This window comes from Streptomyces sp. NPDC001515, from assembly GCF_053597115.1.
Genome location: NZ_JBSFHN010000009.1, coordinates 1 through 57671 on the forward strand (window position 1 = coordinate 1; position 57671 = coordinate 57671).

The 57671-nt window shown below is 72.3% G+C and carries 46 protein-coding genes and 1 CRISPR repeat array (1 of these 47 running past the window's edge); of the genes, 25 read left to right on the forward strand and 21 right to left on the reverse strand.

All coding sequences use genetic code 11. The features are described from left to right. Positions 1-112: 112 nt before the first annotated feature. Positions 113-415: a hypothetical protein gene (locus ACWCXC_RS12045; protein WP_450685490.1), complete on the reverse strand. Its 303-nt coding sequence runs from the start codon at positions 413-415 to the stop codon at positions 113-115. 190 nt (positions 416-605) lie between these two features. Here ACWCXC_RS12045 and ACWCXC_RS12050 point away from each other — a divergent pair, with 190 nt between their 5' ends. Then, complete coding sequence (locus tag ACWCXC_RS12050) at positions 606-2126, forward strand: MFS transporter (RefSeq protein ID WP_450685491.1); 1521 nt, start codon at positions 606-608, stop codon at positions 2124-2126. Then, positions 2123-2701, forward strand: a complete 579-nt coding sequence (locus ACWCXC_RS12055; RefSeq protein WP_450888410.1) for a TetR/AcrR family transcriptional regulator — start codon at positions 2123-2125, stop codon at positions 2699-2701. Before ACWCXC_RS12050 ends, ACWCXC_RS12055 begins: the two co-directional genes overlap by 4 nt. A 61-nt stretch (positions 2702-2762) precedes the next feature. On the opposite strand, the gene ACWCXC_RS12060 is transcribed toward ACWCXC_RS12055, so the two are convergent. From ACWCXC_RS12060 to ACWCXC_RS12075, 4 genes are all read right to left on the reverse strand, one after another. Beyond that, positions 2763-3110, reverse strand: a complete 348-nt coding sequence (locus ACWCXC_RS12060; protein ID WP_450685493.1) for a YciI family protein — start codon at positions 3108-3110, stop codon at positions 2763-2765. Between the two features lie 107 nt (positions 3111-3217). Continuing rightward, positions 3218-4114, reverse strand: a complete 897-nt coding sequence (locus ACWCXC_RS12065; RefSeq protein ID WP_450685494.1) for a virginiamycin B lyase family protein — start codon at positions 4112-4114, stop codon at positions 3218-3220. A gap of 143 nt (positions 4115-4257) precedes the next feature. Continuing rightward, the gene (locus ACWCXC_RS12070; protein WP_450685495.1) at positions 4258-4605 is read right to left on the reverse strand and encodes a hypothetical protein; all 348 of its coding nucleotides are present in this window, start codon (positions 4603-4605) and stop codon (positions 4258-4260) included. Between the two features lie 287 nt (positions 4606-4892). Beyond that, complete coding sequence (locus tag ACWCXC_RS12075) at positions 4893-5840, reverse strand: oxidoreductase (RefSeq protein WP_450685496.1); 948 nt, start codon at positions 5838-5840, stop codon at positions 4893-4895. A gap of 97 nt (positions 5841-5937) precedes the next feature. On the opposite strand from ACWCXC_RS12075, the gene ACWCXC_RS12080 reads away from it, so the two are divergent. Continuing rightward, positions 5938-6645 (forward strand): TetR family transcriptional regulator, encoded by a 708-nt coding sequence (locus ACWCXC_RS12080; RefSeq protein ID WP_450685509.1) that lies wholly within the window; start codon positions 5938-5940, stop codon positions 6643-6645. 167 nt (positions 6646-6812) lie between these two features. Further along, a complete protein-coding gene (locus ACWCXC_RS12085; protein ID WP_450685497.1) occupies positions 6813-7193 on the forward strand; it encodes a hypothetical protein in 381 nt (126 codons plus the stop codon). A 140-nt stretch (positions 7194-7333) separates the two neighbouring features. On the opposite strand, the gene ACWCXC_RS12090 is transcribed toward ACWCXC_RS12085, so the two are convergent. The 3 genes from ACWCXC_RS12090 to ACWCXC_RS12100 all read right to left on the reverse strand — a co-directional run bounded on the left by ACWCXC_RS12090 (position 7334) and on the right by ACWCXC_RS12100 (position 12624). Continuing rightward, positions 7334-8254 (reverse strand): alpha/beta fold hydrolase, encoded by a 921-nt coding sequence (locus ACWCXC_RS12090; RefSeq protein ID WP_450685498.1) that lies wholly within the window; start codon positions 8252-8254, stop codon positions 7334-7336. A 227-nt stretch (positions 8255-8481) separates the two neighbouring features. After that, positions 8482-10146: a cellulase family glycosylhydrolase gene (locus ACWCXC_RS12095; RefSeq protein ID WP_450888414.1), complete on the reverse strand. Its 1665-nt coding sequence runs from the start codon at positions 10144-10146 to the stop codon at positions 8482-8484. 226 nt (positions 10147-10372) lie between these two features. Beyond that, a CRISPR array of direct repeats spans positions 10373-11500; the repeat unit is 29 nt; unit sequence GGGACCACCCCCGCGTGCGCGGGGACCAC. 281 nt (positions 11501-11781) lie between these two features. Next, positions 11782-12624 (reverse strand): helix-turn-helix domain-containing protein, encoded by an 843-nt coding sequence (locus tag ACWCXC_RS12100; RefSeq protein WP_450888416.1) that lies wholly within the window; start codon positions 12622-12624, stop codon positions 11782-11784. 425 nt (positions 12625-13049) lie between these two features. Between ACWCXC_RS12100 and ACWCXC_RS12105 the strand changes: the two genes are divergently transcribed. The 5 genes from ACWCXC_RS12105 (at position 13050) to ACWCXC_RS12125 (ending at position 19929) form a co-directional block, all read left to right on the forward strand. Next, positions 13050-14315 (forward strand): methyltransferase domain-containing protein, encoded by a 1266-nt coding sequence (locus tag ACWCXC_RS12105; protein WP_450888418.1) that lies wholly within the window; start codon positions 13050-13052, stop codon positions 14313-14315. Between the two features lie 981 nt (positions 14316-15296). Beyond that, entirely contained in the window at positions 15297-15494 is a 198-nt protein-coding gene (locus ACWCXC_RS12110) for a hypothetical protein (protein WP_450888419.1), read from the forward strand. Positions 15495-15696: 202 nt separating this feature from the next. Beyond that, positions 15697-16275 (forward strand): N-acetyltransferase family protein, encoded by a 579-nt coding sequence (locus tag ACWCXC_RS12115; protein WP_450685502.1) that lies wholly within the window; start codon positions 15697-15699, stop codon positions 16273-16275. 300 nt (positions 16276-16575) lie between these two features. Further along, on the forward strand, positions 16576-19233 hold the full coding sequence (locus tag ACWCXC_RS12120) for a serine/threonine-protein kinase (protein ID WP_450888422.1): 2658 nt from the start codon (positions 16576-16578) through the stop codon (positions 19231-19233). A gap of 129 nt (positions 19234-19362) precedes the next feature. Beyond that, entirely contained in the window at positions 19363-19929 is a 567-nt protein-coding gene (locus ACWCXC_RS12125) for a GNAT family N-acetyltransferase (protein WP_450685504.1), read from the forward strand. 198 nt (positions 19930-20127) lie between these two features. On the opposite strand, the gene ACWCXC_RS12130 is transcribed toward ACWCXC_RS12125, so the two are convergent. After that, complete coding sequence (locus ACWCXC_RS12130) at positions 20128-20934, reverse strand: hypothetical protein (RefSeq protein WP_450888424.1); 807 nt, start codon at positions 20932-20934, stop codon at positions 20128-20130. 480 nt (positions 20935-21414) lie between these two features. Between ACWCXC_RS12130 and ACWCXC_RS12135 the strand changes: the two genes are divergently transcribed. Beyond that, complete coding sequence (locus ACWCXC_RS12135; protein ID WP_450888426.1) at positions 21415-22623, forward strand: hypothetical protein; 1209 nt, start codon at positions 21415-21417, stop codon at positions 22621-22623. A 5-nt stretch (positions 22624-22628) separates the two neighbouring features. Here ACWCXC_RS12135 and drmB read toward each other — a convergent pair whose 3' ends face one another. From drmB to ACWCXC_RS12160, 5 genes are all read right to left on the reverse strand, one after another. Next, a complete protein-coding gene (drmB, locus tag ACWCXC_RS12140; protein WP_450888428.1) occupies positions 22629-24470 on the reverse strand; it encodes a DrmB family protein in 1842 nt (613 codons plus the stop codon). Beyond that, positions 24467-27685, reverse strand: a complete 3219-nt coding sequence (locus ACWCXC_RS12145; protein WP_450888430.1) for a helicase-related protein — start codon at positions 27683-27685, stop codon at positions 24467-24469. Before ACWCXC_RS12145 ends, drmB begins: the two co-directional genes overlap by 4 nt. Continuing rightward, a complete protein-coding gene (locus ACWCXC_RS12150; RefSeq protein ID WP_450888432.1) occupies positions 27682-29595 on the reverse strand; it encodes a UvrD-helicase domain-containing protein in 1914 nt (637 codons plus the stop codon). Before ACWCXC_RS12150 ends, ACWCXC_RS12145 begins: the two co-directional genes overlap by 4 nt. Further along, positions 29592-34352, reverse strand: coding sequence for a DEAD/DEAH box helicase (locus ACWCXC_RS12155; protein WP_450888434.1), 4761 nt, complete (start codon positions 34350-34352; stop codon positions 29592-29594). Before ACWCXC_RS12155 ends, ACWCXC_RS12150 begins: the two co-directional genes overlap by 4 nt. 118 nt (positions 34353-34470) lie before the next feature. Then, a complete protein-coding gene (locus ACWCXC_RS12160; RefSeq protein WP_450888436.1) occupies positions 34471-34842 on the reverse strand; it encodes a hypothetical protein in 372 nt (123 codons plus the stop codon). Positions 34843-35445: 603 nt separating this feature from the next. On the opposite strand from ACWCXC_RS12160, the gene ACWCXC_RS12165 reads away from it, so the two are divergent. Genes ACWCXC_RS12165 through ACWCXC_RS12175 form a run of 3 tightly spaced genes read left to right on the forward strand, consistent with a single transcriptional unit; the run spans position 35446 to position 39421 of the window. Next, complete coding sequence (locus ACWCXC_RS12165) at positions 35446-37545, forward strand: helix-turn-helix domain-containing protein (protein ID WP_450888612.1); 2100 nt, start codon at positions 35446-35448, stop codon at positions 37543-37545. After that, entirely contained in the window at positions 37542-38534 is a 993-nt protein-coding gene (locus tag ACWCXC_RS12170) for a hypothetical protein (protein WP_450888438.1), read from the forward strand. The genes ACWCXC_RS12165 and ACWCXC_RS12170 overlap by 4 nt, the downstream gene beginning before the upstream one ends. After that, positions 38531-39421: a DUF6339 family protein gene (locus ACWCXC_RS12175; protein ID WP_450888440.1), complete on the forward strand. Its 891-nt coding sequence runs from the start codon at positions 38531-38533 to the stop codon at positions 39419-39421. Before ACWCXC_RS12170 ends, ACWCXC_RS12175 begins: the two co-directional genes overlap by 4 nt. Positions 39422-39439: 18 nt before the next feature. Here the strand turns inward: ACWCXC_RS12175 and ACWCXC_RS12180 are convergent, their stop codons facing one another. From ACWCXC_RS12180 to ACWCXC_RS12200, 5 genes are all read right to left on the reverse strand, one after another. Then, positions 39440-40702: a DNA cytosine methyltransferase gene (locus ACWCXC_RS12180; RefSeq protein WP_450888442.1), complete on the reverse strand. Its 1263-nt coding sequence runs from the start codon at positions 40700-40702 to the stop codon at positions 39440-39442. Between the two features lie 52 nt (positions 40703-40754). Then, a complete protein-coding gene (locus ACWCXC_RS12185) occupies positions 40755-41711 on the reverse strand; it encodes a DNA cytosine methyltransferase (RefSeq protein WP_450888444.1) in 957 nt (318 codons plus the stop codon). Then, positions 41708-42160 carry a very short patch repair endonuclease gene (locus tag ACWCXC_RS12190; RefSeq protein ID WP_450888446.1) on the reverse strand — a complete coding sequence of 151 codons (453 nt, stop codon included), beginning with the start codon at positions 42158-42160 and terminating at the stop codon, positions 41708-41710. Before ACWCXC_RS12190 ends, ACWCXC_RS12185 begins: the two co-directional genes overlap by 4 nt. Positions 42161-42252: 92 nt before the next feature. Beyond that, positions 42253-42780 carry a GNAT family N-acetyltransferase gene (locus tag ACWCXC_RS12195; RefSeq protein ID WP_450888448.1) on the reverse strand — a complete coding sequence of 176 codons (528 nt, stop codon included), beginning with the start codon at positions 42778-42780 and terminating at the stop codon, positions 42253-42255. 157 nt (positions 42781-42937) lie between these two features. Next, positions 42938-43939 (reverse strand): SEC-C domain-containing protein, encoded by a 1002-nt coding sequence (locus tag ACWCXC_RS12200; RefSeq protein WP_450888450.1) that lies wholly within the window; start codon positions 43937-43939, stop codon positions 42938-42940. 481 nt (positions 43940-44420) lie between these two features. On the opposite strand from ACWCXC_RS12200, the gene ACWCXC_RS12205 reads away from it, so the two are divergent. The 3 genes from ACWCXC_RS12205 to ACWCXC_RS12215 all read left to right on the forward strand — a co-directional run bounded on the left by ACWCXC_RS12205 (position 44421) and on the right by ACWCXC_RS12215 (position 46860). Continuing rightward, entirely contained in the window at positions 44421-45125 is a 705-nt protein-coding gene (locus tag ACWCXC_RS12205) for a class E sortase (protein ID WP_450888614.1), read from the forward strand. A gap of 62 nt (positions 45126-45187) precedes the next feature. Beyond that, positions 45188-45346, forward strand: a complete 159-nt coding sequence (locus tag ACWCXC_RS12210) for a DUF3311 domain-containing protein (protein WP_167523716.1) — start codon at positions 45188-45190, stop codon at positions 45344-45346. Next, entirely contained in the window at positions 45343-46860 is a 1518-nt protein-coding gene (locus ACWCXC_RS12215) for a sodium:solute symporter family protein (protein ID WP_450888452.1), read from the forward strand. Before ACWCXC_RS12210 ends, ACWCXC_RS12215 begins: the two co-directional genes overlap by 4 nt. 87 nt (positions 46861-46947) lie before the next feature. On the opposite strand, the gene ACWCXC_RS12220 is transcribed toward ACWCXC_RS12215, so the two are convergent. Next, the gene (locus ACWCXC_RS12220; RefSeq protein ID WP_450888454.1) at positions 46948-48372 is read right to left on the reverse strand and encodes an MFS transporter; all 1425 of its coding nucleotides are present in this window, start codon (positions 48370-48372) and stop codon (positions 46948-46950) included. A gap of 174 nt (positions 48373-48546) precedes the next feature. Between ACWCXC_RS12220 and ACWCXC_RS12225 the strand changes: the two genes are divergently transcribed. The 4 genes from ACWCXC_RS12225 (at position 48547) to ACWCXC_RS12240 (ending at position 51417) form a co-directional block, all read left to right on the forward strand. Next, positions 48547-49077, forward strand: a complete 531-nt coding sequence (locus tag ACWCXC_RS12225) for a winged helix-turn-helix transcriptional regulator (RefSeq protein WP_450888456.1) — start codon at positions 48547-48549, stop codon at positions 49075-49077. Positions 49078-49142: 65 nt separating this feature from the next. Continuing rightward, on the forward strand, positions 49143-49484 hold the full coding sequence (locus ACWCXC_RS12230) for a DUF6412 domain-containing protein (protein ID WP_383640629.1): 342 nt from the start codon (positions 49143-49145) through the stop codon (positions 49482-49484). 168 nt (positions 49485-49652) lie between these two features. Further along, positions 49653-50423: a YidC/Oxa1 family membrane protein insertase gene (locus ACWCXC_RS12235; RefSeq protein WP_450685701.1), complete on the forward strand. Its 771-nt coding sequence runs from the start codon at positions 49653-49655 to the stop codon at positions 50421-50423. A 133-nt stretch (positions 50424-50556) separates the two neighbouring features. Then, a complete protein-coding gene (locus ACWCXC_RS12240) occupies positions 50557-51417 on the forward strand; it encodes a fumarylacetoacetate hydrolase family protein (RefSeq protein WP_450888459.1) in 861 nt (286 codons plus the stop codon). 251 nt (positions 51418-51668) lie between these two features. Here the strand turns inward: ACWCXC_RS12240 and ACWCXC_RS12245 are convergent, their stop codons facing one another. Beyond that, a complete protein-coding gene (locus tag ACWCXC_RS12245; protein WP_450888461.1) occupies positions 51669-52814 on the reverse strand; it encodes a Gfo/Idh/MocA family oxidoreductase in 1146 nt (381 codons plus the stop codon). A gap of 56 nt (positions 52815-52870) precedes the next feature. Here ACWCXC_RS12245 and ACWCXC_RS12250 point away from each other — a divergent pair, with 56 nt between their 5' ends. The 5 genes from ACWCXC_RS12250 to ACWCXC_RS12270 form a co-directional block, all read left to right on the forward strand. Continuing rightward, positions 52871-53992: an ROK family protein gene (locus tag ACWCXC_RS12250; RefSeq protein ID WP_450680650.1), complete on the forward strand. Its 1122-nt coding sequence runs from the start codon at positions 52871-52873 to the stop codon at positions 53990-53992. Between the two features lie 218 nt (positions 53993-54210). Next, a complete protein-coding gene (locus tag ACWCXC_RS12255) occupies positions 54211-55209 on the forward strand; it encodes a hypothetical protein (protein ID WP_450888463.1) in 999 nt (332 codons plus the stop codon). A gap of 75 nt (positions 55210-55284) precedes the next feature. Next, positions 55285-56049 carry a GntR family transcriptional regulator gene (locus tag ACWCXC_RS12260; RefSeq protein WP_450680648.1) on the forward strand — a complete coding sequence of 255 codons (765 nt, stop codon included), beginning with the start codon at positions 55285-55287 and terminating at the stop codon, positions 56047-56049. Between the two features lie 203 nt (positions 56050-56252). Continuing rightward, positions 56253-57377, forward strand: coding sequence for a TIGR03364 family FAD-dependent oxidoreductase (locus tag ACWCXC_RS12265; protein ID WP_450680647.1), 1125 nt, complete (start codon positions 56253-56255; stop codon positions 57375-57377). 53 nt (positions 57378-57430) lie between these two features. Beyond that, on the forward strand, positions 57431-57671 hold the start of the coding sequence (locus tag ACWCXC_RS12270) for a phosphonatase-like hydrolase (protein WP_450888617.1). It continues 443 nt past the right edge of the window; the window shows 241 of its 684 coding nt (coding positions 1-241); it begins with the start codon at positions 57431-57433; its stop codon lies off the right edge, out of view.

The following is a 57671-nucleotide window of genomic DNA, read 5'->3' on the forward strand; positions in this document are numbered from 1 at the left end:
CCCGCCTCGCGGGAGCGGCGCCGACGGCTATGCGCTCGGACGCGCCGACGCGTATCCGCCCAGGCAGACGCGTGTGCACGCCCAGGCGGCCCGGCGCGTATCCGCTGTCCGCTCAGGCGGCCCGGCGGGTGACCGCCCAGGACGCGGCGGCGACCGTGCCCGCGACGGTGAAGACGGCCGGCCAGGCACCCAGCTTCTTCGCCAGCGGGTGCGACCCGGCGAAGGCGGCCACATAGGCCGTCGTCAGCGCGGCCGCCGCACGCGGTCCGGCCTGCCGGTTCCACTCGTACGCCGCCGCGCCGCCCGCCGCGGCGAGGGCGACGCCGCCCAGCGGCCGCTTGCCGGTCCACCGCGCGAGGGCGTAGCCGCCGACCAGACCGCCCGCCGCCACCGTCGCTGCCGGAACCTTCGCCATCGCCGCCACCTCAGCCTTCCCGTAGACATCGCCGTGCCCGGGCCCACCGCCCGTACCGGCTCCGGTCTCCGAGGCTAACGCCAGGACCGGGGAACCCGTCGCGGCGGGGGTGCACAAGCGTTTACCCTGGGGTGAACAGATGTGCACCCCTGCCCCGGGTGTGCCGCCGCCGAGTACGCAACGGAGAACCATGCCCGCGGACATACCGGTCCCCGCCGCCACCGCACCCCCTGCCGTCCGGGCCCGGCACCCCCGCTTCGCCGTGGGCGTCCTGGCCTTCTGCGGCGTGGTGGTCGCGGTCATGCAGACGATCGTCGTCCCGCTCCTCCCGCACGTCCCCGCGCTGACCGGCGCCACCCCGGCCGCCGCGAGCTGGCTGGTCACCGTCACCCTGCTGACCGGCGCGGTGTTCACGCCGGTCCTCGGCCGGGTCGGCGACATGTACGGCAAGCGCCGGGTGCTGGTCGCCTCGCTCGTGGTCCTGGTCGTCGGCTCGGTGCTGTGCGCGGTCAGCTCCCACATCGGTGTCCTGATCACCGGCCGGGCCCTCCAGGGCGCCGCCATCGCCGTCGTCCCGCTGGGCATCAGCATCCTGCGCGACGAACTGCCGCCCGAGCGCGTCCTGTCCGCCGTCGCCCTGATGAGCTCCACCCTCGGCATCGGCGCCGCGGTCGGCCTGCCCGTCGCCGCGCTGGTCATCGAGCACTTCGAGTGGCACACGATGTTCTGGGTCTCCGGGGCCATCGGCCTCCTCGACATCGTGCTGGTGCTCCTGTGCGTACCGGAATCCCCGCTCCGCAGCCGGGGCCGCTTCGACGCCCTCGGCGCGCTCGGCCTGTCGGCGGCGCTCGTCTGCCTGCTGCTCGCCGTCACCCAGGGCGCCGGCTGGGGCTGGGGTTCGGCCCGGACCACCGGCCTGCTGGCCGCCGCCGTGGTGATCGCCCTGCTCTGGGGCGCGTACGAACTCCGCGTCCCCACCCCCATGGTCGACCTGCGGATCTCCGCCCGCCCCGCCGTCCTGCTCACCAACGTCGCCGCGCTGCTCGTCGGCTTCGCCTTCTACGCGAACTCCCTGGTCACCGCCCAGATGGTGCAGGAACCGAAGGCCACCGGTTACGGGCTCGGCGCCTCGCTCGTCGTCAGCGGACTGTGCCTGCTGCCCGGCGGGGTGGCCATGGTGGCGCTCTCGCCCGTATCGGCCCGGATCTCCGCCAAGCACGGCCCGAAGACCAGCCTGGCGCTGGCCACCGCGGTCATCGCCGTGGGCTACGGGGTGCGCTACTTCACCAGCCACAGCCTGTGGCTGATCATCGCGGGCGCCACGGTCGTCGCCTCCGGCACCGCCATCGCCTATTCGGCGCTGCCCGCGCTGGTGATGCGCGGCGTCCCGGTCAGCGAGACCGGGGCCGCCAACGGACTCAACACCCTGATGCGCTCCATCGGACAGGCATTCTGCAGTGCGACGGTCGCCGCCGTCCTGGCCAACATCACGTTCCGGGCGGGTGGCCGCACCGCCCCCACCCTCCACGCCTACCAGCTGGTCTTCCTCATCGCGGCGGGAGCGGCCCTGGCCGCCCTCGCCGTCACGCTGTTCCTCCCCGGCCGCGGGCCCGCCGCCGGTGCTGCGGGTACGGTCGAGGAGAGCCGGGAGACCGCGGACACCCGCGAGGGGGGTGCGCGGGCGGCGGAAATCCAGGAGGGCGCTTCATGACCGGCGGTCAGGCCATCGCGACGGCCCCCGTCACCGACGGGCCGGCCAGCGGCCGGGACGCGATCCTGCGCGCCGCCCGCCGGGCCTTCACCCAGCGCCCGTACGCCGAGGTGACCATCCGCAAGATCGCCGCCGACGCCGGGGTCAGCCCTTCCCTCGTGGTCAAGCACTTCGGCCGCAAGGAGGAGCTGTTCAACACGGTGGCCGACTTCGGCCCGGCCGCCGCCGACCTCCTCGACGCCCCGCTGGACCGGCTCGGCCGCCACCTGGTCGTCACCCTGGTCACCCACCGCCGCGCCCTCAACTCGGACCCGCTGCTGCGCGTCGTCTTCTCGCTGGGCAACCAGGACGAGCGCTCGCTGCTGCGCGACCGCTTCCACGAGCAGGTCACCGACGCCCTGACCGCCCGGCTGTCCGGCCCCGAACGCGCCCTGCGCGCCGAGCTGCTGGCCGGCCACCTCCTGGGCCTCGGCGCCACGCTCAGCCTCCATCGCGAGGGCGCGGGCGCCCGCGCCACCCCGGAGCACATCGCCGACCTCTACGCCCCCGCGCTCCAGAAGCTGATCACCGGCTGAGACGCGCGCGGCCGGGTGGGTGCTGCCCGGCCGGGAGCCGTCGCGGCGCGGACGGACCGGATCAGGCGGATTCGAGGACGGGGCGCAGCTCCAGCGCCTCGGGCGTCGGGAAGCCCCGCGCGATCCGGACGGCCTCGTCGTGGTCGGCCACCTCCAGGACGAACCAGCCGCCCAGGGTCTCCTCGCCGCCGTGCACCGGCCCGTCGGCCACGGTCGCGGACCCGTCGGCCGCCTTGCGCACGGTGACGGCACCCCGGCCCTCGGTGTCCAGGGCGTCGCCGCCCGCCAGCTTGCCGGCGGCGGCGAGTTCGCCGATCCATGCCTCGTACGACGCCCGGTAGGCGTCCCGGTCGGCCTTGATCAGGGCGCGCGAGGCATCGGTCTCGAAGACGACGAGGGCGTACTTCATGGGGTGTCCCTTGCTCGGTGGGTGTGACATCTGGGAGATGGAGGGATGGGGGAGGGGCGAGCCGGGTCCGGCGGGCTCAGCTCCCCGGAGGGCCGGGTTCGGCGGGCTCAGGCCCGGTGCCCCGGCGCGACGCGAGCAAGGAAGCCCGTCTCCAGGGCCGTCCAGAGGGCGCCGTCCGGTCCGACGGTGATGCCGTGCGGTTCGGAGGCGGGGGTGGGCAGGTCGTAGCCGGTGAGCGTGGCGTCGGGGGCGATCGAGCCGACGCGGTTGCCGCCCCACTCCGTGAACCACGCGGTGCCCCCGGCGTCGACGGTCACGGCGTGCGGACGGGCGGCGGGGTCGGGCAGCGGATGCTCGGTGACGCGGCCGTCGGGGGAGCGGTGGCCGATGCGCCCGGCGGCGATCTCGGTGAACCACACGCTGCCGTCGGGCCCCGCCGCGATGCCCACGGGGCCGGCGGCCTCGGTGGGCAGCGGGTGGACCGTGACGCGGCCGTCCATGCCGATGCGGCCGAGGGCGCCCGCCTGGTTCATCGTGAACCACATCGCGTCCCCGGCCGCGACGACGGCGGAGGGGAACGCGCCGGACACCGGCAGCGGGTACTCGGTGATCTCGCCGTCGACGGTGATCCGCCCGATGACGTCAGCGGCGGTCCCGGTGTACCAGAGCGCCCCGTCCGGCCCCGGCGCGATCCCGAAGGGACCGCACGCCTCGGTCGGCGGCGCGTACTCGGTGACCTGCCCGGTGACCGTGATCCGCCCGATGCGGTGCGCCCGGTACTCGGTGAACCACAGCGCGCCGTCCGGCCCGGCGCAGATAACCGTGGGCCCGCAGTCCGGGGCGAGGTGATGGACCGTCGGCTCCTCGCCCGGCACCAGCCGGCCGATCCCGCCGCTGTGCACCAGGGTGAACCAGAGCGCCCCGTCGGGCCCGGTGGTGATCGCGTACGGGCCGCTGTCACGGCCGGAGACCGCGTACTCCTGGACAGGCGGGGGCGTTGTCACTGCTGAGGCTCCAGACACTGGGTGGGGCGGCCGCGCCGCCGGTCGTCGCCACCAGCATGCGGTCCGCCCCACCCGTGATCAACAGCCGTTCCCACAAAGACCGTTAACCCGGGGATTCACGGTCGTCGAGGGGTCGGCCGGGATCAGCTGAAGACGACCGAGCGGAGCTTCAGCCGCTCGGAGGCGTGGCCGCCGTTCGGCCGCAGGGTGAAGTAGTCGCCGTCGCAGTCGGGACCGGTGAACACCGTGGCAGTGGAGCTGGTGTTGTTCCACGGGGTGTCGGCCGGGGCCGTGCGGGCCGGGTCGGCCGCACCGGGCAGCGCGATGCACTGGCGGCTCGGCGGGTTGATCAGCCCGGTCTGCTGCCGGCTGCCGTCCTGGGCGGTGTACGTGTAGGTGAAGTCGCCCTGCGCCGCGTCGGCCGAGCCGGGGAGGGTGACGACGAGCGCGAGCGCGCCGAGGGCGGCGGCGACGGAGGTGCGAAGTCGCATGGTGGGGATGCTCCTTGGGGGTAGGCCCGTACGGGACGAGCAAGATCGTTGCGCCGTCGAGTCTGGCCCGCGCCCGCCCGCCGGAACGCGCGCGTTCACCCGCAGGTGGGAAGCTCTCACCCGTACGGGAACGGGGGCGCGGACCCGCCGTGGGCCATGTGGGTCACGGGGGCGCCGCCGACTCCCGTTCCGTGCGCTGCGGACGGTCGTCCCGGCTCCCGTCGGCTCCGACGGACGACCCGGCTCCCCTCGGCTCCGATGGACGATCCGGCTGCGTTCCGTACGGCTCAGACGGCCGCCGGGAAGGCGTACCGCACGTCCGTGGCCCGTTCCGACAGCTCCCAGAGGCGTCGGCCGGTTGCGGGGTCGGCCGCCCCGGCGGACAGTTCCACGCGGGTCGGGGCGCCCCGCAGCTCGCCCTTTCCGTCCGGGCCGATGAACGCGCCGCCCTCCAGGCCCGGTTCGGCCGCCGCGTAGAGCTGTGGCAGGGCTCCGCGCTCCGGGGTCTGGGCGAGCGGTGCGAGGAGGCGGCCGAACAGCAGCCGCACCGGGGCCACGGGCCCGTCGTGCTGGAGGCCGGTTGCGGCGTACCCGGGGTGGGCGAGCAGACTGCGCACCGGACTGCCGGCGGCGGTCAGCCGCCGGTGCAGCTCCTGCCCGAAGACGGCGTTGGCCAGCTTCGACTGGTTGTAGTGGCCCATCGGGGAGTAGCGGTGTGCGCCCGTGAGGTCGTCGAAGAAGAGGCGGGCCTTGCGGTGGTTGGCCGACGTCACCGTCACCACCCGGGGGTCGGTGCCCTTCGCCAGCGGGCCGAGCAGCAGCCCGGTCAGGGCGAAGTGCCCCAGGTGGTTGGTGGCGAACTGGATCTCGTGCCCCTGCGGACTGAGGGTGCGGGGCGGGGCCATCACCCCGGCGTTGTTGACGAGCACGTCCAGCCGGGGGCGGTCGGCCCGCAGCCGGGTGGCGAACGCCCGTACGGAGTCGAGGTCGGCCAGGTCCAGTACGCGGACCTCCAGTCGCGCGTCCGGCTGCGCGGCGGTGATCCGGGCGGCGGCCTTGCGCCCCCGGCCCTCGTCGCGCACGGCCATGACCACCTGCCCGCCCCGGCGGGCGAGGGCCGAGGCGGTGGCCAGGCCGAGACCGCTGCTCGCCCCCGTGACGACGAAGACGCGCCCGCTCTGGTCCGGGATCCGGTCGGCGGTCCAGTGCCGCTGCTGTTGCTGCTGCCCAGTCATACGGCACAGGCTGCTCTTGATGTCATCAAGTGTCAATATGGCACTGAGTGACATAGGGGGCATGGAGTACCCTGAGGGAGTGAGCAGTCGACCCGACATGACCCTGGCCCAGCGCAAACGGCAGCTGGTGGCCGGTGAACTGACGGAATCTGCCCTTCAGTTGCTGGCCGGCAAGGGGTTCGACGCGGTCACCATCGACGAGATCGCGACCGCCGCGGGCGTCTCCAAGCGGACGTTCTTCCGCTACTTCGCGTCCAAGGAGGACGTGGTCGTCCAGTTCCTCGCCGACATGGGCACCGGCATCCGTGCCGAACTCGCCGCCCGCCCCCAGGAGGAGCCCCCCTCCACCGCCCTCCGCCACGCGGTGTGGGTGCCTCTCGCGCAATGCGCCGACCACGGCGACCGGGCGCTCCGCGTCGTCCGGCTCATCCTCGGTACGCCCTCCCTCCACGCCCGCTTCCTCGAACGCCAGGCGCAGTGGCGCGAGGACCTGGCCGAGGAACTGGCGGAGCGGCTGGGCCTCGACGCGGGCACCGACTTCTATCCCGGGATGGCCGCCGGCATGGCACTGAACGCGTTCGACGCGGTCCTGCGTCGGGGGAGCGGGAGCGGGATTGGTGTCGGGAGCGGGTGTGAGGTCGGGGCCGGGGCCGGGGCCGACGAGGGGGATTCCGCTTCCGCTTCCGGTTCGGGTTCCGCTTCCGGTTCGGGTCCCGATACGAACCACGCCCTCGACGTCCTGCTCGACCGGGCTTTCGCGGTGATCGCACCGTCCCTGGACGCGGGGTGTGGGGCGCGCGCCTGAGCAGGGCCCCGCGCCCCACATCCCGCGCCCCGGAGGCCCTCCCTTCGCATTGCTTCCTCGTCGAAGGGCCGCGCCCGTACCCCGGGCACCCTCCACAGTGGGAGCCGTCCGCCGGTCGTCGTACGCAGCACCGACACCGGCATCAGATGACCGAACGGGGAGAATCCATGCGCAGGATCCAGAAGTTCGCCCAGCTCACGGCCGGCGCCGCACTGATCGCCGGCACGCTCGTCGCCGGGGCGCCCTCGGCCCAGGCCGCCAGTTGCAGCGGCGGCGGGTCGGGCATGTACTGCGGGAACTACGCGCCCACGGGGCTGCTCAACCACCCGTGCCTGGAGTCCGGGCCCGAGTGCGGCAACATCCGGGTGGTCGACACCCTGCGCACCACGTACAGCTGGTTCAAGTGCTACGTCCGGGGGGACCAGCACAGCGGCGGCAACAACGTCTGGTACTACACGAGCGGCGACGACCACGGGTACTACGGCTATATCCCCGCCGCCCGCGTCTTCACCAGCGTGGACCCGGCGCCGGGCCTGCCGCGCTGCTGATGGGCCGCTGACGGTTCGCTGACAGGCCGCCGACGGGCCGCCGACGGGGCGTACGCGGGCGGTGGTGAAGCACACCGCCGCCCGCGCGCCCTTTGGCCGGCGCCTGCGCGCCCTTTGGTCGGCACCCTGCACGCCCCCGGTCAGCGCCCCGCGCACTCCCCGCCGAGGAACGCCGCGATCACCTCGTACAACGCCTCCGGCCGTTCCAGATGCACATCGTGTCCGGCTCCGGGAACGCAGACGGCGCGGGTCTCCGGCCGCCGGCCGCGCATGGCGTCGGCGTCGGCGGGCGGGATGATGCCGGACTGCCCGAGGACCAGAAGCGCGGGACAGCGGACCGCCTCCCACTCCTCCCAGACGGCACGCCGGGTGAGTTCGGTGATCGACGCGACCATGACGTCCCGGTCGAAGCGCGGCCACCACCCTCCGTCCCGCTCCTCCAGTCCGGCCGCCCAGCCCTCGCCGAGCGCCCCGCCGCCGTGGAACCGCACGGCGTCCTCGTACGAGGGAAACGGCTTCGGCCACGCGTCCAGCCAGTCCCCGATCTCCCGTGGCGTCGCCGGATCGGTGCGGCCCCCGGCGGCCTCCACGAGGACCAGCGCGCCGACGTGCTCCGGATGCGCGGCGGCCGTCAGCAGCGCGGTGTGCCCGCCCATCGACTGCCCGATGACAACGGGCCGCTCCAGCCCCAACTCCGTGACCACGGCGACCACATCGGCCACATACGCCTCTCGCGAGACATCCCCGGGCCGGCGCTCGCTCGCCCCGTGCCCCCGCTGGTCGACGGCGACGATCCGCCGCCCCGGCGCCAGGAGCCGCGCCAGCGCCTCCCACTCACCGGAGTGCCCCGCCAGCCCGTGCAGCAGCAGGACGGCCGGCCCTGGACCCCCCGAGTCCCGGCAGACCAGCCGCACCCCGTCCCGCACGACCACCCGCTCCGCCCACGCGGCGATGGCCGCCCGCGCCCCGCCGCCCGTACGGGCGGCGTGCGTCCCGTCGCTCGTAAGGGGGAGGTGCCCCCCGTCGCCCGTACCGGGGACGTGCGTCCCGCCGCCGCTCATGTATTCCGCCCCGCCCTTCGCTCCGCGAACGCCTGCTCCGACGCTCCCGGGCCCAGCAGATCAGACGCCGGAGCGCCGGTCGAGGGGCGGCGACAGCGGGGGCGGGGACGGGCGACGCACGCGGGCCGCCCGGGGCGGGGTGCCCCGGGCGGCGAGGTGGTGCGAGGTGCGAGGTTCGTACGGGTGGAGAAGGCCGTACAGGTGGAGAAGGTCGTACGGGTGGTGCGTTACGCGACGGCGCAGGCGGCGCCGCTGAGGGTGAAGGCGGCCGGGGCGGCGTTGGTGCCGTTCTGGCTGCCGGTGAAGCCGACGGTGACCGTCCCGTTGGCGGCGATGGTGGAGGTGTACGAGGCCGGGGCGACGCTCACCGTGCCACCGCTCTGGGTCGGGGTGCCGCCCCACATGTTGGTGATCGTCTGGCCGTTGGCGAAGGAGAAGCCCAGGGTCCAGCCGGCGACGGCGGTGGTGCCGGTGTTGCGGATGGTGATCTCACCCTGGAAGCCGCCCGGCCACTGGCCGACGACCTTGTATCCGACGGAGCAGCTGCCGGCGGGGGCGGTGGAGCCCTCGTCCGTGGTGACGTTCACCGTGGCGGACCGCGCCGAACGGTTTCCGGCCGCGTCGCGGGCGTACACCGCGAAGGTGTAGGCGGTGTCCGCGCTGAGCCCGGTGACCGTGACACCGGGGGTGGCGGAGGAGGCGACGACGGTCTCCGTGGTCCCGCTGACCCGGACGACGTCGTAGCCCGTCACGGCAACGTTGTCGGAGGACGCGGCCCAGGTCAGCGCAACGGAGGTGTCGGTGACGGCGGAGGCGGACGGGGTGCCCGGGGCGGTCGGGGCCTCGGTGTCGGCCGAGGTGCCGCCGTAGACGGTGGCCTCGACGGAGGTCTGGGCGATGCCGTTGACCCCGTGGAAGATGCGCTCGCCCCAGGAGCTGAGCTTCGTCGGGTCGAAGCCGATGGTCAGGTCGAGGATCGGGTCCGTGTTGCCGCTCCAGGACCAGGCGATCCAGCCGAGCCGCAGGCGCTGGGCCTCGGCCATCATCGTGTCCTCGTCCGGGTCGCCGTACTGGTCGGCCGGCCCGCCGAACTCACCGATCACCAGCGGCAGTCCGGCGTCCACGAACGTGTTCAGGTAGTCGGTGACCTTCTGCGCGGCGTTGTAGACGCTGTACATGTGGATCGAGAACAGCAGGTTCCCGGTCGTGTCCGCGTCGTACACCGCCTGCGCGTTGTCCCGCATCACGTTCTGCCAGTCCTGCCCCCAGTTGGGCGCGTCCACCATGATCGTGTGCGCGAACCCGGCCGCCCGCAGCTTCTTGATCGCCGCGGTCGTGGGCGCCGTCCAGCCGGCCGGGTCGGTGTTCCCCCAGGGCTCGTTCCCGATGTTGATGATGACGTAGTCCTCCTGGCCGGCCAGAACGTCCTTCAGCCCGATCCAGTAGTCCGCCGCGTGATTCAGCGTCCCGGCGGCGGCGTCCTCCCCGTACCCGGTGGTGTCGTGCACCTCCAGTACGCAGATCAGCCGGTTCGCCTTGCACTGGGCGATCACGGCCGCCACGTCGTCCGGCCCGTTCTTGCTCCAGCGGTAGCCATCCGACAACACGACCCGGACCGTGTTCGCCCCGGTCGCCTTGATGTCCGCCAACGACTGAGTCTCGCCCGGGTACCACGTGTGCGCGTGATTCACCCCGCGCATCACGAAGTCGTTCCCGTTGCCCTCGACCAGCCGCCCGTCACTGATGTGCAGCCCGACCCCGGCGGCCGCACCGCCCTCCGCCCCTCCGACCTCTCCCGAAGCCGCCTGCGCGGGCGCGAGCCCACCCAGCGCGAGCAACCCGAGCAGGGTGGCCAGAACGGTCAGAACGGTCGTGCCGGGACTCTTCGCCATGCGCCTTGCCGTATGCCTCGTCGTGCCTCTCGCTGTACTCACTGCGGCTCCAGATGGGGGAGGAGGAGAGTGCGGACCACCAAGTGGGAGCGCTCCCACTCGGTGCGCCTCCATGAAGCCATTCAGTCAGGGGCACGTCAATAGGTCGGACGACTTGGGTTGTGGGGTGGTTCCTCTGGGTGGGTGGGGGGCGCGGGGCCGGTGTGGGTCAGTCGGTGTGGCCGCGGGGGCCACCCCCGCGTGCGCGGGGACCACATGGAGCCGAACGAGCTCGCCGGCCCCACCGCGGGACCACCCCCGCGTGCGCGGGGACCACTTGCGGGCGTTGATGGCGCGGGCGGCGCGCTGGGGACCACCCCCGCGTGCGCGGGGACCACTCGATCGGCTGGAAGGGGCGAAGATCTCCCCGGGACCACCCCCGCGTGCGCGGGGACCACCGGCTGACCATGTGGGGACCTCAAGGCGGCCGGGGACCACCCCCGCGTGCGCGGGGACCACGACAAGGACAACAAGGTCATCGGCATCATCGCGGGACCACCCCCGCGTGCGCGGGGACCACTTCGAGCTGGGCGGCCCGGTGGGTCAGTACGAGGGACCACCCCCGCGTGCGCGGGGACCACGACTACATGACCTCGTACCGGATGATGCGCCGGGGACCACCCCCGCGTGCGCGGGGACCACTCGGTGCCGTTGCCGTTGCCACCCTGCCCGCCGGGACCACCCCCGCGTGCGCGGGGACCACCCGGCCGGCAACGCAGATGGACGCGTGCGACCGGGACCACCCCCGCGTGCGCGGGGACCACTCGTCGTACTTCTTCTCCGCCTCACTGGCTTCGGGACCACCCCCGCGTGCGCGGGGACCACGGGGGTCGGTCGACCCCCCCCGGCGGCTTGGGGGGGACCACCCCCGCGTGCGCGGGGACCACTCGATGAAGACGTGCTGGAGGGTGCTGGCGCCCGGACCACCCCCGCGTGCGCGGGGACCACAGCAGGCGGGCGGAGTGTGCGTTGCGGATCCAGGGACCACCCCCGCGTGCGCGGGGACCACCCGGGGCGTCCAAGTAGAGCCCCTTGCTGTGCAGGGACCACCCCCGCGTGCGCGGGGACCACCGACTGTCCCGAAACCGTTTTCCCGGTCAGTCGGGACCACCCCCGCGTGCGCGGGGACCACGCGTGGAGGCGTGCCACCTCCACGCACTCGTTGGGACCACCCCCGCGTGCGCGGGGACCACCTGCTGCGAGGTACATTCGTTATCCATTCGCGGGGACCACCCCCGCGTGCGCGGGGACCACACCCGGTGAGTGACGGCTTCGAGATGTGCCGGGGGACCACCCCCGCGTGCGCGGGGACCACAGGAGCTGACCTGCGGTGTTATCTCTCTGGGGGCTGGATTTTACCCACTTTGCCAAACTCCGACCTATAGGACACAGCGCGCATTTCATCCTTCTCGGGTCACTCTCGGCCCTTTGCTGCTTCATTGCCAGGGTTGCCCACCCTTGATGCTGCCTGTGGATGGCCCTGTGCGAACGAGGGGTGGGCCCGTGTAGGGCTGACAGGTGTCGCAGGCCGGGGCCCCGGTCGAACTCGCTTCGGTGCAGGTCGCATTGAAGAAGAGATGGCGTCAGGAGATTCGATTACCGTGGACTGGCTTTGCGCAAGTCCCTGATCATATTCACTGACGCCGCCTGCGACAACGCCTCGCTCTGAAGCTGATGATAAGCGGTGAGCATGGGTATGACGAGGGACGGTTCGCGTTCGACGTGACCCTGGGCTTCGGACTCCGCGTACGCGACGAGGGAGCGGTCGGCGAGAGTGAGCAGGTTGAGGGGCAGGTTGAATGCGCGCCGTTCTCCCAGGGAGAAGGGCGCCACGTGGATGAACCAGTTGGGGAGTGCGGCCAGTTCTTCCAGTCGTTCCAACTGGGCTTCCATGACCGCCGGGCCGCCGATTTGCTGGAGGAGGGCGCTTTCGTCCAGGACGATGAACACCATGGGCGGCCTGGGTCTGGCCACTGTGGCCTGTCGTTGCATCACGCGGTCGACGCGCTCCTCCGCCTGTTCGGCGGTGACGGATCCACGTTTTACGTAGCCACCGTTCACGGCCCGCGCGTACTCCAGGGTCTGCATCAGGCCGGGGATGAGTCCGAGTTCGAACATCCGGATTTCTGTGGCGCGCTTCTCGTAACTCACGTATTCGGCGAAGCCTTCCAGCATGCTGCCGTTTTTGAGCTGGCGCCATTCACGCTCGAAGGAGCCGGGCGTGCCGGCCAGGTTGAATGCTGCATCGATCTTCCGCGAGAAGAGAAGGGTTGCGGGTTTGCGGCCGGTTTCAATGGCCGAGATGTGGCGCCCGCTGCACCCGATCACCGAGGCGAGGTGATCCTGAATCCAGCCACGGGCCTCGCGTACTTCACGTATCCGTGCGCCGTAGGCGGCCTGCGGGGAAAAGCTCGGATTCAGCTTCTTGATGTTAGCCAATGTGCCCTCCTCGGCAGCTACGTTGCCACGTTGCTGTCCTCGCGAGGTTAGGCCACTCTGAGCGCTCCTGGTAGTGAAAGAGCTACGGAGGGATACGAAAGCGTGTCCGTAGAAGAGCGTGGAACTGGAACCGCCCCGACTCCTGGCCCACTCCCCACCCGTGCCCGCGCCGACGACGACGCCCGGAGCGGCGAGGTGCGGCAGGGGCCGGATCTCACCCCATACGCATCGCTCGTGGCGTTTCCGCCGTGTCGGTGCGGGGCGCCGGTCTGTCCGGATGCCCCGTCGCGGGCCGCGACGGAACCGTCAGGCGCCTTGGACGGCATCCGCGATCGCGTGCGCGAAACGAACGCGATGCGTGCCAAGTACCGGCTGGGGAGTCCCGGCACGCAGGATCACCAGCACTCAAGGGACGGATGGAGCGGATGACGAACGGAGCGAGGCCCGTCGCGACGCGGGCGGATGGCGGCCGGGGCCACGGCGGAGACGGCCTCCCCGACTTCGAGAGGCCGACGGATCCCGCGTACGCCACGCGCGAAGGCACCGCGCACGCCCTGACCCGTGCCGGTGTCCTGAAGGCGGGATGGTGGGACGCCTACGCTCGCGTACCCCGTGAGGCGTTCCTGCCGGACACGATCTGGCCGTTCGACTGCGTGACCGGTGCGACGGTCCACGTGTCGCGGGCCGAGGAGCCGGCCGCGTGGCGGGGTTACGCGCGTGCGGACGTGCCGATCGTGACGCAGTGGGACGACGGGCAGCACGCGGGGCGTGAGCCGGGGAGGTCGCCCACGTCGTCGGCATCGATGCCGAGCGTCGTGTTCCGGATGCTCGACGCCCTCACCGTGGACGACTACTGCCGCGTCCTGGAGATCGGCACGGGAACCGGCTGGAACGCCGCGCTCCTCGCTCACAAGGTCGGGGACGAGAACGTCGTCACCGTCGAAGTGGACGAAGCGGTAGCGACTCGCGCCCGGGAAGCGCTGGCGCACTTCTTCGGCGCGCCCATGGACGTCCTCCACGGGGACGGTCGCGCGGGTGCGCCGGGGCGCGGCACGTTCGACCGCGTCATCGCCACGTGCGGGGTGCGCCAACTCCCGTACGCCTGGGTCGCGCAGACGCGCCCCGGCGGGGTCATCGTGGCTCCGTGGGGCACGGCCTTCACCAACACCGATGGGATCGTCCGGCTTCGCGTGGAGGAGGACGGCGAGAGTGCGAGCGGAAGGTTCACGGGGCCGGCCGAGTTCATGAAGCTCAGGGCGCAGCGCTCCGCACCGGTCGACCACGAGGCGTACGCGCGTCAACTACCCGACACCGCGCCGTCGATGGAGCCCGGCGACGCGGCACGGGACCTCGCCGAGTCGGGCCGCTTCGGCGCGTTGACCTTCGCGCTGGGGCTGCGCGTACGCGACTGCACGTACACCGTCGCAGCGAAGCGCGACGGCGCTCAACCCCACTGGTTCTACGGCCGCGGCGATCGATCCTGGGCATGCGCTCTGCTCACCGACGGCGAGGAGCCCGCCCGCGTCTGGCAGCAGGGGCCCCGCCGCCTCTGGGACGAGGTCCGGGCCGCCCACGACTGGTGGGTGGGCCGAGGGTGGCCGGGGTGGGGGCGTTTCGGTCTCACGGTGAGCGGGCGCGAGCGCGGGCGCGGGGAGCGGGTGTGGGTGGATGAGGTGGGTTGCTTCGTCTAGGGGCGCCGTGGGTGTGGGTCGAAGGGCCCGCCCGTGCCAGGTCGCAGCGCGCCCTCGCTGAGCACCGCAGGCGGGCGTGCAGCAACTTGCCTGCGAGGAAAGGTGGTTGGCCTACGCTTGCTGGGGAGAAGAGTCAGGTCCCGGAGATCGCACCCCGCATGTGCGGGGATGGTCCCGACGCCACGGCGCCGCGCTCGGCGGTGTGCCCGTGTTCCCCGCGTGTGGCGGGGGTGGCCCGGTCTCGCCGTGTTGGGCGGCGGAGAGCCAGGTGTGCTCCCCGCATCTGCGGGGGTGGTCCGGGCGTGCGCCGCGCGCCGGGCGTTTACGAACGGTGGTCCCCGCGCCTGCGGGGGTGGCCTGGCCTCACCAAGGGTGATGTTTGAGGGACTGCGGATGGCGCAGTTCGGGCACCTGGTGGAGGTGGCACGGGAACGGGGTGGAACGTTCCCGGTGGCTCTCGGTGCCTGTCACGCGCCCTACTGAGCACCGCCGGGCCGGCCTCCGACACCGACGCCGCCACCGGCGTCAGAACGTTGCTTCCGTTCGGTCCTTCTGGAAGTGCCCGGGTCCGAGGCCGCTGGTAGATGTGATCACACCCGTGAAAGCTGCGGTTTTCCCCAGGTCAGAAAGGGCCCCTGGATGAAGATCCGTCGAAGACTTTCCACTCTCGCTCTCACCGCCGCCACTGTCGGTATCGGTGTACTCGGTGCTCAGCCGGCCCTCGCCGACGGGGGAGCAGGCCAGGGCTCCTGCGGTCATCACAGCCACGAATGCCAAGGACCTCCCGGACCTCCCGGACCTCCCGGACCTCCTGGACCTCCCGGACCGGCGGGACCGGAGGGCCCCGCTGGCCCCGTTGGTCCTGCTGGTCCCGCAGGACCTGCTGGTCCCGAGGGCCCCGCTGGTCCCGCTGGCCCGGCCGGAGTATCGGGGCCCAGCATCACGGTGAACGGCCCGTCCGTTCCGGCGGACGGCACCTCCGTGGCCACGGCCACCTGCCCGACCGGCTACACCCTCGTCGGCGGCGGGTACACCTCGGACGGCCCCAACACCTACGCGGGCATTGGCGAGAAGGGCCACCCCAACAGCACCAACACGGGCTGGGAGGTCCCCGTCCCGCGGGATTCCACTCCCGGTGCCGCGATCCACGCCTGGGCGATCTGCCTGCCGTACGGGTAGCCACCGTCCCGGACCGGCCCTCTGAAGGCGGCCCCGATCGTTCGAAGCGGCGGGAAGGTTCCGCAGGGGACGGTCGGGGCCCCGAACGGAATCCGGGCCGGTGCGCAGACACCCGCGTCGGAGACCGGGCCGGGGCCGGCGCTCTGGGCGTCGGACGGCGAGCAGCGGTAGCGGGCAGCGCATAACGCCTAACGTGGCGGACATGTCGAATCCGCCCATGCCCCGGCGGCTGCCCGGGGAGCGGTCCCCCGGGGAGCGGCCCTCCGAGGAGCGGCCGTCCGCCCCCGCGTTCTCCCTGCGTCCGCTCGGTTTCACCCCGGAGGAGATCGAGGGGATCGTCGCGCTGTACGCGAGCAATCCCGAGTACTGCCGGGCCTCGGGGGAGTACGACCCCGAAGACGTCGACGCCGAGCGGGTCGAAGCCGACCTGCGGGAGGAGGCGGCGGCGGAGGGGAGCGAGGTGCTGGTGGCCCGTGACGCGGAGGGGCGGCTTGCCGGGCTCGTCTGTCTGCTCGACCGGCATCCGGGGGACGGTCTGCCGTGGATCGGGCTGCTGCTGGTCGGCGGGGCGTTCCACCGTACGGGCATCGGGCGCCGACTGGTGGGGATGGTGGAGGAACGGTTCCGGGGCGAGGGGCGGCGTGGAATCCGGCTCGCCGTCCTGGAGAACAACCCGGCCGCCCTCGCGTTCTGGACCTCCCTGGGCTGGGAGGAGATCGACCGCCGGAGGGACCGGGCCCTCGACCGTCCGTGCGTCGTGATGCACAAGCGCCTCGGCTGATCCGGGCGCCCACGGGAACGGGACGGGACGGGATGGGGCGGGACGGGCCCGGGGCCGGAAGCTGGCTCCGTACGCTCACCGCGCTCCCGTGCCCTTGCCGCGCTCCCGTTAGCTCCCTGCGCCCTCCGTACTCTCCCCGCGCCCTCGTACGCTGACCGCGCCCTCGTACGCTGACGGCGCCGCCCCCGGACCCTCACCGCCCCCACTCCGCAACAGCGGCCGGAAACGAGCCCGCGGCCGGGGCCCCCGGCAGGTACTCTCGGCGGCCGAGGCGAGGGGGAGTTGAGGCGTGTGCCGAGGGTGGCGCTGCACAGGGGGTTCCGCTACATCCACGAGCCGCTGCCGGTGGACGATCCCGCGATTCCGGTTCTGGGGCACGGGGAGCTGGTGGCCGATCTGCGGAGGCGGCTGACGTACTCCCACGGGGGCACGTTCCTGATCACCGGGTTCCGGGGCGTCGGGAAGTCCACGCTGGTGATGCGGGCGCTGGAGGAGGCGGCCCGGGCGCGGCCGGCGGGGGACGTGCTGCTGCCCGTACACCTGAACGTCGCGCGGCACATGGAGTCCGACCAGTTGCTGTTCGCGGTGGTCCGCCGGGTCTTCGAGACGCTGGAGGACCGGGGGCTGATGGAGCAGTTGCCCGGGGACGTGCAGAACGCGCTGATCCTCGCGTACATGCGGACCTCGCTCTCCTTCAAGCAGACGCATTCGGAGGGGAGCGAACGCGGCGGGACCGTGGGGATGGCGGCGTCGCAGGGGCCCCTCGGCTCGTTCTCGCCCAGTGCGAACCTGTCCGGAAAGCAGATGAGTTCGCGGGCGACCGAGGCGTCTTTCCTCGCGTACTCGGAACTCGACGTCGAGCACGACCTGGTGCGGATCATCCAGCTCCTGGACCTCGGCCACGTCCGCAGGGAGCGGCGCGGACTGCTGCGGCGGCGCCGGAGCGCCCGGCTGCGCATCCATCCGGTCGTCGTGCTCGACGAGGTCGACAAGCTCACGGAGAACTCGCGGGACGCGCTCACCGCGCTGGAGACCCTGCTCGGGCGGCTCAAGAGCGTGCTGACGTCCCGGGGGGCCCACTTCCTGCTGATCGGCGGGCCGGACCTGCACGACAGTGCGCTGCGGGACGCCGACCGGGGGAACGGCCTGTACGAGAGCGTCTTCGCCTGGCGGATGTACGTACCGTGCCTGTGGGACGCGCCGGACCGGCTGATACGGGAACTCGTGCGGCGGGGGGAGGCGGAGGACGGAGCGGCGCGGGGGACGGCGGACGGGCCGGACGCGGGGCCCGCCGGACCCCGGGGCGGCGGCGACCCTGCCGGCAGGGGCCCCGCCGGCATGGGCCCTGCTGGCATGGACCCTGCCGACAGGAACTCTGCCGACAGGAACTCTGCCGACATGGATCCCGCCGGCATGGACCCTGCCGACAGCGACGCCGTCCCGCTCGACCTCCTCATCCGCTACCTCCGGTTCAAGTCGCGCGGCGTCCTGCGGAGGCTGCTCCAGGAGCTCAACGGACTCGTCGTCTGGGACGACGACAGCGGCAGTCCGGCGCTGGTGCTGGACGAGGACACCCTGCCGCGCGTCGCGTTCTACAGCGAACTCGAAGCCGTCGTGGCCGAGACCGTGGCGCCGGGCGGGGGCCGCGCCGGGCACGCACTCCTTCCGCTCGACGAGGACCGGCGCCGGCTCGGCGGCTTCCACATCCTGGACTGGATCCTGCGCAGCAGAGGGCGCGCCTTCACGGCCGGCGAGATCGAGTCGGAGATCGACCCGCTGCTCCAGGTCGACCTGCCCTTCGTCGACCGACTGCTCCGGCATCTGGTGCGGAGGAACGTGATCACCGTCGTGAGCGAGCGCGGCGGGGCGGACCGTACGGTCATCGGAAACGTGGCCGCCGTCGGCGCCGCCTACTACCGCCTGTCCGACGAATACGCCGACCGGCTCCCGGGCCTGGCCAGGTTCAGCGAGAGCGAGCGGGCGGACCTGGGGCTGGCCGGGGTGCTTCCCGGGCCGGACGTCCAGCCGTCCCCTCCCGGGACGGGGCGCGGCCCCGTCGCCCGGGCCACCCCCGACCCGGACGCCGAGACCTTCGTGACCGCGGTCGCCGGCGGGGGCCGGCTGATGACGCGGCTCGCCGGGCGGTACGAGGTGGGACCGCTGATCGGCCAGGGCGGGATGGGCGCGGTCTACCGGGGGCGCGACCTGCAGACCGGCGACGAGGTGGCGGTCAAGCTGCTGAACGCGGCCCTCACGACCGACGAGACCATGCGCGCGCGGTTCCGGCGCGAGGCGAGCATCGGGATGAGGGTCCGGCACCGGCACATCGCGCGGACGGTGGACGTGGTGGACGAGCCGAGCCTCGCGCTGATCATGGAGTACGTCGAGGGGCCCACCCTCCGCACCCTCATGAGCGACGAAGGACCCCTCACTCCGGCACGTACGGCCGTCCTGGCGCGCCAACTGGGCTCCGCACTCGTGCACTTGGCGCAGCTGCGGCTGTCCCGCACCGATCTCAAGCCCAGCAACGTCATCCTGCACCGGGAGCGCGGCGCGGTGATCGTGGACCTCGGACTGGTGCACGGGACGCGGGGTGACGCCTCGCTCCCGGAGATCACCCTCACGGGGATGATGGTCGGCACGCCCGGCTACATGTCCCCCGAGCAGCTCAACGGCGACAGCCTCGACATCCGCTCCGACATCTTCACGCTCGGCCTGCTCCTCTGGGAGTGCCTGATGGGCCGCTCGGCGTTCGCCCAGGGATCGATGCAGGCCCGGCTCTACGCGATCGTCAACGAGGACGTCGACCCGGACGTGCTGCCGGTCTCGCCCGAGCTGAAGGCGGTCATCCGCCGGTGCACGGCCCGCGACCCCGGTGCGCGCTACCAGACGCCGGAGCAGTTCCTGGCGGACCTCGAAGCCACGCCCGAGGCGGACGGGGGTTCGCTCGTGGTGTGACGCGCGGCGATGCGCGCACGCGAGAGGTGTACGTGCGCGAGAGGTGTACGTACATGCGTGGTGTACGTACATGCGTGGTGTACGTACACGCGAGGTGTACGTACGGATGTGGGATGGGCAGAGGGTGCCGTGGCGGATATGTGGACGGGTGCGAGGGTACGACTGCGAGGCGTCGAACCCGAGGACTGGCAGGGCTTCCAGGACCTGGCCCGGGACACCGTGGACGCCAGGAACGCGGATCTGGTCGAGCCGCCGCGTTCCGCCGAGAGCTTCCGCGCCTGGACGGCGGAGCGGGCCGGCCGGGCACCGGGCGGTGAGGCGTTCCGCCTGGTGGTGGAAGGGCTGGCGGACGGGGCGTTCGCGGGGTCGGTGACGGTGGGGGAGACGGACGCCCGCGCGGGACGGTTCCGTACGGGCATCGAGATCAGCCGCGCGCACCGCCGCAAGGGGTACGCGGCCGACGCGACCGGGATCATCCTGACGTACATGTTCGCCGAACAGCGCGCGCACAAGTGCGAGGTGGAGGTCTACGCGTTCAACGAGCCCTCGCTGGCCCTCTACCGCGGGCTCGGCTTCACCGAGGAGGGCCGGCTCCGCGACCACGAGTACGTCGCGGGGGCGTACCACGACGTGGTGCTCCTCGGGATGACCGAGGACACGTACTGGTCGACCCGGGAGCGCCCCTCGGTGCGGTGACGCCGCCGGACGGTGAACGGTGGCGCGACTCCGTAACGGTGGCGCGATTCCGAAACGGTGGCGCGATTCCGTAACGGTGGCGCGATTCCGTGCGTGGCGCGATTCCGTACGGGAGGGGCGTCCGCTCGCGGACGTGCCGGTGCCCCGGGGCGCGGTGGCGGGTTGCACGCATCCTCGGGGCACCGGACGTACGCGGGATCAGTAGTGCCAGCGGTTGGCGCCGGACTGGAAGCCGCACGTGATGCGGCGTCCGGACGCGTCCGTGGTGGTGGCTCCGACGTCGGCCTTCCGGCAGAACTGCCCGGCGCGGTAGCAGTTCCCCGCGTTCGACCGGATGCTGCACACCTCGGTGTCGGAGGAGCCGCCGCCGCTCGCGGAGGAACCGCCGCCCGAACCGCCCGACGAACCGGAGCCGCCGGAGGAGCCCGAACCGCCTCCGGAGGACGACGACGTCCCGGACGACGCCTTCGGCGGGTTCGCGCACGACTCGCTCGCCACGACGGCCTTGAAGGAGACCCGGGTCGCGGCGGTGTACGTACCGCTCGACGGACTCTGCTTGCACACCTTCCAGTTGGACGCGTGTACGACGTTGCGGTGCAGCTCGCTCGCGTCCGCGTACGAGACGGCGGCGACATGGTGGCCGCGCGCGTCCGACACGGCCTTCTGGAGGTTCCACCCGGTGTAGTCGCGAACGGGAACCGCCGCGACGGGCTTCTTCGACGGCGTCGCGGACGGCGACGGCGACGGCGACTCGGACGCCGACTCCGACGGCGTGGGCGTCGGAGTCGGCGTCGGGCTCGGCGAGACGGACGCGGAAGCGGCGGCCGAGGGCGAGGTGCTGACGGTGGCCGAGGCGTCGTCGTCGCCCGTGCAGCCGGTGAGGCCGAGGGAGAGCGCCACCAGTCCGGTGACCAGGGCCCCGTAGGCGCGACGCGCCTTCCCGCCGCCCCTGCCGCCCCGGACACCGCCGGATATCGAAGACCTCGGTGCAACCCGAAGAGACATGCCACCCCCTGCGTTCCTGCTCTCGGAAATCCGCCGCCGCACACGGGCGGCCCTCCGGGGCATGAGCCGCCCGGAGCGCGAGATGAGGAGGATCCTAAGCCTGTTGTGGGGATTGCGTGTAGCTGATGGCGACATTGTGTGTACGAAGGGAGGCGATCGTTCCGGGCCGTGACCGAATCGGTCGTGGTTCGTGTCCGTGTGAACACCTGCGCTGAGGAGGGTGGTTGAGGGACGGGGACATGGGGGGCGACGGTGGCGATGGGGTCGTACGGGCAGGGGCGCGGGGGCGCACGCGTGGTTGGGCGGGGCGGCGGGCGCGGTGGTGGAGGCGGGGGCGGGCGCGGTGGTCCGCGCGGGGGCGGCCGTCTCGCACCGCTCCTTCTCCTGCTTCCGCTGCTCCTGACCGGCTGCTTCGGACCCCCGCCGCCGCAGGTCGGCGCCACCCGGGGTGTGGAGGAAGCCTTCCGGGTCCCGCTGCCGGTGCCGACGGACGCTACCGGTGGCTGGTCGCTGGTGGACCGGAAGCTGGGGGTCATCGGGCAGGGCACGGCGGTGGCGCGGATCGACGAGGACGGGAAGGTGCTGTGGCGCACCACGCTGCCGGCCGCGTTCGCGCTCACCGGCAGGCCGGGCGGGCCGCACGCGACCACCGCGCCGCCGTACGGCCAGCTGACGCTGGTCGGCGCGGCCGAGCACGGACGGTTCCCGAGCCTGGGGGCGATCGACCCGGCCACCGGCGTCTTCACCCGGCTGACCGCGCGGCCCCCGCGGCGCCCCGCCGGAACGCCGCGTCTGATCAGGGTCACGTCCTCACCCGGCACCCGGTATCAGGTCATCGCCGCCACCTGCCTGCCCGGCGACCTCTGCACCCTCACCTCATGGGACGGGCTCACCGGCAGGGTCCTGTGGACCCGGCACCCCCACGGACCGGCTGCCTTCGCGGAGCCCTGCAGCCGCTCGTTCCCCTCTTCGCCCCCCGAGGTCAACGAGACCTGCGACGCACTCGTACTCGTCGCGGACGGCCACCTCATGGTGGTTCGCGGGGGCGAGGAGAAACCCCTCTCCCGGCCCCTGCGCCTCCCCCCGGGCGACATCGGCCAGGTGATCCGCACCCTCTACCGCGTCATCGTGACCACTGTCCCCCACGCCCCCGACTGCCGGGCCCGGGTCGCCGCGTACGACGCCGACTCCCTGGCACCCGCCCCGGTCTGGCAGCGCACCTTCACCTGGAACCAGCCCCAGGCCCCCCTCCGCGACGGCTGCCGCTACGACCCCTCGATCCCCCTGATCCAGTCCTCCGACCTCGTCCTGCCCGACGCCGCCGGCGCCCTCATCGGTGACGACTACGACGGCACGTTCCACAGCCGCCTCAACCCCGACGAATACCCCGTCGCGGACCGCTTCGGCATCGTCGCCCACCTCCCCGACGGCACCTACCGCACCCTGAACCCCGCCTTCCCCGAGGGCGCACGCCCCCGCCCCCGGAAGCTCACCCCCGACGCCCAGGCCCTCCAGGACGGCCTCTGGTACCTCCCCGCCACCGGCCGCCACGGCCAGATCCTGGCCCTCGACAGCGACAACACAACCACCTGGCACCTCCCGACGAGCGGCCCCCCGTTCCTCCTGACGGGCGACCGGCTGGTGTATCCGGAGGGCGGTGAGTTGGTGGGGGTGCGGTCGGCGGGGTGAGGGCGTCAGTCGCGCAGCACCTCGCTGAAGAAGCCGATCGACGGGTCCTCCGGCGTTCCGATCAGCAAGGCACGGTCCAGGAGCCCGTTGTTGTGTTCGCAACTGGTCTCCGGCAGCAGGACGCATGCGTGGCAGGCGGCGAGGTTGATGCCGCCCACGCCGCTGCCGCCGGACTCGACGCAGAGCGGGTCGGCCGAGCACCACTGGGCCCGCAGCAGCGCCGAACGCAGCGCGGACTCCAGGCGGTCGGGTTCGCCCTGGGCGACCAGTCCGCCGAGGCTGCCCGCCGAGTCGCTGGTGGCGGTGCAGATGAGGAGACCGGCCATGGTCTCGTCCGTGTACAGGCGCTCCCGGAGCGATGCTGCGGGGTAGCCGCCGTCCAGGCTCCACTCGTTGATGAGGGCGTGGGACAAGGTGTGCAGGAGGACCATGCGCGCATCGGCCGGGGAGTCGGGAACCGAGGCGGGATCCTTGGCACGCTCCCGGAGCATGCGGAGATGGTTGCTCCGGATGCGGTCGGCGCGGGCCGCCACGGCGGCGCTGCGGGCCCAGTCGTCGAGGCGCTCTTCGTCCAGGCGCAGGAAGACGCCCTCGCCCGTGACCTCCATGGCCGGGAGCCAGTCCATCGGTTCCAGGGAGAGCGGGGCCTCGTGGACGTCCGCGTGCGTCTCGGGCATGTCGACGCGGGAGAACGCCTTCAGGGCGCGGACCTCACGGAGCCGCTTCACCAACATCGGGCCGGTCACCCCGTAGGGCGCAAGGCCCGTCGCGGACGTGCGCGGTGGCTCGCAGACGAATGCGTCCTTGTGGTCGGTCCCTTCCTCGGGACGGCCGGCGACCAGGCGTTCGTACTCCTGCCGGCGCAGGGCCACGTAGGCGCTGTCGGTGCCGTGGTCCTCGTCCTGGGCGGTGTCCTCGTGATTCTCCGCCTCCAGAAGGCTCATGACCCGATCGACCGAGAAGGTGTAGTTCTCCTGGGCGCCGATGGCCTTGAGGAAGCCCTCCATTCCGATCGGGTTGTCCTTCATCGCGCGGAGGGTGTCCCAGTGGGGCTCCAGGCGAGTCGTGTGACTGTCGCTCCACGGCGGAATCGACAGGGCCGTTCTCACGACGGGCTGCCAGACGACGGACGAACCGCGCTGGAGGGTGCGCGGCTTCTCCGCGCAGTCCTCGACGGCTGCCTTGCCCAGCCAGGGGCGCTTCCCGCCGCAGTAGACCTTCAGGTCCGCCAACGCGGTACGACGGAACGCGCCCTCCATGGACACCTCCGGGATACCACACGTGCAGGAGATCAGGATCGACCGCAGCGACGCCGTCCTTCCGCTGGTGCGCATCCGCAACTCACCACCGCACAGCCCGGCCTCGCCCTCCTGCCGGTTGTTGCGGTGCGCCCACTTCCAGTACGGGAAGTCCTCGATGTGTCCGCGCGGGCAGGCCATGACGAAGCGTGAGGGAACCAGCTCCTCGGCACACTCCCCGCACTCGTTCTTTCCGGGGGGAGAGTTGAATCGGCTCACGTGCTGGAGCGCGTTGCATTCGGGACAGGAGTGCCAGAGGGGGAAGCGGCGGACCCGGACGCCGTCCTTGCTGGTGTCGTCCGAGGCCGGCGGAAGACGGAACGACCTCACACCGAGCACGCGGGCCAGACGGTGTTCGTAGACGGGCGGGGCCTCGGACGTGTTCCAGGAGTCGATGCCGCTCACCATGAACGACTCGTTGTCGACGGCGACGATCGAACCGACCCCGTAGGTGGTGATCATCTGCGCGCGGCGCACCGAGCCTCGGCGCGGATAGCTGCGTTCGGGCGGGCCGGCCGCCCTGCGGCGTCGTGCGGGGGGCGGTGTCATCGGGATGCCTCCATGAACAGGGCGGATTCGGCGTCGACGTCGCGCAGGCTCCAGAGGGTGGACCAGGTGTGCGGGTCCTCGTCGTCGAACGCGCTCAGCAGGGAAGGCGTCCGGTTGCCGCGACGGGGTTCGTACAGGAGCCCGCCGTGTGCTTCGGCCTCGCCCTCCCACCAGTCGACGAACGCGTCGAAGGCGTCGGCGGTCGGCCGGTGTTCCTCCGGGGCGACCGACCGGACGCGGGCGAGCAGCGGGACGCGGACCGCCCGCTCCAACTCCTCGCGGAACTCCCGGATGCGCCCGGCGCCCTCGTTCGGTCCCGCGGCCGGGATGAGGATGCGGGCCAGGGCCACGACCACGGCGTGCAGGCCGCGGTCGCGTGCGCGCGAGGAGAAGGGCGTCACGCTCGTGGACTCGACCTCCCGGTACAGGGCGGAGTGGAAGTGCTGGAAGCTCTCGTAGTGGGAACGGTCGCGGGAACGCGACGAGTTCAGCATCACCGCCACCAGGCCCGGATGCCGGCGCCCGACGCGGCTTGTCGCCTGGATGTACTCGGCCGTCGTCTGGGGCTGGCCCATGACCGCCATCAGGCCGAGCCGGTCCACGTCGACACCGACCGAGATCATGTTCGTGGCCAGCAGGACATCGGCCACGTCCGGATCCGGCAATCGTTTCTCCAACTGCTTCAGGAGCCTGGGAACGTCACTGGAACTGGCGCGACTCGTCAGCTCGATCTGCTCGTCGATCCTGCGCACCGGACGTGCGTCGCGCGCGGCCAAGTACTCCACGTAGTCGACGACGTCGTCGTTGACCTGGAGCTCGGCCGCGGCCAACAGACGGAGGCTGTTGAAATAGCCGACGAGCGTCCAGTACGCGTCGCGCACCTCGTCGTCGACGTCGACCTGTGCGGCCCGGTGGAGGAGGTTCGCGTACGTGCGGATGAGCAGCGTCGACTGGCTGGTGCTCGGGGTGAGGAGTCCGACGTACTGGCGGCTCGCCTTCCGTTCCCTGGGCGTCTCGACCGCGAACCAGGAGTCCCGTGCGTCGATGCCCGCCGGGGGGAACTGCGCGACCTTTCGGTTGAAGAGCATCCTCCCCTGGTCCGACGCCCGACGGATCGTGGCGGTCGAGGTGATGACCTTCGGGCGCTCCGACAGCAGGTCGACGGCCGTTTCGTACAGACCGGTCAGGGTGCCGAGCGGGCCCGAGATGAGGTGCAACTCGTCCTGGACGATCAGCTCGGGCGGGGGCGTGCCGTCCGCGCGGTCCCGGTTGAAGAGCGCGGCCGTCTCCACCCGCCACGGCATCGCGGCGAACTTGTCGACGGTGGCGATCACCAACGTGGGCCGGGCGTCGTACACGGACTCGTCGACGAGATGGACCGGGAGACCGTCGCGGAAGTCGCACCAGTCGTCGGGACAGCGGACACGCATCCGCCGGGCCGCCGCGTCGACCTCGTACTGGAACGCGTCCAGTCGGGTGCCGCACCAGGGACAGGCGTGCAACTGGACCGGGTTGCGCTCCTGGAGCTCGCGCTCCTTACGCAGCTCGACCAGGCTCTCCTCCGCGTCCGAGAGACGGTTGGGAGTGGCGGACTGACCGACCCACATGCCGATGGAGATCGGCTCGTCGCCGAGTGCCGCCACGTTGTCGAGGCGGATGCGTTCCATGGCGCAGATGAGGGCAGCGGCCCGCTCGAACTGCTGAAGGGTCAGCAGGCGCAGGGTGTACCGCATGAGTACGGTCACGCCGGCACCGCGTTCCTTCAGCCGCAGGCGCCGCAGGAACGTGGTGAAGGCGATCAGTCCGAGGTACGCCTCGGTCTTGCCACCACCGGTGGGGAACCACAACAGGTCCGCGATCCCGCGGTCGTCGTGCTCGGGGTCGACGATGCCTTCCAGACACAGCAGCATGAACGAGACCTGGAACGGGCGCCACCGACCGCGCGTCTCGTCGGGTGCGCCGACGCGCCCGTCGCGCACCCACTCGCCCCGTGCCCGCTGGTGTGCCATGGCGCGATTGGCCAGCCGGAACGCCCGCATCGCGTCGGGGTTCTCGGCGAGCACGCGAATGCCGCGCCGCATCCGTGCCAGGGCCATACGGCACTGCTCGATCTGCGCGTGCGCGGGATCCGCGTAGAGCGTGCCCCGGAAGCCCGCGGACTCGGACTCCCGTCGGTCGATCCACTCCTCGTAGTCGGCCATCAGCCTCTTCAGCGACGCCAGGACCTCGCTCTCCGGGCGGGTCGCCAGACCGTGCATCGTGAGTGCGGAGTCGTCGATGTCCGGATTCGAGTCGGTCAACAGCACCTCGTGCGCCGGCAGGAACTCCGTGCGTACGGAGGTGACGGCGGCGGCCCGGAAAGCGGTGTCGCCGACGGGCGGCGGGGCCCAGTCCCACTCCGCCGCGCAGCCGTGCCCCATCGCGAAGGTCGGGGCGTGGCGGTGGAGCAGCCTGGACGTGGCCACCTCGGGGTCCACCGCCCGCCGGCCGGCGGGCCGCTCCACGAAGGCGGGCGCTCCCGACGGCGTCGTCACGGTGAGTCGGGGCTGGTAGAGGCAGTGCGCGTCCTGCAGCTCCCGTTCACTCACCCGGTGGGTGTTGATCAGGGTGACGGTGACCGTGACGGTCCCGGCCATGGGCGGGCGCACCAGGATCTCCACACGGACCCCCACGTGCAGGGGCGGCGGACGATGCAACGTCGGGGCCGTGACATCGACGGTCGTGGGACCGAGGTCGAGGACACGCCGGCGCCAGTGCTCCTTCTGGTCCGAGACGGTGCGGGCCTCCGCCCGCGAGGCCGAGACGGCATGTCCCCGGGCGTCGACCGGGTCGTACATCGCGGCCTCCGCGTGCACGACGATGCTCGACGACTTCGTCGGGTCCACGGCGAACGTGATCCCCATGGAGGAAGGGCGGCGATCGCCCGTACCCGGGGTCCCGAGATCCGGCATCGGTTCCTCGACGTCGCCGCGTCCGCGGGACAGGGGGGCCGTGTCCAATCCGTCCACCTCGGCGGCGTCGTCGTCCAGGGCCCGTTCGGCCCCCGGGTCCGAGGGGCGCGGGAAGAGGACCCCCACGGGGTAGGCCGTGACCGGGGGGTCCTGGGTCAGGATCTCGTCCGGATGTCCGGGCCCCATCAGGTCCCGGCGGAGCTGATCGACGAGCTCCTCGCGTACCGCGTAGTGGGCGGCGTGCGGCTGCGACACGTCCCTCATCGGTCGTTCTCCTCGTGTGTGTGCGCGTCGGTCCACCGGTGGCGACCGAGCCCCGACATGCGGGGGACCATCCAGACACCGTGCTCGCCCAGCCCGGCGCGTGCCCCGGAGGCCGTGCTGCCCGCCACGCTCTCCAGACAGTCCACGCGGAACCCCTCGACGATCGTCGGCCAGCTGACGTCCCAGGTCTTGTTGATCTTGAGCGAGCCGTACAGGTCCTGCCGGAAGGCCCCCGAGACGACGGCCACGGGGCGATCCCGGTGGAACACCGTGTACGGCGGGCTCTCGTCCGAGGCCAGGGGCATGCCGTGCTGCAACCGCAGCTCCAGGGCGTCCCCCGGGGCGACGGAGGAGGCCAGGTAGTCCTGCACCTCACCGGCGTCGCACTCGAAGCCGTCGGTGCCGGGTGGATGCTCGCGGGACACATCCGTGCCCGCTGCCGAGATGCCGTACCGCTGATACGCCTTCCAACCGGCCGCGTAGTACCGGCCGGTGCGGCGGTCGCGGCGGATCAGGGCGGTGTCGGGTGCGTCCAGACGGAACAGGTCGTCCCGGGGGCGGGTCATTGCCACGTACAGGGCGCGGGCCTCCGCGGCCGGGTCGACATGGGTGTGCTGTTTGCGCAGTTCGGCGAGCGTCGGCGGCTCGACCACGATCACCCGGTCGAACTCCAGGCCCTTGGCCCGATGGACCGTCGACACCACGAGACCGGCCGGCTCCGCGGCGGCGAGGTCGTCGGGGAACCTTCCCTGCGCCACGGCCCGCCGGACGGCGGCGACGTCCAGGGTGCCCCGGGGCCCCCGCGCCACGGCGCGCAGCGACCTCCAGATCCTGGCGAGATCGCCCACGGGCGCGATCGGCCCCGAGCCGAGCAGTTCCAGGAAGCGTTCCTCCGTCAACGTCGTCGTTCCGGTGCCGCGCAGCACCGCCGCCACCCATGCGGGCACCGGCCGTTCCCGAAGGTCCCGCTGGAGTCGATGACGCACACCGTGGGCGAACAGCCGCTCCGAGAGGGCGAGAGCCTGTCGGTTGTCCCGGCACAGGATCGCGCACGTGCCCCCGAAGTCCCTCAGGGAGTCGAGGGTGAACCCGTCGTCCACGGACCCGAAGGAGGGGCAGGTGCGGAGGACGTCGATCAGCCGTTGTCGGGCGTCCTCGCCCGCGGCCTCTGCGGCCGAGGTCTCGGACGGCAGTCGGTGCAGCGAGGCACCGAGGGGCAGGGCGAGCTTCGCCTCGGGGGTGCGAGCCCTGAAGTTGGCGGTCAGGTGCAGCTCCACCAAGTCGTCCGGGTAGGAGGCCCGCAGCCAGTCGAAGAAGTAGTTCGTCTCCGCCGCACGGGCGTCCTCGTCGGACACCTGGAATCCGTAGATGGCCTGTGCCCCGTCACCGACCACGGTGAAGCCGCAGCCCTCCTGGAACCGGTCGAGCAGCGTCTCCACCATGTCCCGTCGATCGCCGACCAGGTCCTGGACCTCGTCGATCACGACATGGGCGGGTGCGCCCTGCTCACTGTTCTCGACCGAACCCCGCAGGATCGCCTCCGTGGCCTCCCCGATCCGTTCGTCGAAGCGCAGCGCGCTCCAGTCCCGGTCGGGTTGCTCGTCGCGCAGGAGGGCGTACGCCCAGGAGTCGAAGGTCTGGACGCGGACCCGGCGGGCCTCGCGGGCGTGGAGTGCGATCCGCTCCCGCAGTTCCCGCACCGCGGCACGGGAGAAGCTGAGGACCAGGATCTCCCGTGCCTCCAGTGCCGCCTCCTCATCGCCCATGAGCGCGTCCAGCCGGCGGACGAGCGTGTGCGTCTTGCCGGAACCCGCGCCCGCCGTCACCAGCAGTCGGGTGTCCCAGGGCCGCCCGACGACGTCCCGCTGCTCCTCGGTGAGCGGCGGGCTGTCGAGGTACGCGTCGGTCACTGGGCCCTCCACAGGTGCTCGAACCGGGTGAAGGCCAGTGCCTTGTCGTAGTTCGTGATGTTGTCCCGGACGTTGAGGATCAGGCACTCCTCCTTGCCGCCGTTCTCGGGGCCTCGGAGCCCGCGGCCGATCATCTGTTGGTAGACGTTCGGGCTGTACGTCGGACGGGTGATGACGACCGCCCGGGTGGCAGGCGCGTCGAAGCCCTGCGTCAGCACGCCGTAGTTCGTGAGGACCCGCACACGGCCTCCTCGGAACGCGTCGATGCTGCGCCGGCGCTCGCCCGTGGACGTGGCGGAGTCCACCGAAGCCGCGGTGATGCCGAGGCCCTTCAACCTCGCGGCCAGGACCTTGGCATGGGCGACGGACGTGGCGAAGACCAGCACCGGCCAGTCGCCCGGCATGGCGGCGATCTCCTCCAGGATGCGGCTGTTGCGATCCTGGTCGTCGGCTAGGCGCTGCTCCGCGGACTTCGCGAGCAGGCTCAACTGATCGGCCTGCGCCTTTTCGACCTCGGTCAGCTCGATCGTGCCGCCCGGCAGCTCCCGGTGCCGGACCCGCGCCAGCATGCCGAGTTCCTGCAGTTCGGCGTACGGATCGCCGGAGGGGAACACCCCGTCGTCGAGCCGGGTGGCGCCGAACCGCTGGACGAGGCGCTCGGTCTCCGCGTCGTTCGTGTTGCGGAAGGGGGTGGCGGTGAGTCCGAGCAGATGACGTCGCGTCTCGTGCGCGGTCAGTCCGAGGTGAGTGAGGATCTCCGTGTACTGGGGCGAGATGGCGACATGGGCCTCGTCGACGATGACGAGGCAGGCGTCGCGAAGCCACGCGTAGTTCTCGGTACCGAGGCAGTTGCGGAGCTTGGCGTCCGTGGCGACGACCAGGTGCGGACGCTCGGTGACGGGTCCCGCCTCGTTGGTGGTCCACAGCCTGCTGATCGTCAACGGGGTGTTCGCCCCCACCTTCGACCAGACGAAGCTCCAGCTCTGCACGGCCTGCTCGCAGAGTTCCTCGGTCTGGGCGATCCACAGAATGGGGCCGCGCAGCTCGCCCATCTGCTTGACCCACCGGATGACGGCCTCGGCCGCCACCCGCGTCTTGCCCGCGCCGGTGGGCAGGGAGAGCATGGCGCGCTGCGGGCTGAGCCGGTCGAGCATGGCGAAGACCTTCGCCGCCAGCCGTTCCTGGTAGTCGTGGAGACGGGGGAAGGCCGTCGGCCCCGCGACCTCGATCCGGGGCGACAGCGACGGCGTACGCGCACCGGCGAAGGAGTCGGGGAAGCCGAACTCGGAGACGAACTTCACGGCCGCCGACGCCCCGGTGAAGCCGGACGGGGCATGGCTCGGATAGGCGAGCTGCAGATCCCGTGCGTGCACCTGGAGCACACCGTCGCCGTGGGCGTCGTAGGCCAGGCGGGCGATGCGCCGTGGGGACGGCTCCTCACCGCCGGGCGCCGGCGGTTCGCCCTCCAGCAGCCCCGGGGGAAGACCGGCCCGGAGCGCGGGCGCGCCGATGAGCAGTTCCAACTTCTCCTCGACGCTGCTTGCCTGCCGGACCCGTCGCAGGGAGGCCTGGAGCTCCTGGTCCGCCTCCTGTCGGGCCTGCGCGTCGAGCACCGCTCGGCATCCCGACTCCTCGAGCCCCCACCGCAGTTCGCGGTCGGCCGCGACGAGCGTCGCCAGGCGGTCCGCGGTCTCCAGCACCAGGACCGTCGTGCCCTGCAGCGCACTGTCGAGCGGGGTGGTGGTGGATCCCTGTGGTGTTCTGAGCACCTCCTCCAGCTCCGAGCAACGCAACAGTCGCTGGTTGTTCACCGTCGGACCCAGCCGCTGGCGCAGCGTCGGGAACTCGTCCGTCAGGAGCACCGGCTCACCGACCGCGACGTGGCGGTTCTCCTTGTTGATGACATCGGCGTGGCGCAGCATCCCCCATGTCTTCACCAACAGCGCCGCGTCCTCCGGCCCACCTGCGAACAGCGCCGGGATCTGCTCGGCCCGCAGGGCCCGGTACTCGGCCTCGGTCGCCGCCACGGCGATCTCGTGGTCCTCGCGGGTGGCCCACTCGGCGCCCACGCGGCAGCGGGTGAGCTGGTCCGGGAACTCCACCTCCAGTCGGGTCAGCATCACGTAGGTGCGCCCCACGAAGGCGTCGTCGTCGCTGGTGAGGAGCTGTTCGAGGAGCCGGTCCCACTGTTTGGTCGGGACCTCGTCGACCAGCACGGGCAGATGCAGCTTGCGGGCCTTCTCCTCGCTGATGTCGGCGACGGGCAGCACGTCCGCGTACGCCTTCAACTGCGGGCCCACGGCGTCGGTGAGCGGGACCACGCCCTGGGACGTGGACACCCGTCCGTGGCGGCGCAGCATCCAGCGCAGCGGTGAGTAGATGGGCTTGCGGGTCGACGCCTGGACACCGACGTGCAGGGTCCAGGTGTCGATGACGCTGTCGTCCGGCAGCGTCCTGACGAACGCCGCGCGGCCCTCGTCCGACAGCAGTTCCAAGAGGTGCAGGGGGCCACCGACGGGCGAGCCCTCCAGCTTGATCCGGGAGATGCTCGGCCGGGCGGCCTTGCTGCTCAGGGTCCGGCAGTAGCTGTCGTACATCGCGGTCCGGTAGTCCTCGAACCACGCCTCGTTCGTCGGCCGGTGCCCGTGCGTGGGCCTGTCCCGCATGCCGAACTCGCGCAGGGTCCGCAGATCGTCCGAGTGGAAGGACGGGTCCACCGCCACGGAGGCGTCGCGGGATCCGTCGCCGGGCACGACGGGGCCGGGCAACAGACAGTCGCGCATCCGATGGAACCGTCCGTCCACCGTGCGCACGGACAGGGTCCCCAGCGGATCGGGCACCCGTGAGGTGACCTCGCCGCTGACACGGCTACCGCCCGCGTTGTGGAACAGGTCCCAGAAGCGGGCCCAGTCCTGGGGGCCGTAGTTCTCGACCCCCTGTTCCAGCACACCGATGAAGCGCCCGCGGGGGTCGGCCTCGCGAATGCCGATCTCGCCCAGGTCACCGATCAGGGACTCGTCCTCCGAGAGCCTCGGGTCGACGTACGTGGTGCCGTCGCGCAGTCCGTCCTGCACCGTGCGCCGGAAGACCTTGCCCACGACGGGGGCGACGAATCCGCTCTCCTCGGTCAGCACGATCCGTGCGCTGCGCGCCTCGGCGGCGAAGGGGGAGCCGTCCCGAATCATCGCGGCGAGGATGCGGATCGCGACGGCGGATGCCTCGACCGACCCGTCGGTCACCAGCGCCTCCAGCCACTCCCGCACGGTCGCGCGGCGTTGCTTGGTCTCCTCCAGGATGTGGGCGACCTTTCCCGCGCGGAACTCGGCGTCCTCGATGGAGGGATGGATCCAGTCGGACGGGCGGCCGGGGTAGGCACTCCACATGCGCAGCCATTCCGGCCTGAGCGGCACCTTGTTGTGCGACGCGGGGTGCACCCGGAGGTCACGGGGGACGCGCAGCACGCCGTCCTGGTCGGGAAGCGACGGTCGTTCGGCCGTCAGTTTCCAGATCTGTTCCGTCAGATACCTGTCCGCCCAGTTCAGCGTCTCCTTCGTCCGACCGGGAAGCAAAGGAAGGTAGGCGGCCGGGTCCCGCGGCGGGGCGAGGTGCGGCAGGGAGTCGACCACGAGACCGGCGGCGACGCGGATGATCTCCTGGTTGAACGGGCTGGAATCCAGAAGGTTCTGCCGGTCCTCATTGGTCTTCCACGCCCCGTTGAGCACGCCGCTCAGGGTCATCGGGTACTTCGTCGGGAAGAACGACCAGAACTGGCCGCGACCCCGGGGCGTGGTGAGCACCGTGTCGCCCGTGTACTCGGGAACGGCCCAGGAGATGTCGATGGTCCCCCGGTCGTGCATCTCGCCGGCGCTCGCGCGGGCGGCCTCGGAGGGCCGGTGGGCGTGGGTGAAGACCTTCCACGTGGAACCGGATTCGGGATGCCCCGTGCGCGTCTCGCGAACGGTGTGCAGGAACCCGTCGTGGTCGGCCGTGATCTCGCGACGGACCGGCGGCAGGCTTCGGGTGTCCTCCAGGACCACGGTGCCGACATGGGAGGAGAACAGCTGGAACAGCACGGGGAATTCACGTGATTCCCCGGCCCTTGCCGGAGTGTCGTGGATGTCGCGACCCAGGCGGTCGGCGGCTCCGGGCAGGAGAGGCAGCCGCACCACGGTGGTCGCCCAGCCGAGCAGGGTGTCCAGGACGGGGTCCGCGAGCCGTTCCCTGTCGGCGTCCAGGGGACGGGCCATGCGCAGCACCGGTGCCTCGAAGGAGTCCTCGGGCGAGGCGCCCCGAGCCTTCCTGATCTCCTCGTACGACCACATCCGGTCGAAGCCGAACGCCCCTGAGATACTGAAGAACTGGGGGGTGTCCGTGACCGCCAGGATCGATTTCACGCCGACCCCGAACCGACCGATCTGGCCGCCCCGCTTCCGCGACACGCTCATCCGGAGAATGGTCTCGGCGCCCTCGGGCGTGACCGGCGTTCCCTCGTTGGCGCAGTAGAGATGCGCATCGGTGAGAACGACGTGGACCTTCCCACCGGGCGTGGCGGCGATCTCGTCCGCGGCGTTCTGCACGAGTTCGAACAACTGGCGGTCTCCGTAACCGCCCTGGGTGATCCTTCGCTCGCCGTTGGCGTGCTCCAGAATCAGTCCGGGGTCCACGCGGTACGTCTCCAGGACGCGCGCCGACTGGTCGAGGATCTTCCGAATGACGGGCGAGGCTCCCGAAGTGCCCGTCACATCGCTGTGGTTCAAGGTGGTCCCATTTCATGGCCGTGAGATGAACGTGGGGGGAGCGGGGGCCGGCCGCTGCGGGGCACGGCCGGCCCTTCGAACTCAACGATAGGTGGCGGACGTCCGACGAGGAGCCCGGTCAGTCCAGGTCGATGACGAGGACGAGGACGATGGTGCGACGACGCGGAGCGGGCCTGCGGCGCCGGGAGGGACGCAGGGTGTCGCTCCGGTTCGACGGGTGCGTCAGGGACACCCGGACACGGCGGCGGCGCGAACGCGAGGACACACGGCGACGGTCGCGCGGTTCGCCGTTGCGCGGGGACTCCTCCTGTTCGGGACCGGACGAGCGGGCAGAGTCCCGCCGTGCGCGGGCGGCGCGGAGGGCCTCGATGCGGGCACGCGTCGTGCCGATGGCATCGAGGAAATCGGACCGCAGCTCCGGGTCCTCGATGGAGTCGTACCGGTCGACGAGGTGGAAGTCGTCGTCGGGGTCGTTCGCGCTCGAACTCATGATGATGTGTGCCCTCTTTTGCGAGAATTGTGCGGAGTGTTGGTGCCGGGTTTCAGGGAATGCCGGTGGCGCACGTGCAGAGGGCTGAATACGCGGAATGCATGGAATGCGACGTGTGAATTCAGCAGGCGAAAGGTTTCTTTGGGTGAGTGAACCCCGATGGGGTTCCGGAGGAGCGAGGTGGGAGAAGAGAACCGCATTTCTCGGGTGAGAGCAAGGGGCTCCGCAAAATTCTTGAATCCCTGTGTTTCGACGTGTGATGGCGTCAGGGCACAGCAAACAAGGCACCTGGATAAGCGTGCTTTTCGAGCCGGGGTAGGGCTCCGCGTCGACTCTGTCATTGATCGGGTGAGAACGCAAGGGTCGAATGGACGCTCGCGAACGGGGATAATTCGGACCGAGGGGGCAAATGGCTCGACCCGGGGCATCGGTTAAATTCCAGAACCTTGTGGTCGTTTGTATCGATGGAAGTGATGAACCTTCGGGGCGCCCCCGACGGGTGTCAAATTTCGTTGTCGGGCCTGCTTGAGGTGTCAAATTTCGTTGTACGGTGGTCCCCGTGGTTGTGAGCGCGACTGAGGAGTGGTGACGTTGGACAGCGGCATGGACTTCGGTCCCTGGCTCGCCCGACAGCTGAAGCAGTCGGGGCTGAGCCAGGCCGATCTCGGTGAACGCATCGGCATGACACGGGCCGCAGTGTCCGCGTGGATCACCGGACGGGCCACGCCCCGCGAGGAGACCATCACCAAGATCGCGGAAGCCCTCGGCACCGACCTGGGCACCATCCACACCCGCACCGCGGACACCCTGTCCGGCCTCCCCGTCACCTGGTACCACCGCCCCGGGTACGCCGACGGCGGGCGCGACTTCGGCAACGCGGCGGCCTTCGCCTTCGAGGCGGACGTCGAGGTGCTGGCGCGTGAGGCGACGCAGAACAGCCTCGACGAGCGGCTCGACCGCAACCAGCCGGTCCGTGTGCGCTACACGCTGCACGAGCTGACGGGCGAGACCCTGGCCCGGTTCCGGGAGGAGATCCGCTGGGACGAACTGCTGCCGCACTACCGGGCGGCGGCGGCCCAGGACCAGAAGGTCGGCCGCGTGATCGCCGCCGGGATGCGCGACATGTACGAGCGCGACCGACTCGTCCTCCTGCGCGTCGACGACTACAACGCCTCGGGCCTGACCGGGGACGACTACGAGACCGGTCGCTTCGCGGCCGTGGTCCGTCGGCAGCTCGACAGCCACAAGACGGGCACCGGGGCCGGTGGTTCGTACGGTCTCGGGAAGGCGACGCTCTGGGCGACGAGCCGTCTCGGCCTCGTCCTCATCAACTCCACCCTTTCCGAGCCCCACGAGGGACGCACACAGCGCCGCCTCATCGGCCGGCTGGAGCTTCCCTGGCGCGAAGTGGACGGCGCCCGCTGGGCGGGCCCGGCCTGGTTCGGGCGACCCGATCCGGATGCCACCGACGCGAACGTGGCCCGTTCGTGGTGGGCCGACGAGGACAAGGTGGAGCGCCTCCATCTCACCCGCGAGAGCGACGAGCCGGGCACGTCGTTCCTGATCGTGGGCGCCCACGACGTGGCGAGCCTCGTCGACCCCGACGCCGAGAAGAACGGCGGCGAGGACGACGACAGCGTGACACGGATGCACAAGCGACTCGTCCAGGCGCTCGGTCGCAACTTCTGGGCGGCGATGACCGTCGGCGAGACGCGGCACCCCCTCCTGGAGGCGTCCGTCAGGACCCTGCGCAACGGCAACGAGATCATCGCCGAGGAGCGCGTCGACGCCCGCACCGAACAGCCCGCACGCACCCGCGCGCTCCAGGCGTTCCTCGACGGCACGACCGTGGAACGCCTCACCGAGTCCGGCCAGGTGGCCATGAGGACGGTGACGCTGGACGTGCCCGCCCTCGCAGGCGGCAAGGGGAAGACCGAGCACCGGGCCGTCCTGCTCGTGACGGAGGGCGACGACGTCACCAAACCGAACCACCTGGTCATGATGAGGGGCAACCGCATGACCGTGAGGACGGCCCGGGTGAGGGACCTGCCGTTGGGTACCAACCCCTTCCAGGCCGTCCTGCTCACGGGGCACGCCGCAGGTGAGGAGGCCCCCGGCGCCGACGAGGCGGAGGACTTCCTCCGGACCTCCGAGCCGCCCGAGCACAACAAGTGGGGTCAGACGGAGGAGCTGCGCACGCGGTACTCGCCCTCGGCGTGGCGACGGATCACCGCCCTCACCGCCGACGCGAACCGAGCCGTACGCGAACTGGTCGTCGTGCCCCGGAAGAAGCGGGCGGGCGGGGCCGGACAGTTGCGCAAGAACCTGACCATCGGAGGCAAGCGGCCACCCCGCTCCACCGGCCCCACCGTGTTGCCGACGCTGGAGGATCTCGTGGCCACCGTCGACGCCGACGGAGCCTGGTGCGTCACCGGCGAGGTGAAGGTTCCCACCGGTGGGGATTCCTTCCTGCTGAGCCCGGTGGCCAAGCTCGACGTGCGATCGGGACCGCGTCCGGTCCTGGCCTGGTCGGAGCTCGTCGCGGTTCACAACTGCGAAGTGGTGGACGGGGCCCTGCACTTCGCGCCGCACGCGCGAAGGGCGACGTTCAAGGCGAGGACCGACGTGTCCACGCATCCCGTGAGCGCGGTGTTCACCGGTCTGATCGTCGAACTCGCCACCGACCGGGGAGGCCGGGCATGAGGGGATATCCGTACCAGCGGTTGGCCGGCTCGGTGACGTTCCGGGTGACCGCGGTGGAACTGCGCGGCCCCGGGGAGATCCGGGAACCGCTCGACGCACGGGCGTTCTCCACCGTCGAGCAGGTGGTGGCCCTCGGGCTGGCCGAGCGGGACGACTGGGAGAGGGCGCGATTGACGCTCACCGCCGTGATTCCCGGACGCGCGACCGACCCCGCCGGGCCGTGGACCGACGTCCGGGTCGCGGTCGTGCTCACCGAGGGGGCCACCAACGCGCGCACCACGGTGTGCCTGGAGCCCGGTGCGGAGGGCGGGCGCGAATGGGTCAGACACCTCGACCTGTGGCGGGACGACCACCTCGACCGCGCGACGATGACCGTCCACGTGATCGCCACGGTCGACGGGGTGCGGGGGCGCATGATCGCCGCATCGGACAGGGACTGGATCGTCGATCTGAAGTCCGACGTCCCGCTCCGTGAGAGGGAGCTGGAGGTCGCCCAGGTCGGGTTCCGGGAGGGCCCCGAGTGGCTGCGCGCCTTCGGGGACATGCCGTGGACCGTCGACACCTCCGGAGAGGTGCCCACCGTCCATGTGAACACCGACTTCGAGGGGATGGCCGATCTCATCGAGGGCCACGGCACGGCGACCGAGAGCCTGGTCCGGGACCTCCTGCACGCCCAGATGTGCACGGACGTGTGGACGGCCGTGTTCCACACCGCCATCGGTGACCTGGAGGTGGAGGAGGACGGTACGCCGCTCTTCCCCCAGGACTGGCGGGGCGAGGTGCTGCGCGAGATGCTCCCCGACGTCGTGCCCGGCCGGTCGTTGGAGGACGCGCTCCGCGTGGTCCACACCGGCAGGACCGGAGCGTCCGGATGGACCGAACTCCAGCCGCTCATCCACTACGCGGCCACGCGCAGGGCCGATGTGCCCAAGGTGCTGACCGCGACCATCCGCGGCCTCGACCGACTCGACAGGGAGACCGACTCGTGACCAGCAAGCCCAGTCATCTCCCCGAGCGTCTGGCGTACCTCGCGGACCTCAACGCAGCCCGTTACATCGCCGACGGTCTGCTCACCGGCAAGGAGGACGTCCCCGCGATCGCGCTCAACAAGGTCGCCGAGCCCCTGCCCGGCGACGAGGCAAGGGGCACACTCCAGCCGGTGCGCGACCTGATCGACGACGCTCTGCACGAGTTCGGGGACGGGAAGGCCACCGCCGCCGATGCTTGGCTGGCGCCCCGTCTCCACGCGACCCTGCGGCTCACGCGCCGCGAGGCGTCCGACCGCGGTTTCTGGAACTACCTGGCCCTGGGGGTCGCGCCCGACTACGTCGTATGGCGGCACACCACGGAGCCCCGCAAGGGCGAACCGCCGAGGGTCGCGCCGACGCGGTTCCGCGGCGCGCCCTACACCCAGGCGTTCGCTCGGCTGTGGTGGGCGGCGGAACTGTTCAGGAACGGTCCCGACTACGGCCCCGTCGAGGTGGCCTGTGCCCATCAGGACGTCCTCAACACGGCCCTGCGGCTTGCCGTGATCGATCACCGTCCCACGGCACAGGCACTGATCACACTGATCGAGCGGGGAACCGTGCGCACCGGTCGGGAGATCAACGCCCTCGTCCAGGCGGTCAACGCGTCCGCCGCCACGCTCATGTACGACGTCCTGGCACCGGACGTGGAACGGGACGGCCGGCCGTCGGCGGAGTGGATCGCCGCCGCCGAATGGGCACCCGCCGCACCGCGGAGGACGCTTCCCACCGGACCCGACGAGGAGAAGGCGCCGGAGGAATCGGTGACCGTTCTCGTGGAGCATTTCGCGGAGCTGTTCGCCGGAGCCCCTGTACGCGGCAAGAAGGCCGAGGGCGAGGAGACGGAGTGACGACCCGGGGCCCCCGCGTCAGGGGCCTTCCGTCGTGCCTTCCGAGGAGGCCGACGGCGGCTCCCACTCCGCGAGCCGCGTGAACCACTCGTCCTTCGGTGCCTCACGCAACAGCGCGAAGCTGAGGACGTGCAAGGAGAGGCGCGGCGGTACGGCATTGCCGATCTGCTGGGCCACATCGGTCGAGCGCCAGGGATAGCGAGCCGGGAACGACTGGAGGAGCCCGCCCTCCTCGAACGACAGGCGGTCCAGTTCCTCGCCGACCTCCTTCTCGCCCGACTCGTTCTCCTTCAGGAGGAAGAGCCGGTTGCGGCGGAACTTTCCGGTGATCGTCGCGGCCGGTTCCGCCGAGGTGCGGCGGCCCCGGTTCTTCGGGTCGCCGCCGGAACCGTAGTTGGAGACCAGGACGAAATCGCGGGGCCGGGTGGCGGCCAGGGCGGCGCCCATCGACACCCATCCGTCCTTCGTGGGCTTCGGGGATTCCGGCTCCCGGGACGGCTCCAACTCCTGGGAGGCGAACAGGTCCTGCTGTGCGGCGGGCCGGTTCATGTGGGCCGGGGCCGCCGGAAGCGGCCCGCCCTTGCGGTAGGGCTGGTGGGTCTTCGTGGGGAAGTCCGGCTCCCTGTCCGTGTTCCCGGGGTCCCACTGGGCGATCAGCACCGCGCGCCGCCGCGTCTGGGGGACGCCGTAGCGCTCGGCCTGCAGCACGTGGGCATCGGCCGCGTAGCCGATGCCTTTGAGCAACTCGGCGTAGTGCTTCCACACCGGGAGCACGGTGGGGACCTGCTCCAGGACCACCACCTCGTACGGCCGACGGCGTTCGAGCTTCGCCTCCATGATCCAGCGCAACGGCTGGAGGACGAACCCGGTCCGCGCGTCGGACATGGCGTCGGTCTCGGCCTTGACCGCCTTCCACGCCTTGCGGAAGGTGGCGAGGTCTTTGGGGGTGGTGAGGCACTTGGCGAGGCGCTTCACGTCTTCCAGGGCCTTGTGGCCCTCACGCTTTCCCGCCACGGAGAACGACTGGCACGGTGGTCCGCCCGTGAGGACGTTGGCGTCCACGACCTGGGGATCACACGGTCCCAGTGCGGCGACGTCCTTCTCGGTGGTGGTGCGCAGGCCCGCCGCGGCACGTGTCGCACGGGTCGGGTCGTCCCACTCCACCCCGATGCTCTCCACCCCCATGATCGTGGCGGCGATGTCGATGCCGCCCGGACCGGCGAAAAGATCAACAATGCGGAAATGCGCAGGGGAGGGCGAGGGGTCGTGCGGGGCGGTCATGGTAGGGCAGTCTAGCCGGCCGGCCGGCGTGATCCGAGCGCCCTCGTGGCGTTCACCCACTCAGGGCCTCCGCGACGGCAAGGCCCAGTGCCTTCCCCACAGGCGGCGGGGAGGCGTGACCGATCTGGCGGTACCGAGCCGTTTTCCTTCCCGCGAAGAGCCAATCGGCCGGGAAGTCCTGCAACAGCGCGGTCTGCGCGTCCGTGAGCTTGATCAGGCCCGAACCGCCGTCGTCCTCGGGGCCCGGGACCGTATCCGCCAAGGCCCCACCGTTGACCCCCATCCGCGCCCAGGCCGCCTTCGTGCCCGACGGCCCCAGGTCGGCGCCGCCCCGATTGTCGGAGCCGCCGACGAGCGTCGGCGCGACGGCGCTCGCCGCGTCCGCCCAGGCGTCGGCGCCGCTCCAGCCGCGGGCGGCCATGGAGTGCCGCAGCGCCTCACCCACCGAGGTGTGCGCGGTCACCGTGGGCGAGGGCGGGCGGAAGCGCTCCGCGTACGGTTCCTTGAGGGCGACGAGCACACCCTGCTTCCGGACCTGCGGCACACCGAAGTCCGCCGCGTTCAGCACGAACCAGTGGAGCCGGTAGCCGAGGTGTTCCAGTTCCTCGTGGACGAAGGCGCGCAGGGGTGCGAACGCCGCGGCTTCGACCAACCCCGGCACGTTCTCGATGATCAGGGCGCGTGGCTGGATCGAAGGGGCGAGGAGGACCGTCGCCCGCAGGAGTCGCTCCTCCTCGTCGGTCTCCGCCCTCGCCGCCGTCGCGCTCGACCGGAGGCGGGGGAGACCGGCGGACAACAGGTCGACGTCATAGGTGTGGGGGTGCTCATCCGGTACGAAGTCCAGCAGGTCCGTCTCCAGGACCTTCCAGTGCGGCCGGTTGAGCCCCAGCGTCTCGCACGCCACTGCCTTCCTGTCCAGCAACAGCACCGGCTCGAACCCGGCCTGCTCCAACCCGAGGGCCAATCCGCCGGCCCCCGCGCACACGTCCACGAACCGCAATCCGCTCACGAGCCCCCGTACCCCCGTCCCGTCCGCCTCCCGGCCTTCTCGCGATCCACCGTCGCGGCCACCTGCTCGGCGACCTGCGTCGGGGTCTGATGCTCCCAGAAACGCAGCACCGTCCACCCCTCGGCTACCAGGTGTGCCGTGGTCTCCGCGTCCCGCGCCATGTTTTGGTCCAGCTTCTGTCGCCACCACTCGGCGTTCGACTTCGGTTGCGTGGCGTGCTCGGGACACCCGTGCCAGAAGCACCCGTCCAGGAACACCGCCACCTTCGCCCTGGTGAAGGCGATGTCTATGGTCCGCCGCGACATATGGGGAACCCGCTCGTTCAGGCGGTAGCGGTAGCCGGACGCGTGCAGCAGCTTTCGGACGGCCACCTCGGGCGCGGTGTCGCGGCTCGCCTGCCGGCTCATACGGGCGGAGACGGAGGGGGAGGACGGTTTGACGGTGTTCATCAGTGCCCAGTCTCCTACGTTCCGGCCCAGCCGTGATCGGCGACCGGAAATTCCCCCGCCCCACCGGTGACGACGAACTACCCCTTGCGCGATCACGGCCCGGCCGGCTCCGTCAGATCCCGTACGAACACCAGCCCCCGCTTCCCGCTCAGCATCACTTCCTCGCCCGTGGGGACGAAGCCCGTGCGGGTGAGGACGGCGCGGGAGGGGGTGTTGGTGGTGGTGGCCGCGGCGTGGAGGGTGGTGAGGGCGTAGGTGGTGGTGCAGAGGGTGAAGAGGTCGTGGACGGCGGTGGTCGCCAGGCCGCGTCCCGTGGCCTTTTCGGCGAGGCGGAAGCCCAGGTCGGCCGTGGGGCCCGAGACGTCCACCAGGTTGAACCGGCCCAGGATCTCGCCGGTCCCCTCCGCCACGAGGACGTGGAAGTGGCAGACGCCGGCGGCCTGTTCGGCCAGCAGGGCGTCGAGGCGGGCCTCGAACTCCGCGAAGTAGGCGTCGCCCCGGTCGGGCACCGAGGCCGCGAAGAAGGCGCGGTTCTCGCGTTCGAAGGCGAGGAGGGCCGGGGCGTGGTCCGGACGCAGGCGTTCCAGGCGGGGGCGAGGGGTGTGGAGGGGCGTGGGCATGGGCGGAGGGTACGTGGGGCCCGCGCCCCTCGGCATCGGGTTATCGGCAGGGGCACAGGTCAAGGCGAACAGCGGTAGAGGAACGGCGGCAGGGGACCGGCGGCGTCGGGGGTCTTCGATGCCGCCGGTCCTCGTACCCGTCCGGGCGGGCCCGGGGTCACCCCGCCCCGTGGCACTCCCGGTACGTCCGGTCCGCTCCGCACCAGCACGGGGCGGAGCGGGGCGGGGGCCAGGGGAGGGCGCGGCCCCGGGCGGCGAGGGTGGTGGCGTACTGGGGGAGGAGGTCGGGGTCGGCGGGGAAGGCGGCTTCGGAGGCGGCGAAGGCTTCGTAGGAGGGGACGGTGCCGGTGACGATGCCGAGGTTCGGGGTGCCGGTCGCGTGGAGGTCGCGGAGGGCCGCTTCGAGGCGGGCGAGGTGGTCGGCGTGGGAGGGGTACTCCGTGGCCAGGCCCGGGTACGCGGCCAGGAGTTCGCGCAGCTCCGGCTCCGGCCAGTGGAGGACGGCCACGGGGAACGGGCGGGACAACGCGCTGCGGTAGGTGCCGAGTTCGGCGCGGAGGCGGGTGATCTCGGCGCGCAGTTCGGCCGGGTCCGACGAGCCCAGGGCCCAGAGCCGCTTGGGGTCGTGGAGTTCGTCCAGCGGGACGGCGGCGGTGTGGAGGGCGTCCGCCAGTTCGTCCCACGCGTCGTGCGCGGCCCCCATCAGCCTGCGCACGCGATGGCGGCCGGTCAGCAGCGACTGCGTCGCGTACGGCACCTCCTCGCCGGGGGCGATGAGCAGCGTCAGCGCGGCGGAGAAGAAGTCGTGGGCCGCTTCCAGTTCGTCGTGCGCCTCCAGGGTCTCCGCCGCTATCTCCCACGGCGCGGCCTCCTGGGGCGCCGCCATCCGGATCCCGTCGATGATGGCCCTGGCCTCCGCCTCGTGGCCGTACTCCCACAGGTTGGCCGCGTTGAGGGCCTTCACCAGATAGGGGTGTTCCGTCCCGGGGTGGTCGAGCAGGGCGTCGTACAGCGCGGTGGCCCGGACGCGCTCCCCGGCGAGTTCCAGATGGGCGGCGGCCTGGAGCAGCAGGGGTTCGTGGTCCTCGGGGTACTGCGCCGCGGTGCGGAGCAGGCGCTCGGCTTCGGTGGTGTGGTCGGCAGGCGTGTCGGGGCGCATGTCCCACACCGTACTGCCGTATCTCCGCGAGGCGGAGGCTTGTTCCGGCTGAGGGAATGGCGCCCGGCGCGGACGGGGGCGTGGGGGAACGGGCGGCGGGCGGTGTTCTCCCCCACGGGAGGGCGGGTGTTCTCCTCCCGTCCGGGAGAAGGACCGCGTGTGTTCTTCTTCCCGAGGGCCGGGTGACGGGCCGCGAGCCTGTGAGAGAGGAGCGGACGGCGTCGTGGGTCTGGTGACTTGCCGGGGCCGGGCCTATCGTGCGGCCGTGCGCGGGCTGATGCGGGTGCGGGTGCGGGTGCGGGTGCGGGTGCGGGTGCGGATGCGGGAGCGGGACCGGGGACAGGTCCGGGAACGGGACCGGGAGCGGCCATGGGCGCCGGAGCGGACACGTCGGCGCGGGCGGATTCCCGTCGTCGTGCAGCGCGACCGGCGGGGGAGGCGGCTGGCCGCGCGGGGGCTGTGGACGGGGGCCGAGCTCGTCATGACGCTCGGCGTCGTCCTGCTGCTCCTCGTCGCCCATCAGCTGTGGTGGACCAACCGGCAGGCCCGCGCCGAGGCCGCGCACACCGTGGACGCCCTCCAGAAGGACTGGGACAACGGCGGGCCGCCCGCCGACCCGGACCCGGCGGCGCCCGACGACGACAGTCCCGCCGTGACGGACGACGGGGACGACGGGGACGACGGGGGCGGTAGTGGCGGCGGGGGCGGCCGGGCCGCCGCGTCCGCGCCCCGCGCCTCCCAGGCGTACGCCGTCCTCCGCATCCCGCGCATCGGGCTGACCGCCCCCGTCGCCCAGGGGATCAGCAAGCACGGCGTGCTGGACAAGGGGTACGTCGGCCACTACCCGCGCACCGCACAGCCCGGGGCCGCCGGGAACTTCGCGCTGGCCGGACACCGCAACACCCACGGCGAGCCCTTCCGTTACCTCAACCGGCTCCGGGCCGGCGACCGGATCACCGTCGAGACCCGGGACGCCGTCTACACGTACACCGTCGACAAGATCCTCGCCCGCACCCAGCCCGGCGACGGAGGGGTCATCGCGGCCGTGCCGCGGAGCAACATCCCGCCGTACCCGGGCTACCGCACCGCCGGGTCGTACGTGACCCTCACCACCTGCACGCCCGAGTTCACCTCGCGGTACCGGCTGGTGGTGTGGGGGAAGCTGACCGGGGCGCGGGAGCGCTGACCGCGCCGGACGAGGCCGTAAGCTTCCCCGACGTGCTCAGACGACGTCCGCAAGTGCTGTGGCTGCTGGTTCCCTATGTGCTCTATCTGGGGGCGCTGCCCCTCGTGAACCGGGTCCGACCCGTCGTTCTCGGGCTGCCGTTCCTCTTCTTCTGGCTGCTCGGGGCCACCGTGCTCACCCCCGTCGCCGTCTGGCTGACCCGACGGGGGGACCGCCGGTGAACGCCGCCGTCGCGACCTCCGTCTTCGGGGTCTTCATGGTCGCCACCGTGGTGCTCGGCCTGCTCGCCGTACGGGGCCGGCGGGCCGGGACCGGCGGGGGCGGGCTCGCCGAGTGGTCGGTGGGCGGACGGAGCCTGGGGACCGTCTTCATCTGGGTGCTCATGGCCGGTGAGGGCTACACCAGCTTCAGCTACCTCGGTGCCGCCGGCTGGGGCTACAACTACGGGGCGCCCGTTCTGTACGTCGTCGCGTACATGTCCTGCGGCTACGCCGTCGGCTACGTCGTCGGGCCGATGCTCTGGGCGTACGCGCGCAAGCACGGCCTCGTCGGGATCACCGACATGGTGGCGCACCGCTTCGGGCGGCCCTGGCTCGGCGCGCTCACCGCCGTCCTCGCGACGGTCTTCCTGCTCCCCTACATCCAGCTCCAGATCACCGGCATGGGCGTCGTCGTCTCGACGATCTCCTACGGCGCGATCAGTCTGAACTGGGCCTACTTCATCGCCTTCGCCGTCACCACCGGCTTCGTCGTCGTCAGCGGGCTGCGCGGCAGCGCCTGGGTCTCGGTGCTCAAGGACGTGCTGGTCATCGTCACCCTCGGCTTCCTCGCGGTCTATGTGCCGGTGCACTACCTCGACGGGTACGGGCCCTTCCTCGACCGGCTCGTCACCGAGAAGAGCGAGTGGCTGACCTTCCCCGGGCACGGGGACAGCGGCCTCGGTCAGGCGTGGTTCATCACCACGTCGTTCCTCAACTCCCTCACCGTCGTCATCTTCCCGACCACCGTCGCGGGGTACCTCGGCGCCAAGGACGCCGACGTGCTGCGCCGCAACGCCATGTGGCTTCCGGCCTACAACGTCCTGCTCTTCGTGCCGATGCTGCTCGGCATGGCGGCCCTCTTCGTAGTGCCGGGGCTCGTCGGGGCGGAGTCCAACCTCGCCCTGTTCAAGCTGGTCGTGGACGCGCTGCCCGCCTGGTCCGTGGGGGTCGTCGGGGTGGCCGCCGCGCTCTCCTCCATCGTGCCCATGGCCGTGTTCATGCTGGTCATCGGCACGATGTGGGGGCGCAGCGTCCTCTCCCTCGTGCCCCGCTGGGAGCGCCGCCAGAAGGGCGCCGCCCAGCTGGTCGTCGTGATCGCGGGCGGCCTCGCCCTGCTCCTCACGTACACCGCCCCCAACACCCTCGTCCGGCTCTCCCTCATCTCGTACGAGGGAATGGCGCAGCTGCTCCCGATGGTGCTGCTGGGGCTGATGTGGCGGCGGCTGACCCTGGCCGGGGCGTTGGGCGGGCTGGTCGTGGGGGTGGCGGTGGTCTGCGGGTTCGTGTTCACGGAGAACGATCCGGTGTGGGGCGTGAACGCCGGCATCATCGCCCTCGCGGCGAACCTGGCCGTCGCCCTCGCCGTCACGTACGCCGGCCCGCGCGACCGGGACGACCGCCCCGACGACGAGGTGCTGGCCCGTGACGAGCTGGAACCGGCGGCCGAGCCGGTGGCGGCCGGCGGGGCGGGGTGAGGTGAGGCACGGGGTCCGTACGGGCCCCGCCTTCATCCCCGTTCGCGCGGCAGCCGCATCCGCTGGGACGACGAGCCGCCGGCAGACTCATCCTCGTTCGCGCAGCAGCCGCATTCCCGCCGTCGCCACCAGGGCCAGCCCCACCGACAGGAGCAGCGCCCCGTTCGCGCCCCAGCCGGTCGTGGCGACGGCGATGGTCACCGCGACGCCCGCCGAGGAGCCGATGTAGCGGGCGGTGTTGTTGGCGCCCGAGCCCATCGCGGCCCGTTCCTGCGGCACCGACTCGATCGCCAGCCGGGGGAGCGCGGCGTTCAGCAGGCCGCTGCCCGCTCCGGACACCACCAGGGCCGGGAGCAGCCGCGACCACTCCGCCGCGCCCAGGCGCTCGCCCGGTTCCAGGGTGCCCAGCAGGGCGAGCACCCCGGCCGCGTGCAGCACGAATCCGGCGGCGGCCTGGCGGCGGGCGGCCACCCGGCCCGTCAGCCGGCGGGCCTGGAGCGCCACGACGAACGCCGAGCCCGACCAGACCAGCAGCAGCCACGCCGAGCCGAGCGCCGACACCCCCAGCGACCGCTGGAGCAGCGTCGGCAGATAGCTGAACAGGCCGATCACCGAGAGCCCCGTGAACAGCCCGCCGGCCGCCGAGGCCAGGAACGGGCGGCCGCGCAGCAGCGCCGGATCGATCAGCGGGGCCGCCGCCCGCCGCTCCACCGAGAGGAAGACCGGCACCAGCGCGAACGAGGCGAGCAGGGGCAGGAGCACGGACGGCCGCAGCCAGCCGTCCCGGCCGAGGGTCAGCGCGATCAGCAGCGCCGTCATCGACGCGCCCAGCACCGCCGCGCCCGCCAGGTCCGGCCGGCCCCCGCGCGGGGACCGGGACTCGTCGAGCACCCGGGCGGCGCCGGCGGTCGTGGCCAGGGCGGCCAGGCCCAGCACGGCGTACGGCAGCCGCCAGTCGAACGGCCCCAGCCATCCCGCCAGCAGCGGGCCGAGCGCGATCCCGGCGCTCACGAACGCGCCCCAGATCCCCGTCGCCCTGATCCGCTCGTGCCCGGCCGGGAACGCCCCGACGAGCAGTCCGAGGCTCGTGGCCAGGATCGCGGCGCTCGCCGCGCCCTGGGCGACGCGGGCCAGGGTGAAGGTGAGGGTGTCGTGTGCGAGGACGCCGAGCCCGGAGGTGAGGCCGAGGGCGAGCGTGCCGAGGAGGAAGAGCCGGCGCCGCCCGTAGTCGTCGGCGAGGCTGCCCGCGACCAGCAGGGCCACGGCGAGGCCGAGCGGCGCGCCGTTCAGCAGCCATGCCTGGCCGGCGGGCGCGGTGGTCAGGGCGGCGGAGATCCCGGGCAGCGTGGCCATCGGGGCGGTGTAGTTCATCAGCGCCACGGCGGTGGCCGCCGAGGTGATCGCGAGCGTCGCGCCGGGCCGGCGGGCGGGGGCGGGGGAGCCCTGGCCGCCGTGCGGCGCGGCGCCCGCCGGGGCGGCGGTGCGGGGTCTGGGGCGTACGGGCTGGCGCATGGCATCGCTCCGGGGGTCGCCGAGGGGTGCGGAGGCCGTCCGCACCCCTCGGCGCATCGATGAGTTCGGTGACTGAACTCGCTGGGCCGCTGACGCTAGCACGGTCAGTTCGTTCACCGAACCCATATCCCGGTAAAGTTCGGTCACCGAACTCGTGCTGGGTACAGTGGGCCCATGGCCCTCGGCAAGGACTACGTGAACGAGCAGTGCTCCATGGCCCGCGCGCTGGAGGTGGTCGGCGAGCGCTGGACCCTCCTGGTCGTCCGCGACGCCCTCTACGGCGTGCGCCGGTACAACGACTTCCTCGTCCACCTCGGCATCCCGCGCGCCGTCCTCGCCACCCGGCTCCAGTCCCTCACCGAGGCCGGGGTGCTGGAGAAACGCCTCTACCAGCAGGCGCCGCCCCGCGAGGAGTACGTCCTCACCGACAGGGGCAAGGCCCTCTGGCCCGTCGTCCGCACCCTCAACGCCTGGGGGCGCGACCACCTGCCCGGCACGCTGCCGATGCGCGTGTTCGTCCACGCGGAGTGCGGGACGGAGGTCGACGCGTACGGCGCCTGCCCGGCCTGCTCCGTGCCCGTACCGCCCGAGGAGACCGAGATGCGCCCCGGCGAAGGGCTCGACACCGGGACCGACAACCCGGTCGACCGCGCGCTCCTCGTCCCCCGCCGACTCCTGCGGCCCATCGAGACCGATCGTGTATAACGGGTGAACGGGTGAGAAGCGCCGCCGCCCGCGTGCGGCGGCCGGAGAGCGGAAGGGGGAGGGTCATGGAGACGCGCCACCGCGACCGCAACCGCCTGCGCGGAGCCCTCGCCCGGGTGCTGCGCCCCGCCGGCATCCTGCTCTTCTTCCTCACCGAGGTCCTGCTCGCCGAGGGCGGCAGCCTCTCCGCCGCCGTGGCCCTCGCCGCCACGGCCGCCGCCGGCACCGCGCTCGTCGCCTGCTCGGTCATCAGCGCCCGCTGCGCCGCCCCGGTGCCCCGCACCCGGGTCCGCACCGCCATCCGCGACCGCGAGAAGCGCACCGCGTTCCTGCCGCAGCGCGATCCCGACGCCAAGGGGCGCCGCCGTCCCCGAGCCCCCGGCCGTGCCCTCCTGACGGCCGCGTAAGGGACCACGACCGCTTCTCCGTCGTTCCCCTCCCTCCCGCCTCTCGTACGGTGCCGGCCCCTGCGTCCACGCAGGACCCCGTGCCCGTACGCGACGCCCCGCGCGGACCGTCACGCCGACGCCAGCAGTTCTCTTCCCGGCACGACGAGACCCCCGGAGGGCTCACCCATGTCCGCTTTCATGTCCGCCTTCGCGAGCCTGGTCGGCGCGCTCGCCGATCTGCTCCACCCGCTGTTCCAGAACGCCTCCACGGCCGCCGCGATCGTCCTGTTCACCGCGCTCGTCCGCCTCGCCGTGCACCCCCTGTCCCGGGCCGCCGCCCGGGGCCAGAAGGCCCAGCGGCGGCTCCAGCCGCAGATCGCCGCCCTGCGCAAGAAGCACGCCAAGAACCCCGAGCGGATGCAGAAGGCGCTCATGGAACTGCACCGCGAGGAGAAGGTCTCGCCGCTCTCCGGCTGTCTGCCGAGCCTGCTCCAGATGCCCGCGTTCTTCCTCCTCTACCACCTCTTCTCCAGCACCCGGATCGGCGGCGACGCCAACGAACTCCTCGGCCACCAGCTCTTCGGCGCCCCGCTCGGCGAGCGCTGGCACGACGCGGTCGCGGACGGCGGTCTCCTCGGCACCCAGGGCCTCGTCTACGTCGGACTCTTCGCGATCGTCGCCGTCGTCGCCACCTTCACCTATGGACGCACCAAGCGGCAGATGGCGGCCAACCCCGTCACCCCCGCCACCGGCCCCGACGGACAGCCCGTTCCCGGCATGGGGGCGATGACCAAGGTCATGCCGCTGATGTCCTTCTTCACCCTCTTCACCGTCGCCTTCGTCCCGCTGGCCGCCGCGCTGTACGTGGTCACGAGCACCACCTGGACCGCCGTCGAGCGGGCCTTCCTCTATCGCGACCAGCCCGCCGCCGGCCCCGCCGTCGCCGCCACCGGCTGAGGCGGCCGAGCCCCGCCGGTCCAGTGTGTGAACAGGGTCTTGCGGAGTGATCGGATGTCTTGGAGGATCGGACAAGCCTGCGATGGCCGCCACCCATCCGACGGGCCCGACTCGACCTAGGGGAGAAAGACCGTTGAAGCTGCTTCGTGTGGGTACGGCCGGCGCGGAACGACCGGCGCTGCTGGACGGCGACGGAACCCTGCGTGACCTGTCGGGAGTCGTCCCCGACATCGACGGCGCCCTGCTCGGCGACGCGGACGCGCTGGCCCGGGTCCGGGCCGCCGCCGCCGAGCCCGGCGGGCTGCCCGTGCTCGACGCCGAGGGGCTGCGGGTGGGCCCGCCGCTCGGCCGGATCGGCAAGATCGTGTGCATCGGACTGAACTACCACGACCACGCCACGGAGACCGGCGCGCAGATCCCGGGCGAACCGATCCTCTTCTTCAAGGCGCCGGACACCGTCGTCGGCCCCGAGGACACCGTGCTGGTGCCGCGCGGCAGCGAGAAGACCGACTGGGAGGTCGAGCTCGCCGTCGTCATCGGGCGCACCGCGCGCTACCTGGACTCGGCGGAGGAGGGCCTGGCCCATGTCGCCGGGTACGCGGTGGCGCACGACGTCTCCGAGCGCGCCTTCCAGATCGAGCGCGGCGGCACCTGGGACAAGGGCAAGAACTGCGAGACGTTCAACCCGCTCGGCCCCTGGCTCGTGACGGCCGACGAGGTGCCCGACCCGCAGGCCCTGGAGCTGCGGCTCTGGGTCAACGGCGAGCTGAAGCAGAACGGCACGACGGCCGACCAGATCTTCCCGGTCGGCGAGGTCGTGCGCTATCTCAGCCACTTCATGACGCTCTACCCGGGCGACGTCATCAACACCGGAACCCCGGCCGGGGTGGCGATGGGCCGGCCCGATCCGAAGCCGTATCTGCGGGCCGGTGACGTCGTGGAGCTGGAGATCGCCGGGCTCGGGCGGCAGCGCCAGGAGCTGAAGGACGCGTAAAGATCGGAGGGGTGGCTTGCGCAGGCCCCGCGGAAGCCACCCCTCGGCGCATCATGCTGTCGCAGACGCGCGACGGCCGGGTCCGGGGGCGTGCAGGGGGAGTCCCCGCAGAACGACGAACGCAGACCGGGGCACCTACGCGTGGTGCCCGCACGTTCGTCGTTCGAGGAGACGCCCCGGAGGGACCCCGGACCCCCACTCACCGGACACCAGGCGCCCCTGCGGGGAACCCGCCCCGCCCAGCCCGTGGCTCAGACGGGCCGCTCCTCGGAGTCGGCGGCGGGCGGTTCGGGCAGGGCGACCGTGACGCCCTCGCGGGCGGAGCGGCGCGCTGCCTCCAGGACGTCCAGGGTGGCGGCGGCCTGCCATCCGGTCACGGGAGGCGCGCCTCCGTCACGCAGGGCGCGGGCGACGGCCGCGTAGTACGCCGGGTAGTCGCCCGGCAGCGTGGCGACCGGGTCGCCGCCGCCCGTGAGCGGGGACTCGCCCGCGCCCAGCCGGCCCCACAGCTCCTCGCCCTCCACGCCCCACGGTTTGTCCGTCCCCGGGCGGGCCCCCTCGCGCAGGGCGGCCTCCTGGGGGTCCAGGCCGTACTTCACGTATCCGGCGTCCGAGCCGAGCACCCGGAAGCGCGGGCCGAGCTGGGGCGTCGTGGCGCTGACGTACAGATGCGAGCGGACCCCGCCCGCGTGGGTGAGCGCGAGGAAGGTGTCGTCGTCGGCCCGCGCGCCGGGCCGCCGCACGTCCGCCTCCGCGTACACCCGCACCACCGGGCCGAACAGGGCGAGCGCCTGATCGACCACATGGCTGCCCAGGTCATACAGCAGCCCGCCGATCTCCGCCGGGTCGCCCGACTCGCGCCAGCCGCCCTTGGGCCGGGGGCGCCAGCGCTCGAAACGGGACTCGAAGCGCCGCACCTCGCCCAGCCGGCCCTCCTCGACCAGGGCGCGCAGGGTCAGGAAGTCGTTGTCCCAGCGGCGGTTCTGGAACACCGACAGGAGCAGCCCGCGCTCCTCGGCCAGCGCCGCCAGCGCACGGGCCTCGGCCGCCGTGCCCGCCACCGGCTTGTCCACGACCACCGGCAGACCGGCCTCCAGCGCGGCCGTGGCCAGCGGGACGTGTGTCTTGTTGGGCGTGGCGATCACGACCAGGTCGAGCGCGTCCGCCCGCTGCCACAGCTCCTCCGGCGAGGCGGCGAACCGCACCCCGGGGAACTCGGCGCGGGCCTGCTCCCGGCGCTCCTCGTTCGACGTGACGACCGTGTCCAGGACGAGGCCGTCGGTCGCGGCGATCAGCGGGGCGTGGAAGACGGAACCGGCCAGGCCGTAGCCGGCGAGGCCGACGCGCAAGGGGGGCCGGGGCGCGCCGGAGGTCCCGGGAGTCGTGAGGACAGTCATGCACTCCACTTTGGCAACGCTGTTGCCTAAGTGCAAGCGGGGGAGACAATGGGGCGGTGAACAGGAGCAACAGCGGAGCGAACCTGCCGGCGCTGCGCAGCCACAACACGGCGCTCGTGCTCGATCTGCTGCGTACGGCGGGCGAGCGCGGCATCAGCAGGCTCGGCCTGGCCGCGCGCACCGGCCTCACCCCGCAGGCCGTCAGCAAGATCACCGCCCGGCTGCGCGCCGAGGGCCTGGCCGCCGAGGCCGGCCGCCGCGCTTCCACGGGCGGCAAGCCGCGCACCGTGCTGCGCCTGGTGCCCGAGGCCGGGCACGCGGTGGGGCTGCACCTGGACCGCGACGGGCTCACCGCCGTGCTGGCCGACCTCGCGGGGACCGTGGTCGCGAGCCGTACGGCCCCGCTCGACCTCGGCGCCCCGCCCGGCGAGGTCGTCGCGGCCGCCGCCGACGCGGTCGACGCGGTCAGGGGCGACGGCACCCGGCCCGTGCTCGGGCTCGGCGCCGCCGTACCGGGGCCCCTGGACCACCGCGGCGGCGTCCTGCACCGCGTCACCGGCTTCCCGCACTGGGACGGCTACCCGCTCCGCGACGCCCTCGCCGCGCGCACCGGCCTACCCGTCGTCATCGACAAGGACACCAACGCCGCCGCCCTCGGACTCGCCCTCCACCTGCCGGAACCGGCCGACTTCGCCTACCTCCACCTGGGCACGGGCCTCGGCGCCGGACTCGTCATCGGCGGGGAGGTGCACCGGGGCGCGCGGACCGGGGCGGGGGAGTTCGGGCACCAGACCGTGCAGCTCGACGGTGCCCCGTGCGGCTGCGGGGGCCGAGGCTGCATCGAGGCCCTCTGCCTGGCCGCCGTCGCCCGGGGCGACGTCCCGGAGGCCGCCCGGGTCCTCGGCACCGGCGCCGCCAACCTCGTCGGCCTGCTCGACATCGGCCGGGTGGTCCTGGGCGGACGCCTCGTCGCCGCCGACCCCGAGGCGTACGTCCGGGGCGTCCGCGCGGTGCTCGACGAACGGGCCCGCCGCGACGGCGCCCTCGGCGTTCCCGTCCCGGTCGCCACCACCACCGGAGGCGACCGCCCGGTCGCCGAAGGCGCCGCCCACCTCGTCCTGGCCCCGCTGTTCGGCAGGGTGGCGGGGGACTCGGGGCGCGGGGGGCGCGAAGAGTAGCGGCACCCGCCGGGACCGGCCGGATCCGTCGGTCCGGTCTGGTGGGCCCCGGCCCGGTCCGGCCCGGTCCGATCGGTCGGTTCGCCGCCGCCGGCCGGGGGACCGGGCGGCATGTCGGGTGCGGGTGGGGCGGGTCGTTGTGGCAGCGTCGCCGTGGTCCTGCCGGTGAACTCCGGGCCCGGGGCGAGCCGACCCACTCCGAGCGAAGGCTGCCCGCCATGCCCCCCACACCGCCCTCATCGAACCCTCCCCCGGAGACCTCCGCGCCCGCCGCGCCTCCGCAGCCCCCGGTCGCCGGGCGCACCCGGCACGGTCTCGCGCTCGGGCTGGCCGCGGCGAGCGTGGTGCTCGGCGGGGCCGCGCACGCGTCCGCCGCCCCGCAGCGGGGGACCGCCGACCGGGACGCGGCGGTGCCCCGGGCCTCCTCGGCCGACCAGCAGCCGGAGTGCGGGGACGCGGACGCGGCGGACTTCCCGATCGACACCCGGATCCACGGCGGCCCGGACACCTACGCCTCGGGCGGCGGCTACGGCACCTGGTTCCTGGACCTGACCAACACCACCACCCGGCCGTGCCACGCCATCCACCCCGTCCTCGTCCTCACCGACGAGGAGCGGACCCTGACGGCGGACCAGATCCAGCTGGAGTTCTCCGAGCGCAACCGGCCCGGTGTGGAGCACCGGGTCCGCTGGGAGACCACCGACCGGGACGAGCACATCGGGGTTTTCGGGGGCGACGGGGACTCCTTCCCGGGCTTCACCGTGCCGCCCGGCCGCACCGTCACCGTCCAGGTCCGGCTGGCCTTCACCTCCGACACCAGCCCCGGGCGGATCACCGCGAACGCCGCGATCGTCCAGCGGCGCTCGGGGGGCGACGCCGCGGGGAACGGCGGAGACGGGGAGTGGGTCGGCGAGTCCGAGGACTACCCCTTCACCGTGGTCGACGACCATGCCCCGGCCGGCGACGACGCCGACGATCCCGGCACGGACGGAACGGGCACGGACGGAACCGGCACGGAGCGCCCCGGGACCCGCGACGGCACCGGGGCCGGGCAGCGGCCCCTCGCGCCCGGCCGCGATCCGGCCGGAGTGCCCGAACTCGCCAGGACCGGCATCCCGGTCCCCGTACCGCTGCCCGCCCTCACCGTCGCGGGCTTCCTGATCGGCGGCGGAGCCGTCGTCCTGGGCGCCCGGCGGGCCCGCCGCACCGGCCGCTGACCGGCACCGGCGGCTTCCGGCCGCCGCGCACCGCCGCGTCCCCCGGCGTTCATGTCCGTCTGCCACGATCGGCCCGTGGACTACCCGCACGGCCAGGCACCTGGCGCACCGATCCGTTCCGGCATCCCCGAGCACGGCCGCATCCCCAAGTACTACGCGGTCAAGGCCCGGGTCTCCGGCCTCATCGACGAGCTGGGCGAAGGCGGCACGCTGCCGCCGGAACGCGATCTCGCCGTGCGCTACGAGGTCTCCCGCGAGACCGTGCGCCAGGCGCTGCGCGAACTGCTCCTGGAAGGGCGGCTGGCCCGGCAGGGCCGGGGCACCGTCGTCGCCGGACCCAAGCTGGAACAGCCGCTCTCCCTCGCCAGCTACACCGAGGGCGTGCGCCGCCAGGGCCGCGCCCCGGGCCGCCGGCTCATCGGCCTGGACCGCTTCCCCTGCACCGAGGCGCTGGCCCCCGAGGTCGGGGCGGAGCCCGGCGAGCCGGTCTGGCACCTGGAGCGGGTGCTGCTCGCCGACGACGACCGGGTGGGCCTGGAGAGCACCTACGTCAGCGTCGCCCGGGTGCCGGACCTCGCGGAGACCTTCGACCCCGACTCCTCCTTCTACGCCCACCTCCGCGACCGGCTCGGGATCGCCTTCGGGGACGCCGACGAGAAGATCGAGACCGTGCTCGCCACCCCGCGCGAGGCCCTGCTCATCGGCACCCCGCCCGCCCTCCCCATGCTGCTCCTGCACCGGATCTCCCGGGACACGGCGGGCCGGCCGCTGGAGCGGGTGCGGACCCTGTTCCGCGGCGACCGGTTCTCCTTCACCACCCACCTCGGCGCGGGCGGCTGACCGGGCGGGGCAGGCCGGCGCGAGGCCCGCGCGGGGCCGGGCGCAGGGCGATCGGGGCGGACCGGGACGCGCCTCGGAGCCGTACGAGAAGCCCCGAAAAATCACGGGAAGATAACGGGTCTAGGCCAAGCTTGGGGTCCAGTTCACCGTCCCGTTGCCGCTCCGATCCGTGCGGGTCATCCGCCCCCAGCAGCGTGGCCGGTGTGAGAGTCATCGTCGTAGGAGCCGGCGTGGTGGGAACCATGCACGCCTGGCACGCAGTCAGCCGCGGCCACGAGGTCGTACAGATCGAGCGCGAGAGCGAGGCGCGCGGGGCATCGCTCCGCAACTTCGGACAGATATGGGTCAGTGGCCGGGCCGGCGGCGAGGAACTGGACGCCGCCCTGCGCGCCCGCGAGCTGTGGGAGGGGATCGCGGCCCGCGTCCCGGGGCTCGGCTTCCGCGCCTGCGGATCGCTCACCCCGGTGCGCACCGCCGCGGAACTCGCCGTCGCGGAGGCGGCCGTCGCCCGGCCCGACGCGGCCGTCCGGGGCTACAAGCTGCTGACCCCGGCCGAGGCCCGCGCCCTGAACCCCGCCCTGCGCGGCACGTTCACCGCCGCCCTGTGGTGCGAGCGGGACGCCGCCGTCGAACCGCGCACCGCCCAGCTCGCCCTGAAGGCGGAACTGCTGGCCTCCGGCCGCTACACCTACCTCGGCGGGCGCGAGGTGCGCGAGGTCACCGGCCCCGCCGCCGTCCGCGACGACCACGGCGACACCCACCGCGGCGACGCCGTGATCCTCGCCACCGGGGCCTGGCTCGGCGGGCTCGTCCGCGAACTCGCCGGACCCGGCCTGCCCGTGCGCCGCGTCCGCCTGCAGATGATGCAGACCGACCCGCTCGGCGAACCCCTCACCACCTCCGTCGCGGACGCCGACAGCTTCCGCTACTACCCCGCCTACCGGGGTCCGGCCCTGGACGCGCTCAACGCCGGACAGGCCCAGACCCCCACCGCCGCCGCCCACCGGATGCAACTGCTCATGGTGCAGCGCGCCGACGGCGGACTGACCATCGGCGACACCCACGAGTACGAGCACCCCTTCTCCTTCGACACCGTCGAGGAGCCCTACGAGCACCTCGCCTCGGTCGTCGCCTCCTTCCTCGGCCGCCCGCTGCCGAGGATCCGGCGCCGCTGGGCCGGGGTCTACGCCCAGTGCACCGACACCGGCCGCGTCGTCCACCGCCAGCAGGTGGGCGACGGTGTCTGGCTGGTCACCGGGCCGGGCGGCCGGGGCATGACCTGCTCGCCCGCCATCGCCGAAACGACCGCCGACGAACTGGGCTGGTGAACACCGTGACCACCGCGACCACCGCGACCACCGACAAGGCGGCGCACGACCGCATGCTGAACCTGATCGTCCTCGACATGGCCGGCACCACCGTCGCGGACGACGGCCTCGTCGAGCGGGCCTTCGCCGCCGCCGCCGACCGCCTCGGCGTCGAACCGGGCTCCGCCGCCCACGCGGCCATGCTCGACCACGTCCGCGCCACCATGGGCGAGTCCAAGATCACCGTCTTCCGTCACCTCTTCGGCGAGGAGACCCTGGCCCAGCGGGCCAACACCGCCTTCGAGGAGGCGTACG

What these genes read in the sequence shown, in the direction of transcription:
- drmB (WP_450888428.1), bottom strand. Translation starts at nt 24,470, where the DNA reads ATGACACCGCCCCCCGCACGACGCCGCAGGGCGGCCGGCCCGCCCGAA.
- ACWCXC_RS12220 (WP_450888454.1), bottom strand. Translation starts at nt 48,372, where the DNA reads ATGCGCCAGCCCGTACGCCCCAGACCCCGCACCGCCGCCCCGGCGGGC.
- ACWCXC_RS12060 (WP_450685493.1), bottom strand. Translation starts at nt 3,110, where the DNA reads ATGAAGTACGCCCTCGTCGTCTTCGAGACCGATGCCTCGCGCGCCCTG.
- ACWCXC_RS12050 (WP_450685491.1), top strand. Translation starts at nt 606, where the DNA reads ATGCCCGCGGACATACCGGTCCCCGCCGCCACCGCACCCCCTGCCGTC.
- ACWCXC_RS12170 (WP_450888438.1), top strand. Translation starts at nt 37,542, where the DNA reads ATGAGGGGATATCCGTACCAGCGGTTGGCCGGCTCGGTGACGTTCCGG.
- ACWCXC_RS12090 (WP_450685498.1), bottom strand. Translation starts at nt 8,254, where the DNA reads ATGAGCGGCGGCGGGACGCACGTCCCCGGTACGGGCGACGGGGGGCAC.
- ACWCXC_RS12045 (WP_450685490.1), bottom strand. Translation starts at nt 415, where the DNA reads ATGGCGAAGGTTCCGGCAGCGACGGTGGCGGCGGGCGGTCTGGTCGGC.
- ACWCXC_RS12055 (WP_450888410.1), top strand. Translation starts at nt 2,123, where the DNA reads ATGACCGGCGGTCAGGCCATCGCGACGGCCCCCGTCACCGACGGGCCG.
- ACWCXC_RS12225 (WP_450888456.1), top strand. Translation starts at nt 48,547, where the DNA reads ATGGCCCTCGGCAAGGACTACGTGAACGAGCAGTGCTCCATGGCCCGC.
- ACWCXC_RS12255 (WP_450888463.1), top strand. Translation starts at nt 54,211, where the DNA reads ATGCCCCCCACACCGCCCTCATCGAACCCTCCCCCGGAGACCTCCGCG.
- ACWCXC_RS12085 (WP_450685497.1), top strand. Translation starts at nt 6,813, where the DNA reads ATGCGCAGGATCCAGAAGTTCGCCCAGCTCACGGCCGGCGCCGCACTG.
- ACWCXC_RS12145 (WP_450888430.1), bottom strand. Translation starts at nt 27,685, where the DNA reads ATGAGGGACGTGTCGCAGCCGCACGCCGCCCACTACGCGGTACGCGAG.
- ACWCXC_RS12070 (WP_450685495.1), bottom strand. Translation starts at nt 4,605, where the DNA reads ATGCGACTTCGCACCTCCGTCGCCGCCGCCCTCGGCGCGCTCGCGCTC.
- ACWCXC_RS12230 (WP_383640629.1), top strand. Translation starts at nt 49,143, where the DNA reads ATGGAGACGCGCCACCGCGACCGCAACCGCCTGCGCGGAGCCCTCGCC.
- ACWCXC_RS12115 (WP_450685502.1), top strand. Translation starts at nt 15,697, where the DNA reads ATGTCGAATCCGCCCATGCCCCGGCGGCTGCCCGGGGAGCGGTCCCCC.
- ACWCXC_RS12180 (WP_450888442.1), bottom strand. Translation starts at nt 40,702, where the DNA reads ATGACCGCCCCGCACGACCCCTCGCCCTCCCCTGCGCATTTCCGCATT.
- ACWCXC_RS12190 (WP_450888446.1), bottom strand. Translation starts at nt 42,160, where the DNA reads ATGAACACCGTCAAACCGTCCTCCCCCTCCGTCTCCGCCCGTATGAGC.
- ACWCXC_RS12160 (WP_450888436.1), bottom strand. Translation starts at nt 34,842, where the DNA reads ATGAGTTCGAGCGCGAACGACCCCGACGACGACTTCCACCTCGTCGAC.
- ACWCXC_RS12105 (WP_450888418.1), top strand. Translation starts at nt 13,050, where the DNA reads ATGACGAACGGAGCGAGGCCCGTCGCGACGCGGGCGGATGGCGGCCGG.
- ACWCXC_RS12235 (WP_450685701.1), top strand. Translation starts at nt 49,653, where the DNA reads ATGTCCGCTTTCATGTCCGCCTTCGCGAGCCTGGTCGGCGCGCTCGCC.
- ACWCXC_RS12075 (WP_450685496.1), bottom strand. Translation starts at nt 5,840, where the DNA reads ATGACTGGGCAGCAGCAACAGCAGCGGCACTGGACCGCCGACCGGATC.
- ACWCXC_RS12195 (WP_450888448.1), bottom strand. Translation starts at nt 42,780, where the DNA reads ATGCCCACGCCCCTCCACACCCCTCGCCCCCGCCTGGAACGCCTGCGT.
- ACWCXC_RS12130 (WP_450888424.1), bottom strand. Translation starts at nt 20,934, where the DNA reads ATGTCTCTTCGGGTTGCACCGAGGTCTTCGATATCCGGCGGTGTCCGG.
- ACWCXC_RS12200 (WP_450888450.1), bottom strand. Translation starts at nt 43,939, where the DNA reads ATGCGCCCCGACACGCCTGCCGACCACACCACCGAAGCCGAGCGCCTG.
- ACWCXC_RS12245 (WP_450888461.1), bottom strand. Translation starts at nt 52,814, where the DNA reads ATGACTGTCCTCACGACTCCCGGGACCTCCGGCGCGCCCCGGCCCCCC.
- ACWCXC_RS12080 (WP_450685509.1), top strand. Translation starts at nt 5,938, where the DNA reads ATGACCCTGGCCCAGCGCAAACGGCAGCTGGTGGCCGGTGAACTGACG.
- ACWCXC_RS12165 (WP_450888612.1), top strand. Translation starts at nt 35,446, where the DNA reads ATGGACTTCGGTCCCTGGCTCGCCCGACAGCTGAAGCAGTCGGGGCTG.
- ACWCXC_RS12205 (WP_450888614.1), top strand. Translation starts at nt 44,421, where the DNA reads ATGACGCTCGGCGTCGTCCTGCTGCTCCTCGTCGCCCATCAGCTGTGG.
- ACWCXC_RS12095 (WP_450888414.1), bottom strand. Translation starts at nt 10,146, where the DNA reads ATGGCGAAGAGTCCCGGCACGACCGTTCTGACCGTTCTGGCCACCCTG.